General features: G+C 69.0%; 55 protein-coding genes (1 of these 55 only partly in view). 29 read left to right on the top strand and 26 right to left on the bottom strand.

The window, feature by feature from the left end; all coding sequences use genetic code 11:
• On the bottom strand, window positions 1-1653 hold the 5' portion of the coding sequence (gene dxs / locus ACIRGA_RS10770; RefSeq protein WP_400939188.1) for a 1-deoxy-D-xylulose-5-phosphate synthase. Its footprint begins 252 nt before the window's first position; the window shows 1653 of its 1905 coding nt (coding positions 1-1653); it begins with the start codon at window positions 1651-1653; its stop codon lies beyond the left edge, outside the window.
• A gap of 216 nt (window positions 1654-1869) precedes the next feature.
• On the opposite strand from dxs, the gene ACIRGA_RS10765 reads away from it, so the two are divergent.
• The 4 genes from ACIRGA_RS10765 (at window position 1870) to ACIRGA_RS10750 (ending at window position 7204) form a co-directional block, all read left to right on the top strand.
• Window positions 1870-3354, top strand: coding sequence for an aldehyde dehydrogenase family protein (locus ACIRGA_RS10765; protein ID WP_400939186.1), 1485 nt, complete (start codon window positions 1870-1872; stop codon window positions 3352-3354).
• A 16-nt stretch (window positions 3355-3370) separates the two neighbouring features.
• Window positions 3371-4882 carry an APC family permease gene (locus tag ACIRGA_RS10760; RefSeq protein ID WP_400939184.1) on the top strand — a complete coding sequence of 504 codons (1512 nt, stop codon included), beginning with the start codon at window positions 3371-3373 and terminating at the stop codon, window positions 4880-4882.
• Window positions 4879-6432: a GMC family oxidoreductase gene (locus ACIRGA_RS10755; RefSeq protein WP_400939181.1), complete on the top strand. Its 1554-nt coding sequence runs from the start codon at window positions 4879-4881 to the stop codon at window positions 6430-6432. Before ACIRGA_RS10760 ends, ACIRGA_RS10755 begins: the two co-directional genes overlap by 4 nt.
• Before the next feature lie 229 nt (window positions 6433-6661).
• A complete protein-coding gene (locus ACIRGA_RS10750; protein WP_400939179.1) occupies window positions 6662-7204 on the top strand; it encodes a DUF1062 domain-containing protein in 543 nt (180 codons plus the stop codon).
• A gap of 465 nt (window positions 7205-7669) precedes the next feature.
• Here ACIRGA_RS10750 and ACIRGA_RS10745 read toward each other — a convergent pair whose 3' ends face one another.
• The 3 genes from ACIRGA_RS10745 to ACIRGA_RS10735 all read right to left on the bottom strand — a co-directional run bounded on the left by ACIRGA_RS10745 (window position 7670) and on the right by ACIRGA_RS10735 (window position 11512).
• On the bottom strand, window positions 7670-8014 hold the full coding sequence (locus ACIRGA_RS10745; RefSeq protein ID WP_400939177.1) for a hypothetical protein: 345 nt from the start codon (window positions 8012-8014) through the stop codon (window positions 7670-7672).
• 253 nt (window positions 8015-8267) lie between these two features.
• The gene (locus ACIRGA_RS10740) at window positions 8268-9473 is read right to left on the bottom strand and encodes a class I SAM-dependent RNA methyltransferase (protein ID WP_400939174.1); all 1206 of its coding nucleotides are present in this window, start codon (window positions 9471-9473) and stop codon (window positions 8268-8270) included.
• Entirely contained in the window at window positions 9470-11512 is a 2043-nt protein-coding gene (locus tag ACIRGA_RS10735) for an APC family permease (RefSeq protein WP_400939172.1), read from the bottom strand. The genes ACIRGA_RS10740 and ACIRGA_RS10735 overlap by 4 nt, the downstream gene beginning before the upstream one ends.
• Before the next feature lie 97 nt (window positions 11513-11609).
• Here ACIRGA_RS10735 and ACIRGA_RS10730 point away from each other — a divergent pair, with 97 nt between their 5' ends.
• On the top strand, window positions 11610-12275 hold the full coding sequence (locus tag ACIRGA_RS10730; RefSeq protein WP_400939169.1) for a potassium channel family protein: 666 nt from the start codon (window positions 11610-11612) through the stop codon (window positions 12273-12275).
• Window positions 12275-12931 (top strand): potassium channel family protein, encoded by a 657-nt coding sequence (locus tag ACIRGA_RS10725; RefSeq protein ID WP_400939166.1) that lies wholly within the window; start codon window positions 12275-12277, stop codon window positions 12929-12931. The genes ACIRGA_RS10730 and ACIRGA_RS10725 overlap by 1 nt, the downstream gene beginning before the upstream one ends.
• Window positions 12932-12941: 10 nt before the next feature.
• Here the strand turns inward: ACIRGA_RS10725 and ACIRGA_RS10720 are convergent, their stop codons facing one another.
• Together ACIRGA_RS10720 and ACIRGA_RS10715 are read right to left on the bottom strand one after the other, a co-directional pair.
• Window positions 12942-13670: a DUF3159 domain-containing protein gene (locus ACIRGA_RS10720; protein ID WP_400939163.1), complete on the bottom strand. Its 729-nt coding sequence runs from the start codon at window positions 13668-13670 to the stop codon at window positions 12942-12944.
• 9 nt (window positions 13671-13679) lie between these two features.
• Complete coding sequence (locus tag ACIRGA_RS10715) at window positions 13680-14060, bottom strand: OB-fold nucleic acid binding domain-containing protein (protein ID WP_034316985.1); 381 nt, start codon at window positions 14058-14060, stop codon at window positions 13680-13682.
• 103 nt (window positions 14061-14163) lie between these two features.
• Here ACIRGA_RS10715 and ACIRGA_RS10710 point away from each other — a divergent pair, with 103 nt between their 5' ends.
• On the top strand, window positions 14164-14877 hold the full coding sequence (locus tag ACIRGA_RS10710) for an alpha/beta fold hydrolase (protein WP_400939161.1): 714 nt from the start codon (window positions 14164-14166) through the stop codon (window positions 14875-14877).
• Window positions 14878-15078: 201 nt separating this feature from the next.
• On the opposite strand, the gene ACIRGA_RS10705 is transcribed toward ACIRGA_RS10710, so the two are convergent.
• Window positions 15079-15735, bottom strand: a complete 657-nt coding sequence (locus ACIRGA_RS10705; protein ID WP_400939159.1) for a DUF3710 domain-containing protein — start codon at window positions 15733-15735, stop codon at window positions 15079-15081.
• The gene (gene dut, locus ACIRGA_RS10700) at window positions 15735-16217 is read right to left on the bottom strand and encodes a dUTP diphosphatase (RefSeq protein WP_026467910.1); all 483 of its coding nucleotides are present in this window, start codon (window positions 16215-16217) and stop codon (window positions 15735-15737) included. Before dut ends, ACIRGA_RS10705 begins: the two co-directional genes overlap by 1 nt.
• Before the next feature lie 24 nt (window positions 16218-16241).
• Between dut and ACIRGA_RS10695 the strand changes: the two genes are divergently transcribed.
• Window positions 16242-16736, top strand: coding sequence for a DUF3093 domain-containing protein (locus ACIRGA_RS10695; RefSeq protein ID WP_400939156.1), 495 nt, complete (start codon window positions 16242-16244; stop codon window positions 16734-16736).
• Between the two features lie 124 nt (window positions 16737-16860).
• Here ACIRGA_RS10695 and ACIRGA_RS10690 read toward each other — a convergent pair whose 3' ends face one another.
• Complete coding sequence (locus ACIRGA_RS10690; protein ID WP_005164528.1) at window positions 16861-17169, bottom strand: DUF4193 domain-containing protein; 309 nt, start codon at window positions 17167-17169, stop codon at window positions 16861-16863.
• Between the two features lie 454 nt (window positions 17170-17623).
• Here ACIRGA_RS10690 and cei point away from each other — a divergent pair, with 454 nt between their 5' ends.
• Window positions 17624-18307, top strand: a complete 684-nt coding sequence (gene cei / locus ACIRGA_RS10685; RefSeq protein WP_400939153.1) for an envelope integrity protein Cei — start codon at window positions 17624-17626, stop codon at window positions 18305-18307.
• 4 nt (window positions 18308-18311) lie between these two features.
• Here the strand turns inward: cei and ACIRGA_RS10680 are convergent, their stop codons facing one another.
• Window positions 18312-19130, bottom strand: a complete 819-nt coding sequence (locus ACIRGA_RS10680; RefSeq protein ID WP_400939151.1) for an inositol monophosphatase family protein — start codon at window positions 19128-19130, stop codon at window positions 18312-18314.
• Between the two features lie 67 nt (window positions 19131-19197).
• On the opposite strand from ACIRGA_RS10680, the gene ppgK reads away from it, so the two are divergent.
• The 3 genes from ppgK (at window position 19198) to ACIRGA_RS10665 (ending at window position 22224) form a co-directional block, all read left to right on the top strand.
• Window positions 19198-19959 carry a polyphosphate--glucose phosphotransferase gene (ppgK, locus tag ACIRGA_RS10675; protein ID WP_400939451.1) on the top strand — a complete coding sequence of 254 codons (762 nt, stop codon included), beginning with the start codon at window positions 19198-19200 and terminating at the stop codon, window positions 19957-19959.
• 246 nt (window positions 19960-20205) lie between these two features.
• Entirely contained in the window at window positions 20206-21606 is a 1401-nt protein-coding gene (locus ACIRGA_RS10670) for an RNA polymerase sigma factor (protein ID WP_400939149.1), read from the top strand.
• Between the two features lie 93 nt (window positions 21607-21699).
• Entirely contained in the window at window positions 21700-22224 is a 525-nt protein-coding gene (locus ACIRGA_RS10665) for a pyridoxamine 5'-phosphate oxidase family protein (RefSeq protein WP_400939147.1), read from the top strand.
• 60 nt (window positions 22225-22284) lie between these two features.
• Here ACIRGA_RS10665 and ACIRGA_RS10660 read toward each other — a convergent pair whose 3' ends face one another.
• Both ACIRGA_RS10660 and ACIRGA_RS10655 read right to left on the bottom strand, forming a co-directional pair.
• Entirely contained in the window at window positions 22285-23484 is a 1200-nt protein-coding gene (locus tag ACIRGA_RS10660; protein WP_400939144.1) for a hypothetical protein, read from the bottom strand.
• A gap of 46 nt (window positions 23485-23530) precedes the next feature.
• The gene (locus ACIRGA_RS10655; protein WP_400939141.1) at window positions 23531-23908 is read right to left on the bottom strand and encodes a hypothetical protein; all 378 of its coding nucleotides are present in this window, start codon (window positions 23906-23908) and stop codon (window positions 23531-23533) included.
• A 62-nt stretch (window positions 23909-23970) separates the two neighbouring features.
• Here ACIRGA_RS10655 and ACIRGA_RS10650 point away from each other — a divergent pair, with 62 nt between their 5' ends.
• Together ACIRGA_RS10650 and ACIRGA_RS10645 are read left to right on the top strand one after the other, a co-directional pair.
• Window positions 23971-24768, top strand: a complete 798-nt coding sequence (locus ACIRGA_RS10650; RefSeq protein ID WP_400939139.1) for a class I SAM-dependent methyltransferase — start codon at window positions 23971-23973, stop codon at window positions 24766-24768.
• On the top strand, window positions 24765-25967 hold the full coding sequence (locus tag ACIRGA_RS10645) for a hypothetical protein (protein ID WP_400939137.1): 1203 nt from the start codon (window positions 24765-24767) through the stop codon (window positions 25965-25967). The genes ACIRGA_RS10650 and ACIRGA_RS10645 overlap by 4 nt, the downstream gene beginning before the upstream one ends.
• Here the strand turns inward: ACIRGA_RS10645 and ACIRGA_RS10640 are convergent.
• Window positions 25959-26168 (bottom strand): hypothetical protein, encoded by a 210-nt coding sequence (locus tag ACIRGA_RS10640; RefSeq protein ID WP_400939135.1) that lies wholly within the window; start codon window positions 26166-26168, stop codon window positions 25959-25961. The genes ACIRGA_RS10645 and ACIRGA_RS10640 overlap by 9 nt on opposite strands.
• Complete coding sequence (locus ACIRGA_RS10635) at window positions 26165-26752, bottom strand: hypothetical protein (RefSeq protein ID WP_400939132.1); 588 nt, start codon at window positions 26750-26752, stop codon at window positions 26165-26167. Before ACIRGA_RS10635 ends, ACIRGA_RS10640 begins: the two co-directional genes overlap by 4 nt.
• Window positions 26753-26862: 110 nt before the next feature.
• Here ACIRGA_RS10635 and ACIRGA_RS10630 point away from each other — a divergent pair, with 110 nt between their 5' ends.
• The 3 genes from ACIRGA_RS10630 (at window position 26863) to ACIRGA_RS10620 (ending at window position 30535) form a co-directional block, all read left to right on the top strand.
• Complete coding sequence (locus ACIRGA_RS10630; RefSeq protein WP_400939129.1) at window positions 26863-28041, top strand: sensor histidine kinase; 1179 nt, start codon at window positions 26863-26865, stop codon at window positions 28039-28041.
• Window positions 28038-28691: a response regulator gene (locus ACIRGA_RS10625; protein ID WP_400939127.1), complete on the top strand. Its 654-nt coding sequence runs from the start codon at window positions 28038-28040 to the stop codon at window positions 28689-28691. Before ACIRGA_RS10630 ends, ACIRGA_RS10625 begins: the two co-directional genes overlap by 4 nt.
• Before the next feature lie 404 nt (window positions 28692-29095).
• Entirely contained in the window at window positions 29096-30535 is a 1440-nt protein-coding gene (locus ACIRGA_RS10620; protein ID WP_400939449.1) for an APC family permease, read from the top strand.
• Here ACIRGA_RS10620 and ACIRGA_RS10615 read toward each other — a convergent pair.
• The 3 genes from ACIRGA_RS10615 to ACIRGA_RS10605 are packed head-to-tail and all read right to left on the bottom strand — an operon-like array spanning window position 30510 to window position 32435.
• Window positions 30510-31178, bottom strand: a complete 669-nt coding sequence (locus ACIRGA_RS10615) for a DUF6885 family protein (RefSeq protein ID WP_400939446.1) — start codon at window positions 31176-31178, stop codon at window positions 30510-30512. The genes ACIRGA_RS10620 and ACIRGA_RS10615 overlap by 26 nt on opposite strands.
• Window positions 31178-31594 carry a GNAT family N-acetyltransferase gene (locus tag ACIRGA_RS10610; RefSeq protein WP_400939125.1) on the bottom strand — a complete coding sequence of 139 codons (417 nt, stop codon included), beginning with the start codon at window positions 31592-31594 and terminating at the stop codon, window positions 31178-31180. Before ACIRGA_RS10610 ends, ACIRGA_RS10615 begins: the two co-directional genes overlap by 1 nt.
• A gap of 46 nt (window positions 31595-31640) precedes the next feature.
• Window positions 31641-32435, bottom strand: a complete 795-nt coding sequence (locus tag ACIRGA_RS10605; RefSeq protein WP_400939444.1) for an EamA family transporter — start codon at window positions 32433-32435, stop codon at window positions 31641-31643.
• Between the two features lie 339 nt (window positions 32436-32774).
• Here ACIRGA_RS10605 and ACIRGA_RS10600 point away from each other — a divergent pair, with 339 nt between their 5' ends.
• The 3 genes from ACIRGA_RS10600 (at window position 32775) to ACIRGA_RS10590 (ending at window position 34677) form a co-directional block, all read left to right on the top strand.
• Complete coding sequence (locus tag ACIRGA_RS10600) at window positions 32775-32954, top strand: hypothetical protein (RefSeq protein WP_016332937.1); 180 nt, start codon at window positions 32775-32777, stop codon at window positions 32952-32954.
• 273 nt (window positions 32955-33227) lie between these two features.
• On the top strand, window positions 33228-34091 hold the full coding sequence (locus ACIRGA_RS10595; RefSeq protein ID WP_400939122.1) for an alpha/beta fold hydrolase: 864 nt from the start codon (window positions 33228-33230) through the stop codon (window positions 34089-34091).
• Window positions 34072-34677, top strand: coding sequence for a TetR/AcrR family transcriptional regulator (locus ACIRGA_RS10590; protein WP_400939119.1), 606 nt, complete (start codon window positions 34072-34074; stop codon window positions 34675-34677). The genes ACIRGA_RS10595 and ACIRGA_RS10590 overlap by 20 nt, the downstream gene beginning before the upstream one ends.
• A gap of 57 nt (window positions 34678-34734) precedes the next feature.
• Here the strand turns inward: ACIRGA_RS10590 and ACIRGA_RS10585 are convergent, their stop codons facing one another.
• From ACIRGA_RS10585 to ACIRGA_RS10565, 5 genes are all read right to left on the bottom strand, one after another.
• Window positions 34735-35916: an ROK family protein gene (locus tag ACIRGA_RS10585; RefSeq protein ID WP_400939117.1), complete on the bottom strand. Its 1182-nt coding sequence runs from the start codon at window positions 35914-35916 to the stop codon at window positions 34735-34737.
• An 11-nt stretch (window positions 35917-35927) separates the two neighbouring features.
• Complete coding sequence (locus ACIRGA_RS10580; RefSeq protein WP_400939114.1) at window positions 35928-37388, bottom strand: sugar ABC transporter permease; 1461 nt, start codon at window positions 37386-37388, stop codon at window positions 35928-35930.
• Between the two features lie 23 nt (window positions 37389-37411).
• Window positions 37412-38185: an ATP-binding cassette domain-containing protein gene (locus ACIRGA_RS10575; protein ID WP_400939111.1), complete on the bottom strand. Its 774-nt coding sequence runs from the start codon at window positions 38183-38185 to the stop codon at window positions 37412-37414.
• Between the two features lie 88 nt (window positions 38186-38273).
• Window positions 38274-39407, bottom strand: coding sequence for a sugar ABC transporter substrate-binding protein (locus ACIRGA_RS10570; RefSeq protein WP_400939109.1), 1134 nt, complete (start codon window positions 39405-39407; stop codon window positions 38274-38276).
• 336 nt (window positions 39408-39743) lie between these two features.
• The gene (locus ACIRGA_RS10565; RefSeq protein ID WP_400939106.1) at window positions 39744-41498 is read right to left on the bottom strand and encodes a DEAD/DEAH box helicase; all 1755 of its coding nucleotides are present in this window, start codon (window positions 41496-41498) and stop codon (window positions 39744-39746) included.
• 265 nt (window positions 41499-41763) lie between these two features.
• Here ACIRGA_RS10565 and ACIRGA_RS10560 point away from each other — a divergent pair, with 265 nt between their 5' ends.
• Window positions 41764-42867, top strand: a complete 1104-nt coding sequence (locus ACIRGA_RS10560; RefSeq protein WP_400939104.1) for a YihY/virulence factor BrkB family protein — start codon at window positions 41764-41766, stop codon at window positions 42865-42867.
• Between the two features lie 119 nt (window positions 42868-42986).
• Entirely contained in the window at window positions 42987-46112 is a 3126-nt protein-coding gene (locus tag ACIRGA_RS10555; protein WP_400939102.1) for an efflux RND transporter permease subunit, read from the top strand.
• 88 nt (window positions 46113-46200) lie between these two features.
• On the opposite strand, the gene ACIRGA_RS10550 is transcribed toward ACIRGA_RS10555, so the two are convergent.
• Both ACIRGA_RS10550 and ACIRGA_RS10545 read right to left on the bottom strand, forming a co-directional pair.
• Window positions 46201-47037: a hypothetical protein gene (locus tag ACIRGA_RS10550; protein ID WP_400939099.1), complete on the bottom strand. Its 837-nt coding sequence runs from the start codon at window positions 47035-47037 to the stop codon at window positions 46201-46203.
• A 120-nt stretch (window positions 47038-47157) separates the two neighbouring features.
• Window positions 47158-47400 carry a DUF3039 domain-containing protein gene (locus tag ACIRGA_RS10545; protein ID WP_005164469.1) on the bottom strand — a complete coding sequence of 81 codons (243 nt, stop codon included), beginning with the start codon at window positions 47398-47400 and terminating at the stop codon, window positions 47158-47160.
• A 58-nt stretch (window positions 47401-47458) separates the two neighbouring features.
• Between ACIRGA_RS10545 and ACIRGA_RS10540 the strand changes: the two genes are divergently transcribed.
• The 4 genes from ACIRGA_RS10540 to ACIRGA_RS10525 are packed head-to-tail and all read left to right on the top strand — an operon-like array spanning window position 47459 to window position 50714.
• Window positions 47459-48265, top strand: a complete 807-nt coding sequence (locus tag ACIRGA_RS10540) for a sporulation protein (protein WP_400939097.1) — start codon at window positions 47459-47461, stop codon at window positions 48263-48265.
• The gene (locus ACIRGA_RS10535; protein ID WP_400939094.1) at window positions 48265-48909 is read left to right on the top strand and encodes a hypothetical protein; all 645 of its coding nucleotides are present in this window, start codon (window positions 48265-48267) and stop codon (window positions 48907-48909) included. The genes ACIRGA_RS10540 and ACIRGA_RS10535 overlap by 1 nt, the downstream gene beginning before the upstream one ends.
• A gap of 9 nt (window positions 48910-48918) precedes the next feature.
• The gene (locus ACIRGA_RS10530) at window positions 48919-49836 is read left to right on the top strand and encodes a pseudouridine-5'-phosphate glycosidase (protein ID WP_400939092.1); all 918 of its coding nucleotides are present in this window, start codon (window positions 48919-48921) and stop codon (window positions 49834-49836) included.
• Window positions 49833-50714 carry a carbohydrate kinase family protein gene (locus ACIRGA_RS10525; protein ID WP_400939090.1) on the top strand — a complete coding sequence of 294 codons (882 nt, stop codon included), beginning with the start codon at window positions 49833-49835 and terminating at the stop codon, window positions 50712-50714. The genes ACIRGA_RS10530 and ACIRGA_RS10525 overlap by 4 nt, the downstream gene beginning before the upstream one ends.
• 64 nt (window positions 50715-50778) lie before the next feature.
• Here ACIRGA_RS10525 and ACIRGA_RS10520 read toward each other — a convergent pair whose 3' ends face one another.
• Window positions 50779-51132, bottom strand: coding sequence for a DUF3099 domain-containing protein (locus ACIRGA_RS10520; RefSeq protein WP_400939441.1), 354 nt, complete (start codon window positions 51130-51132; stop codon window positions 50779-50781).
• A 17-nt stretch (window positions 51133-51149) separates the two neighbouring features.
• On the bottom strand, window positions 51150-52415 hold the full coding sequence (locus ACIRGA_RS10515) for an amidohydrolase (protein ID WP_400939087.1): 1266 nt from the start codon (window positions 52413-52415) through the stop codon (window positions 51150-51152).
• A 27-nt stretch (window positions 52416-52442) separates the two neighbouring features.
• On the opposite strand from ACIRGA_RS10515, the gene ACIRGA_RS10510 reads away from it, so the two are divergent.
• The 3 genes from ACIRGA_RS10510 to ACIRGA_RS10500 all read left to right on the top strand — a co-directional run bounded on the left by ACIRGA_RS10510 (window position 52443) and on the right by ACIRGA_RS10500 (window position 55643).
• On the top strand, window positions 52443-53939 hold the full coding sequence (locus ACIRGA_RS10510; RefSeq protein ID WP_400939084.1) for a methyltransferase: 1497 nt from the start codon (window positions 52443-52445) through the stop codon (window positions 53937-53939).
• Window positions 53939-54364, top strand: a complete 426-nt coding sequence (dtd, locus tag ACIRGA_RS10505; RefSeq protein WP_400939081.1) for a D-aminoacyl-tRNA deacylase — start codon at window positions 53939-53941, stop codon at window positions 54362-54364. The genes ACIRGA_RS10510 and dtd overlap by 1 nt, the downstream gene beginning before the upstream one ends.
• 247 nt (window positions 54365-54611) lie before the next feature.
• On the top strand, window positions 54612-55643 hold the full coding sequence (locus ACIRGA_RS10500) for a sigma-70 family RNA polymerase sigma factor (RefSeq protein WP_400939078.1): 1032 nt from the start codon (window positions 54612-54614) through the stop codon (window positions 55641-55643).
• The last annotated feature ends 346 nt before the right edge of the window (window positions 55644-55989 follow it).

Here is a 55989-nt window from a genome sequence, read left to right as displayed (position 1 = left end):
TTTGTGCTGCTCGGCCAGCGCCACCAGCTCGGCCGGCGCCGGGACGACCCAGCGCGGGTCCACCACGGTCACGCCGATGCCCTGATCGGCAAGCCGGTCCGCGGCGGCGAGCCCGAGCATCGCGAACGCGCCCACCGCGACGAGCAGGACGTCGGCTTCACCGCTGGGCTTGCGCAGCACGTCCACCGTGCCGACGCGTTCCACGGCGGGCACGGAGTCGATCACGCCGCCTTTGGAGAACCGCAGCGCCGTCGGCCCGTCCTCGACCGCGACGGCCTCCCGCAGCTCCTCGCGCAGCGTGCCGGCGTCACGCGGTGCGGCGACCCGCATCCCGGGCACCATGCCCAGCAGCGAAAGGTCCCACATGCCGTGGTGGCTCGGCCCGTCCGGCCCCGTGATGCCCGCGCGGTCCAGCACCAGCGTCACCGGCTGGCGGTGCAGCGCGACGTCCATCAGGAGCTGGTCGAACGCCCGGTTCAGGAAGGTCGAGTAGACGGCGACGACGGGGTGCTTGCCGCCCATCGCGAGCCCTGCGGCCGAAGTCACCGCGTGCTGCTCGGCGATCCCGACGTCGTACCAGCGGTCCGGGTACGCCTCGGCGAACTTGTGCAGCCCGGTCGAGCGCAGCATGGCGGCGGTGATCGCGACGACGTCCTCGCGGTCGGCGCCGATCTTCACCAGTTCGTCGGCGAAGACGCCGGTCCAGCTCGGGCCCTTGACCGGCGGCAGGCCGGTTTCCGGGTCGATCGGGTCGGTCTGGTGCATCTGGTCGGCCTGGTTGGTCACCGCGGGCTCGTAACCGTGCCCCTTCTCGGTGACCACGTGCACGATGACCGCGCCGCCGAAGTCGCGGGCGCTCTGGAACGCCTTCTCCAGCGCGGCCAGATCGTGCCCGTCGACCGGGCCGAGATACTTGAGGCCGAGGTCGGAGAACATCATCTGCGGGCTCAGCGCGTCCTTGAGCCCCGCCTTCGCCGCGTGCAGCGCCGCGTAGATCGGCTTGCCGACGATCGGCGTGTGCCGCAGCAGTTCCTTGCCGCGGTCCAGAACGCGCTCGTAGCCCGGCTTGAGCCGCAGCGACGCGAGGTGGTCCGCGACGCCGCCGATGGTCGGCGAGTACGAGCGGCCGTTGTCGTTGATGACGATGACGACCGGGCGGCGCGGGTTCGCGGCGATGTTGTTGAGCGCCTCCCAGCACATGCCGCCGGTCAGCGCGCCGTCGCCGACGACGGCGATCGCGTGCCTGCCGCCACCGCCGAGTTCGAACGCCTTCGCCAGACCGTCCACATAGGACAACGCGGTCGAGGCGTGGCTGTTCTCGACGAGGTCGTGCTCGCTCTCGCCGCGCGCCGGGTAGCCGGTGAGGCCGCCGAGCTGGCGCAGCTTGTCGAAGCCGTCATGACGGCCGGTGACGATCTTGTGCACGTACGCCTGGTGACCGACGTCCCACACGATGGCGTCGTCCGGCGAGTCGAAGACCCGGTGCAGCGCCATCGTCAGCTCGACCACACCGAGGTTCGGGCCGAGGTGACCACCGGCGAGCCGCACCTTTTCGACGAGGAAGTCCCGGATCTCCGCGGCCAGCTCACCGAGCTGGTCCTGGTTCATCCGCTTCAAGTCGGCCGGTCCGTGCACGGACTCGAGCAACGTCACTCTCCCACCTCGCCTGGTTCCTCTTCCGCCGTTCCGGCCAGTCTACGGAGGTCGCCTGAGAGTCTTCCGTCCGCCGCGTCACGGGTCACATGTCAGAAAATCACCACTCGCCACCCGACGGTGTGAACATGGTCTCTTTTGCCAAGTAGCGGTCACGTCGGGTGGCCGCGATAATCGCTGCTCGACGGTTGAGCAGGAGCCGGTTCGGAGGGCTTGATGGCGGACTTTTTCATCGGTGGCGAATGGGTCGACGCGGTCGGCGGTGGTCGCCGGGAGATCCGCTGCCCCGCTGACGGGTCGCTGGTCGCGGAAGTCGCCGAGGGCACCCGTGAAGACACCGAAGCGGCCATCGCCGCCGCACGGAAGGCGTTCGACACCGGCCCGTGGCCGCAAACGCCCGCTCCGCAGCGCGGTGACTTGCTGCTGAAGGCCGCCGACCTGCTCGATCGCGACGCCGCAGCCTTCGCCCGCGCCGAATCGCTCGACACCGGGAAACGGCTGGTCGAGAGCGAATACGACATGGCCGACATCGCCGCGTGCCTGCGCTACTTCGGCAAGCTCGCCGCGAACGACGCCGGGCGCGTGGTCGACACCGGAAACCCGGACGCGTTCAGCCGGATCGTGCACGAGCCGGTCGGTGTCTGCGGGCTGATCACGCCGTGGAACTACCCGCTCCTGCAGACCATCTGGAAGGTCGCCCCCGCGCTCGCGGCGGGCAACACCCTCGTTCTCAAACCCAGCGAGCTGACCCCGCACACCTCGATCATGCTGATGAAGCTGCTGACCGAGGCCGGCCTGCCCGGCGGCGTCGCGAACCTGGTGCTCGGGGCGGGCGCGCAGGCCGGGGCACCTCTTTCGGAGCATCCGGATGTCGATCTCGTCTCGTTCACCGGCGGCCTCGCGACCGGCAAGATCATCGCCGCCTCCGCCGCGGCCACCATCAAGAAGGTCGCGCTGGAGCTGGGCGGCAAGAACCCCAACGTCGTTTTCGCCGACTCGGACTTCGACACCGCCGTCGACTACGCGCTGACCGCGGTGTTCCTGCACTCCGGGCAGGTCTGCTCGGCGGGCGCGCGGCTGATCGTCCAGGAGGAGTGGCACGAGAAGTTCGTCGACGAACTCGTCCGCCGCGCCGAACTGATCCGACTGGGTGGACCTTTCGACCCGAAGGCTGAAACCGGTCCGCTGATCTCGGCCGCCCATTTGGAAAAGATCGAACGCTACGTCGCCGCGGCGCTGGAAGAGGGCGCCGTCCTGCGCACCGGCGGCAAACGCCCCGACGATCGCGAGCTCGCGAAGGGGCACTACTACCTGCCGACCATCCTCGACAACGTGAAGCAGGGCAGCAGCGCCGTCGTCGACGAATCGTTCGGCCCGGTGCTCACCGTCGAGACCTTCACCGACGAGGACGACGCCGTCCGCATCGCCAACGACACGCACTACGGCCTCGCGGGCGCGGTGTTCACCTCGGACGCCTCCCGCGCGCAGCGGGTCGCGAACCGGCTGCGGCACGGCACGATCTGGATCAACGACTTCCACCCGTATCTGCCGCAGGCGGAATGGGGCGGCTACAAGCAGTCCGGCTTCGGGCGCGAACTCGGCCCGACCGGGCTCGCCGAGTACACGGAGGCGAAGCACATCTACCAGAACCTCCGGCCCGCTCCACAGCGCTGGTTCTCCGGGGAGCCGGCGTCCAACTAAAGAGGGGAAACTGCCGATGAGCACTCCTTCCGACGACGGCTTGGCCGGTTTCGGCTACAAACAGGAACTCGAAAGAACGCTCGGCAATTTCCACACCTTCGCCGCCGGGATCAGCTACATCTCGATCCTGACCGGGACCTTCCAGCTGTTCTACTTCGGCTTCAGCTTCGGCGGGCCGGCGTACTGGTGGTCGTGGCCGATGGTGTTCGTCGGCCAGCTGATGGTGGCGCTGTCGTTCGCCGAACTGGCCGCGCACTATCCGGTCGCCGGTTCGATCTACAACTGGTCGAAACGGCTCGGCAGCCCGCACGTCGCCTGGCTGGCCGGGTGGATGATGCTGACCGCGTCGATCGTCAGCATCGCCGCGGTCGCGCTCGCGTACCAGATCACGCTCCCCCAGATCTCGTCGTTCTTCTCCTTCTCCGGCGACAGCGCGGTGAACGCGGTCATCCTCGGCACCGTCCTGATCCTGTTCACCACGCTGGTGAACGCGTGGGGCGTCAAGCTGATGGCGCGGATCAACAGCGCCGGGGTGTTCATCGAACTGATCGCCGCGGTCCTGCTGATCGTCGCGCTCGCGGTGAACATCACGCGCGGCCCCGAGGTCGTCATGCAGACCAACAACACCGGCGCCGACCAGCCGTGGGGGTACTTCGGGGCGTTCCTGGTCGCGTCGCTCGCGTCGACCTACGTCATGTACGGCTTCGACACCGCCAGCTCGCTCGGCGAGGAATCGCACGACCCGCGCAAGAACGCGCCCAAGGCGATCCTGCGCGCGCTGATCGCGTCGTTCGTCATCGGCGGGCTGATCCTCATCCTCGCGCTGATGGCCGTGGGCGACATCAACAACCCGCAGATCGCGACCGGCGGGCTGCAGTTCATCGTGCTCGACGTCCTCGGGAGCACGATCGGCACGGTCTTCCTGCTGGCGGTCGTCATCGCGATCACCGTATGCAACCTGGCCGTGCAGTCGGCGGCGATCCGGATGATGTTCGCGATGGGCCGCGACAACAACCTGCCCGCCGGGAAGCATCTGGCGCGGGTGTCGCCGAAGACGAAGACACCCGTGATCCCCGCCATCGTGTCCGGCGTGATCGCGGTGCTGATCCTGGTGGTCAACGTCGGCCAGCCGCAGATCTTCACGGTGATCACCAGTATCGGCATCATCATGATCTACCTGGCGTACCTGCTGGTCACCGTGCCGATGCTGGTGAAGCGTTTCCGTGGGCAGTGGCCGCCGCCGAAGGTGGAGGGCACCAAGTACTTCTCGCTCGGCAAACTGGGGCTGCCGGTCAACATCCTCGGCGTGCTGTGGGGCGGTGCGATCGTGGTGAACCTGGCCTGGCCGCGGCGTGAGGTCTACAACGCGACCGAGCCGTATCACTGGTACCTCGAATGGGGGGCCGTGCTGTTCGTCGGCGCGGTGGCGGTCGTCGGTTTCGCGTATTACTGGTTCGTCCTGCGGCACAAGAGCGGCGTCCTGGCCGATCACGCCGCGGAAGCACATCCCGAGGAGGCAGCACAGTGACCGGAGAGTTCGACTACATCGTCGTCGGCGGCGGGACGGCGGGTTCGGTGGTCGCGGCGAGACTCTCGGAAGATCCGGACGTCACCGTCGCCCTCCTGGAAGCCGGGCCGTCCGATGTGGACGATCCGGCGGTGCTGGAGCTGACGAAGTGGATGGGGCTGCTCGAATCCGGCTACGACTGGGACTACCTGGTGGAGCCGCAGGAGTCCGGCAACTCCTTCCTGCGCCACGCCCGCGCGCGGGTGCTCGGCGGCTGCTCGTCGCACAACTCGTGCATCGCGTTCTGGGCGCCGGCGGAAGACCTCGACGAATGGTCGTCGCTCGGCCTGCCCGGCTGGGCGTCGAAGGATATTTTCCCGCTGTACAAACGTCTCGAGACCAACGACGGCCCCGGCGACCACCACGGCCGGTCGGGCCCGGTGACCATCCGCTCGGTGCCGCCGAACGACCCGACCGGCGTCGCGCTGCTGCAGGCCTGTGAGCAGGCGGGTATCCCGAGGACGGAGTTCAACTCGGGCAAGACCGTGACGCACGGGGCCAACTGGTTCCAGATCAACGCGCGCGAAGACGGCACGCGGTCGTCCGCGTCGGTGTCGTACCTGCATCCGATCATCGGCAAGCGGCCGAATCTGGAGATCATCACCGGCGCCCGCGTCCGGCGGCTGCTGTTCGACGGCAAACGCTGCACCGGCGCGGAGTACCTGGCCGACGACCTGATCCACGGCGTTCCGCTGCGCGCCCGCCGCGAAGTGATCCTCTCCTCCGGGGCGATCGACACCCCGAAACTCCTGATGCTGTCGGGAATCGGCCCGGCCGAGCATCTGCGCGAGGTCGGCGTCGACGTGCTGGTGGACTCCCCCGGCGTCGGCGAGAACCTGCAGGATCACCCCGAAGGCGTCATCCAATGGGACGCGCTGCAGCCGATGACGACCGAGTCCACCCAATGGTGGGAGATCGGCATCTTCACCACCACGGAGGAAGGCCTCGACCGGCCGGACCTGATGTTCCACTACGGCTCGGTGCCGTTCGACATGAACACCCTCCGGCAGGGCTATCCCACCACGGAGAACGGCTTCTGCCTGACCCCGAACGTCACCCGCTCACGGTCGACCGGGACGGTGCGGCTGCGCAGCCGCGACTACCGGGACAAGCCGAAGGTCGACCCGCGGTACTTCACCGACGAGCACGACATGCGCGTGATGACCTACGGCATCAATCTGGCGCGCAAGATCGCCGAACAGCCCGCGCTGGACGAATGGGCGGGCACGGAACTGGCGCCCGGCAAGGACGTCAAGACCGACGACGAGATCGCGGACTACCTGCGCAAGACCCACAACACGGTCTATCACCCGTCGTGCACCGCGAAAATGGGCGGCGACGGCGACCCGATGGCCGTGCTGGACGCGCGGCTGCGCGTGCGGGGTGTCGAAGGCCTGCGGGTCGCCGATGGTTCGGCGATGCCGTTCCTGGTCGCGGTGAACCCGTGCATCACGACGATGGCGATCGGTGAGAAGTGCGCGGACCTGCTGAAGGAGGACGCGCGCTCCTAGCTTTGCACTGAAGGCCCCTCGCTTCGGTGAGGGGCCTTTGTCGTGTCCGGAAAACCAGTGGAGCTGCCTCCACTGGGCCATTACCGTGCTGCCGGACCACGTCGTCGAGCCCGAGGGCCTGCCGTTGTACACCCTGTGAGACCTCCCGAGCGCTGATTTCGTCGCGCGTCGCGCCTTGGCGCCGCGCCGCCTTTTGCTGCGGATTTCTCACTGGAACGGGTGTACTCCTGTGCTCGAAAACTGGGTGGTCGTACCCACCTGCCTGCCTGTCGTCCTCCGCCGTTGCCACGCCTGCGCGTCCGGGCGTTTCCGGGCGAACGGCAAATTCCGGGTCAACGCCAACCACAAACTCATCGATGTCTGGCTCCTCGTGCTCTGCACTCGGTGCGGGGACACCGCGAAGCTCACGATCCTGGAGCGGGTGAACGTGCGCTCCGTCCGTCCTGAGCTGCTGAAGCGGCTACATGAGAACGACCTCGCTCTGGCTGCCGAACTGCTCCAGGACCCGGCCGTGCGGCGCCGGAATCACATCGCCCTCGATTGGGACGGTGCCTGGCGGCTCGACACCGGCTCCTCGAGCCATCGGGACTTCCTCGACGTCTCGGTTCGGTTCGCGGCACGGATTCCCGTCCGACCGGCGCGGCTGATCGCCGACGGTTGCGACCTTTCGCGGGCCGAGGTCGAGAGACTGATCGAGGAGGGGAAGGTGGTTTCGGCGGTGCGGTTGAGCGGAAAGGTCTCCGGCGACTTCACTTTCACGCTGAAACGCTGATCCCGGGTCTCGTGAAGAGACGGTCACTGTGGCGTAAGTCAAATATGGCGTGCCGCGCACCCTTTACGCCTTGGGTTCGCACTGACCGACGAGGGCCGACCGCGCCACGAATGTCCACAGGGGACACTTTTCGAGCCGCAGGTGTCCGATTTGGGTAGTACGCACGGTGTAGCAAGGGGGTCGTGAGTGGCAAGTGGGGTTCTAACCCTCATTGCCACTCACGACCTCGGTCAGGATCGTACAAATGGACATAAAACGGACGCCGCGCAGCCGAAGAGTGTCCCTTGTGGACAATCAGCGGCCATTAGGCGTCAGCGAAGAGGGTCCACGCCACGTTTGACTTACCCCTCAATAGAACGCTCTTTACCGCAGAAGCTGTCCTATGTGCACACCAAGGCAAGCGGATCTTGAAGCTCTGCCCTCAGAAAGTTTGAAAAATCGCCGTCGGCAAGGCAATCGAGTTCCTCAAATGGAAACAACGGCCGGAGTACCCCGATCACCGGTCATCTGCTCCAGCGCCCACGCTCGCCCGAACTCGGCCAGCGCCGGCCCCGACCAGTAGGCGGGAATCCTGATTCCCGACCACAGCGGCATTTTCGGCCCGCTCAACGTGCCATGGCTGACCTGGACGCGAACCGCGCCTTCCAGCCAGGTGAAGACGAAGTGGGCATACATGAACATCCATGCCTGCCTGCCCATCGCGTCCCGCACGAGTACCGGCCCTTCGGACTGGTACGGCGCCTTGTAGATGACCTGCTTCCGGCCGCTGCGGTAGCTGATCTCCTGGGCGGTGACACCCGGAGGAAGCATCAACGGTTCCACTCGGTCAGTCCTCCACGATGGTGATCGTGCCGTGCCCGTCGCAGCCGGCACAGCCTTTTCCGTCGCAATCACCACATACCGAAGTAAGATAATCCATGATTCGGAATTCCGTTCGCGTCGAAGTGAAAGTGTCCGAAGTACCCGCATTACCTCGTGAACACGAGGCTCAAGTTAGCGAGCACGACGACACCCGGACAAGCCGAACGAAGCCGTTCCATTCCGACGGATTACAAATACCGATTTATTGCAGCAACGCAACGCATTCGACGTGGTGCGTCATCGGGAAAGCGTCGAAAGCGCGAAGGTCAACGAGCCCGTATCCGTGCTCGGCGAACAGCGCGATGTCGCGCGCCAGTGCGGCCGGGTCGCACGCCACGTAGACGATCCGGTCGGGCGAGCCCTCCACGATGGACTCGACGACGGCCTTGCCAGCCCCCTTGCGCGGCGGGTCGAGGACGACGACGTCGACCGGTTTCGGGGCGTCGGCCAGCAGGTGCTCGACGCGGCCGGAGCGCCAGCGGACCTGCGGGAGGTCGGCCAGGTTCTCCTCGCCGTCGGCGACGGCACGCCGGCCGGATTCGATGGCCAAGACGCGCCCACGCGGCCCGACCTGCGAAGCGAGCACCGACGCGAAGAGGCCGACACCGGCGTACAGGTCCCACGCCACGCCGTCGCGCGGCGCCTCCGCCCATTCCGCGACGACGGCGGCGAGCGTGTCGGCGGCGGCCGGGTGGACCTGCCAGAAGCCGTGGGCGTCGAAGCGCCAGTCGCGGCCGGCGGCGTGCTGAACGGCGAGGCCGCCCGCGAGCTGACGCGACCGGGTCTTCCCGTGGACCGTCGACAGGTCACGTAGGTGCACGTGCCCCTCGCCGTCCTTGGTGACCTCGATTTCGCTGCCGGGCCGCCAGTTGCGCGACACGACGTCGTCGAGCGCGCCGGGGACGGTGATCGGGCAGTCGTCGATCGCGATCACGCGATGGCTGTGGTGCGCCCGGAATCCCGCCTTGCCGTCCTTGCCCGCGACAAGCCGGACGCGGCTGCGCCAGTCCAGCGGGCCACCGTCGAGGGCTTCGACGACGACGTCGCGCTCGATGCCGGCGAGCCGCTTCAGCTGCTCCATGACCACGGCGGCTTTGAGTTCACGCTGATGCCCGGGAGTGGCGTGCTGCCAGTCGCAGCCGCCGCACAGTCCCGGCGCCGCGAGGGGGCACGGCGGCTCCACGCGTTCCGGGGACGCCTCGATGACTTCGATCGCGTCCGCGCGGCAGAACGAGCCGCCCTTGTCCTCGGTGACCGTGGCCAGGACCCGCTCGCCGGGCAGCGCGTGCCGCACGAACACGACCCGGCCCTCCGTCCGCGCGACGCAGTGCCCGCCGTGCGCGACCGCGCCGACCTCCAGCTCGATCGTTCGTCCGAGCCAGGTGCCGGTCGACGCGTCCACACTCATTCTGCGCTGTCCTTCGTTTTTTCGGGCCGAGTCTTCTCGGGTTGCTTGACGATCGGGGAGAACCCGCGGCGCACGTCACCGGCCGCCGGACGTGCTTTCCGGTCGCGTTTGATCGCCTTTTCCGACGATTCGAGCTGCCACGGCACGCTGGTCACCATGACGCCGGGCTGGAACAGGAGGCGTCCCTTGAGCCGCAGCGCGCTCTGGTTGTGCAGGACCTGCTCCCACCAGTGCCCGACGACGTACTCGGGGATGAACACGGTCACGACGTTGCGCGGATTGTCGCCGCGGACGCGCTTCACGTAGTCCAGCACCGGTTTCGTGATCTCGCGATAGGGCGATTCAATCACCTTCAGCGGCACCTTGAAATTGTGGTCGTCCCATTCCTGGACGAGTTTGCGCGTCTCGACGTCGTCGACGTTCACCGTGACGGCTTCGAGGACGTCCGGCCGCACGGCCTTGGCGTAGGAAAGCGCACGCAGGGTCGGCAGGTGCAGTTTCGAAATCAGCACGATCGCGTGGTTGCGCGAAGGCAATACGGCCGGTTTCCGGTCCATTTCGCGCAATTCCTCGGCGACCCGGTCGTAATGCTTCCGGATCGCGGTCATCAGGATGTAGATCGCCACCATCGCCGCGATCGCGATCCAGGCGCCGAGCAGGAACTTCGTCACCAGCACGATCACCAGCACGGTGCCGGTCATGGTGAGGCCGATCGCGTTGACCGTCTGCGAACGCCGCATCCGCCGCCGCACCGTCGCGTCGGTCTCCCGTGCCAGCAGGCGGTTCCAGTGCCGGATCATGCCCGCCTGGCTGATCGTGAAGGAGACGAACACCCCGACGATGTAGAGCTGGATGAGCTTGGTGACCTCGGCGTCGAACGCGATGATCAGCACCAGCGCGAAAGCGGCGAGGAACAGGATGCCGTTGGAGAAGGCCAGCCGGTCGCCGCGGGTGTGCAGCTGACGCGGCAGGTACCGGTCCTGGGCGAGGATCGAACCGAGCACCGGGAAGCCGTTGAACGCGGTGTTCGCGGCCAGCAGCAGGATGATGCCGGTGGCGAAGGAGATGTAGTAGAACGCGGGGGTGAAGTCGGCGAACACCGCCTGCGCGATCTGCGCGACGATCGTCTTCTGCTCGTAGCCCGCCGGAGTGCCGGTGAGCTGAGTTTCCGGATGCTCGGCGAATTTGACGTCGGTGACGATCGCCAGCGTGATGATGCCGACCAGCATCGTCACCGCGAGCACACCCATCATCAGCAAGGTGGTCGCGGCGTTCTTCGATTTCGGTTTCTGGAACGCCGGGACACCGTTGCTGATCGCCTCGACCCCGGTCAGCGCCGCCGCACCGGAGGAGAACGTGCGCAACAGCAGGAAGAAGAACGCGAAACCGGTCAAAGAGGCTTCTTCGTGCAATTGGAAGTCCGCGCTCTCGGCCCGCATGTCGGCGCCGGACAGCGCCTCGATCAGGCCCCAGATCACCATGCCGAGAATGCCGATGATGAAGCCGTAGGTCGGGATCGCGAACGCTTTGCCCGATTCGCGCACTCCGCGCAGATTCAGCGCGGTCAGCACGATCACGATGATGACCGCGGCGATCACCTTGTGCTGCGCCACCCAGGGAATGGCGGAACCGATGTTCGCCACGCCGGACGACGTCGACACCGCGACGGTGAGCACGTAGTCGACCAGCAGCGCACTGGCGACGGTGAGACCGAATTTGCCGCCGAGGTTGGTGTTGGCGACTTCGTAGTCACCGCCACCGCTGGGATAGGCGTGCACGTTCTGCCGGTAGGACGCGACCACGACCAGCATGACGAGCGCGACGGCGACGCCGATCCACGGCGCGAACGCGTACGCGGACAACCCGGCGACGCTGAGGGTCAGAAAGATCTCCTCAGGCGCGTAGGCGACGCTCGACAACGCGTCGGACGCGAAAATCGGCAGCGCGATGCGCTTCGGCAGCAGCGTATGCGAGAGGCGGTCACTCCGGAATGGACGTCCGAGGACGAGCCGCTTCAATACGGTCGGGAACTTCGACACCGCAGAAGCCTAGCTAACGGTGCCCAGGGTAGGTTCGGCGCTGGTGTGTCTGGGTACCTGCGGACGGGTGAACGTCCGACGACGAAGGAGGCAGGGCGTGCACGTGGTGATCATGGGATGCGGCCGGGTAGGCGCATCCCTGGCCGCGGCGCTGGAGCGGCTCGGGCACGAAGTCGCCATCATCGACAAGACCCAGCAGGCGTTCCGGCGGCTCGGCAGTGATTTCCACGGCCAGCAGGTGGTCGGCGTCGGCTTCGACCGGCAGGTGCTGATCGAGGCCGGGATCGAACGCGCGGGGGCTTTCGCGGCGGTGTCCAGCGGCGACAACTCCAACATCATCTCGGCGCGGGTGGCGAGGGAGAACTTCGGCATCGACAAGGTCGTCGCCAGGATCTACGACCACAAGCGCGCGGCGGTCTACGAACGGCTCGGCATCCCGACCGTGGCGACCGTGCCGTGGACGACGGACCGGTTCCTGCGCACCCTGCTCCCCGACGGCGTCGCCTCGGAGTGGCGGGACCCGTCGGGCAGCGTGGCGCTGCTGCAGCTCCCGCTGAACGAGGGCTGGGTGGGGCGCAGCGTGCGCGAACTGCAGGAAACCACCGGTGCGCGCGTCGCGTTCATCATGCGGTTCGGCACCGCCGTCCTGCCCGACACCAAGGCCGTGATCCAGGCGGACGACGTCGTGTACGTCGCCGCGAAATCGGGCACTGTCAGCGACGTGACCACCGTCGCCGCTCGCGAACCGGAAGAGGAGAACTGATGCGGGTCGCGATTGCCGGGGCCGGCGCGGTCGGCCGGTCGATCGCCACGGAGCTGATCGACGGGCGTCACCAGGTGATGCTCATCGAACGCGAGGCCGACCAGTTCGAACCGCACACCGTCGAGCAGGCGGACTGGGTGCTGGGCGACGCGTGCGAGGTCTCGATCCTCGAGGAGTCCGGGATCGAGGAGTGCGACGTCGTGATCGCCGCGACGGGCGACGACAAGGCGAACCTGGTGGTCTCGCTGCTCGCGAAGACCGAGTTCGCGGTGCGCCGGGTGGTGGCACGGGTGAACAACCCGGCCAACGAATGGCTCTTCAATGACGCCTGGGGGGTCGACGTCGCCGTCTCGACCCCGCGGATGCTCGCCGCGATGGTCGAGGAGGCGGTGAGCGTCGGCGATCTGGTGCGGCTGATGACGTTCCGGCAGAGCCAGGCGAACCTCGTCGAACTCACCCTCCCGGAGGAGACTCCGCTCGCGGGCAAGGCGGTCAGCGAGATCAACCTGCCGCGTGACGCGGCACTGGTGACGATCCTGCGCGGCGACCGGGTGATCGTGCCGCAGCCGGAAGACCCGCTGGAGCCGGGTGACGAGCTCCTGTTCGTGGCGACATCGGACGTGGAGCCGGAGATCCGGACCGCGCTGGGATATTAAACGGGGGCTACTAGTTCTCCGTCGCGGGCGCCTGCGCGTACTTCGCGCGCAGGCGGGCCTCGACCTCTTCATCGGTCTCTTCACGCGGGGCCTCTTCGGCCTGCGCCTTGAGGTGCTTGTCCGAACGCCGCACGGCCCAGACGACGGTGAGCAGCCCGAGCGCGTACAGCGGGTAGCCCATCGCGATCTTCGCGAAGGCCAGCCAGCCGGTGTAGTCCTCGTCGTAGAGCCAGCGCTGCACGACGAACCGGGCGCCGAAGATCAGCGCCATGGCGGCGGTCGCGATCGAGTAGGAGATCAGCGACTTCTTGTCCTTGCGCCAGGCGTGGCCGCTGCCGTTGAGCGCGTTCCACACCACGCCGGCGAGCGGCCAGCGGACGACGATCGACAGGACGAAGACGCCGCAGTAGACCAGGCTCGTCCAGATGCCGAACAGGAAGAAGCCCTTGGCCGAACCCGTCCGGTACGCGATGAACGCCGCGATCGCGACGCCGAAGAAGCCGGAGATCGCGGGCTGCAGCGGCTCCTTGCGGACGATCCGCAGCACGGTGATCGCCACCGCGCTGCCGACCGCGGCCCAGATCCCCACCGTGAGCCCGAAGATCGCGTTCGCGATGACGAACACGATGACCGGCAGCGAGGAATAGAACAGTCCGGACAGTCCGCCCATCTGTTCCAACAGGGTGGGCTGGGGTTTCTTGTCTTCGGTCTTGTCTTCGCCGCCGACGGGTTCAGTCACGATGCGGGATCAACTCACAGGGCTCTGAAGTTCGTAATAGGGGTTGTACAGCACCTTCTGACCATCACGTTCGGCCATCCGGCCGCGCACCTTGATGGTTCGCCCGGGTTCGATCCCGGGGATCCGGCGGCGTCCGAGCCAGATTAGCGTCACACCCTGTGTGCCGTCGAACAGCTCGGCCTGCAGTGTCGCCGCCTCGTTGGTCGGGCAGAGCTCCACACTGCGGAGTCTGCCGAGCACCGTCACCTCTTGACCCGACCGGCAGTCACAGGCGCGCTGCGCTCCGCCGGCCTCGGATTTTTCGGACAGGTCGTCGGCGTCGAGATCCTCGACGTCGCTGGTCAGCTTGCGGACCAGCCGGCTGAAGTAGCCGCCGTCTTTGGCGGACATAACGGTGCTCCTGTGCTCCGGGGCCCCCGACTTGAACGGCCCGTGCGTAATCCAGCGTAACTGTGCTCGGACCAGGACAACGGGTTTGGGAGAAGATCGCAACGTGACCTCCGCTATTCCGCCTACGACGGCAGTAGTACTCCCCGGCACCGGGTCCGACGAAGTGTTCGTGCGCAGCGTGTTCGCCGGTCCCCTGCGAGCACTCGGCGTGCGGTTGCTCGCCCCGCCGCCGCCGGTCGGCGACCGTCTCGCGGACGGCTATCTCGACGAGCTGGACAGGCTCTCCGCCGAGCACGGTCCGCTGCTCGTGGGCGGCATCTCGTTCGGCGCGCACCTCTCAGCGGAGTGGGCGGCGCGCAATCCTGGCCGCTGCACCGGCCTGCTGGCCGCGCTCCCGGCCTGGAACGGCCCGGCCGGAGGAGCACCCGCGTCGCTCGCCGCGCGGCTGTCAGGGGATCTGGTGGCCGAAAACGGGGTCGACGGCGCGCTGGCGAAATCCTCCGACGGCGTGCCGGAATGGCTCTCGGCGGAGCTCGGCCGCGCATGGCGGCGGCACGGCGCCGGACTGGCGGCGAGCCTGCGGACGGCGGCAGGCCACCCCGCCCCCACACTCGAAGACCTGAAAGGCCTCGACGTGCCCGCCGGGATCGGCGCGTGCGTGGACGACCCGATCCATCCGGTGGAGGTCGCCCACGCCTGGGCGGCCGCCCTGCCGCGAGCCGAGGTCGGCGAGTCGACGCTCACCGCCCTCGGCGCGGACCGGGAATCCCTGGGCCGCGCAACCCTCCAAGCCTGGCTGAAAGCCCGGACCCACTAACCCAGCGCAACGCGACGGCACGCCGACTCGACCACACGGTCTCCCCAAGGGCGCCCCGCGCCCGACGGAGACTTCACCCGTCGAGCGCCCTCTTTCGGGCCGAAGGCCCACGAAAACGCGATGAAGGGGCGCCCTCCGCTCCCAACGCGAGTTGTAAGCGGTCCAGGCGCCCCTTCGGCGCGCTTTTCGTCAGCGCGAGATCTAACCACTCTGCTCGGCGATGTGCTGCGCGACGGCGTCGGGCAGCGTGATGGTCAGCGGGGTGCGGACCGGCATCGGCGCGTCACCGCGGTCGACGATGGTGTGCCGCACGATCTCCCGCAGCACGGCGGGCGCCTGCGACGCCTGCGACTGCGGCCCGGCGATGACGCCGCGGAGCATCCAGCGCGGACCGTCGACCCCGACGAACCGCAGCGCGACGTCGCCGACGATCGCGGACAGCTCCAGCCCCCACTCCCCCATACCGACCGAGACCTTGGCGCCGTCGGCGCGCAGCTGCTCGGTGAGCTCGGTGCTGACGTCCTTCCACAGGCCGCCGGACCGCGGCGCCGCGTAGCCGCTGACGGTGATCTGGCCCTGTTCGGTGACGACGTGCACCGCGCGGACGCCGCCGCTCTCCGGGTCCATCTCGACCTGGACCTGGGAACCGTCGGGCACCGGCACCTTCACCGAACCGAGGTCGATCCTCGGGATGCCGTCCTCGGGCGCGTCGGCGAGGTCGAAGGGGCCGTCGGAGGTCTCCGACAGCTGCGGCTCGATCTCGTCATCGGCGCCGTCGGTGACGGGACGCTCCTCGGCCTCGGGCGCGGCATGCCGTCCGCTTGGCTTCGCCGAGCGCTTGCGTCCGAAAATCCCCACTAGTTCTCCGTTCCTTCCCTGGCTCCGGCTCCCAGTGTGGCGTGTCCGCCCGTGGAGCCATACCCACCTTCGCCGCGCTCGGACGACTCCAGCTCGGCGACCTCGACGAATTCGGCCTGTTCGACCCGTTGCACGACCAGCTGCGCGATCCGGTCGCCGCGGGTGAGCACGACCTTCTCGGAGAGATCATGGTTGATCAGGCAGACGCGGATCTCACCGCGGTACCCGGAGTCGATCGTGCCCGGCGTGTTGACGACCGAGAGGCCGACACGGGCGGCGAGACCCGAGCGCGGGTGGACGAAGCCCGCGTACCCGGGCGGCAACGCGATCGCGACGCCTGTGCCGACCACGCCGCGTTCACCGGGCGCGAGCACGAGATCCGAGGTGGTGACGAGGTCGGCGCCCGCGTCGCCGGGGCGCGCGTAGGCGGGAAGGGGGACCGAAGGATCGATCCGGGAAAGCAGTACCTGAACGGTGGACACGGGCGGCGAGACTACCCTGAACACGTGGGTGAAAGCGTGAACACGGCCGAAGGCGGCGCCGTCAAGCATTCAGAGCGGCTCTACGTCCCGTGGTGGGGCTGGCCGTTGCCGCTGCTGGGCGGCGGGCTGCTGGCGGCGGAGATCGACATGGGCTATCCCGGCCTGCGCGGATGGCTGCCGTACGTGGTGTTGATCCCCGCGGTGATCGCGCTGATGGTCTCGCTCGGCCGGTCCCGCGTCCGGGTGACCGGCGGCGCCGAGCCGGAGCTGTGGCTGCGTGACGCGCACCTGCCGCTCAAGTTCGTCGGCGACGTGGACGTCATCGACAAGGAAGCGAAGCGCAAGGCGCTCGGCCGCGACGCCGATCCGGCGGCCTTCGTGCTGCACCGGGGCTGGGTCGGCCCGGTCGTGCGGGTCTGGCTCACCGACCCCGACGACCCGACGCCGTACTGGCTGTTCAGCACCCGGCATCCGGAGAAGGTGGCCGCGCTGCTGCGGCAGACCGCCTCGAAGTCCTGAGACAGACTCGTTCTTCAGACAGGCTCGTGCTTTCGAAAGGAAAGGGGGCCGGCCACCCGGCCGGCCCCCTTATTCCTGTTCAGATCCCGAAACCCCTGTCGCGCCGTCCCCTGTGCCCGTAGGCTCAGGCGCAGTCGCGGCAGATGAGCCGTCCGCCACTCTCCTCGGCCAGCCTGCTGCGGTGGTGCACCAGGAAGCAGACGGAGCAGGTGAACTCGTCGGCCTGCTTGGGCACGACCTTGACGGTCAGGTCCTCACCGGAAAGTCCGGAGAGGTCCGCGCCCGGCAGCTCGAAGTTCTCGGCGGTCGCGTCCTCGTCGACGTCCACGACGCCGGACTGGTTTTCGTTACGCCTTGCCTTCAGCTCTTCCAACGAGTCTTCGGCCAGCTCGTCGGCTTCGCTGCGGCGCGGAGCGTCGTAGTCGGTCGCCATTTGTCCCTCACCCCTGCGATGCTTTCGATGTCAGATGGCCCGGACCCGCGAGCGCGCGGCTCGTGAGTCCTTCGTGCCGCTGGTTAACGTCCCAGCGCCCCTGTTTGTGCCCGGCTGGGCAGTGAGCGAGGTCTCTCTTTTGCGCCTCTTACTGCCGCCTGAGCCCGCGAAGGGTAGCTCACGCTGATACCGGCTCTGCAACGAGTCAGACATTGCCGCGATTACGTCACCCAACAGGGGGAACCCTGCTGTCAAGACGCCTGTCGTCCGAATGGGTTGCCCCCGCGTCGGGTACCTCACCCCTTGGGCCCGGCCGCTTGCCCGGAGTGGTCATCGCGTGGTGCTATCCGGAGGCCCGCGCCGATCACCCGCGCCGCAACGCATAGGCTGATCGGACACGATGGTGAGTTGAAGCACCGTCCGGGGATCCGGGCTTTGGGGAAGGGACTGGCAGGTGGCGTCGGGGAACGGCATCGGGGACCGCGGGGCGAGGCCGTATCGCAAGCACAAGCCGCTGCCCGCGCTCATCGTCATCGGGGTGATGGCACTCGGCGCGGTCATCGTCTGGGTGAACGTCGTGGCGAGCAACGCCGACGTCGACGCCAAGGTCCGCTGCGATCCCCCGCCCGCCCCGCAGCAAGGTGTCACCTACACGCCGCTGGCCCACAACGGGCTCGACGACCGCGCGCCGGTCCCGCCGGACAAGGTCGCCGTCCAGGTGCTCAACGGATCCCAGGTCCGCGGCCAGGGCGGCATCGTCACCAGCACGCTCCGGGAGCTCGGTTTCTCCCAGATCGTCGAGCCGGACGTCGACCCGGCCTACAAGAACGCCGAAGCCAAGTGCCGCGGCCAGATCCGCTTCGGCGAGAACGGCGCCGCCGCGGCCCGCACGCTGAGCCTGGTGGTCCCGTGCGCCGAATTGGTCAAGGACAACCGCAAGGACGCTTCGGTCACCCTCACCACCGGCACCCTGCTCGGCGACATCCGCCCGAAGGTGGAGGCGCGCCAGGTCCTCGACCAGCTCACGCAGTGGTCGAAGGCGCAGCAGGGCAGCGGCGGCGGCGAGCAGTCCGCGGGCGGCGGTGCCCCGGTGATCGACCAGGCACTGCTGAAGGCCGCCCGCGAAGCTCCCTGCTGAGCCCTCAGATAGCGCCGACGCCCGACTCGAGCAGCGCCTGACGCAACGGTCCCGAGATCGACGGCGCCACCGCGAAGGTCGCGTCGGGTCCCAGCTCCGTGTCCTCGCCCGGCAACGACACCTGAGCGCCCGCCTCGGCCGCGATGAGCGCTCCGGCGGCCCAATCCCAGTGCCCGAGGCCGTGTTCGACGTAGGCGTCCAGCCAGCCCGCCGCGACGGCGCACAGATCGAGCGAGGCGGCCCCGTTGCGCCGGACGTCCCGCACCCGGGTCGCCAATTCCGCGACGAAGCGGGCCTGCTTGGTCCGCCGTTCGACCTTGTAGGCGAATCCGGTGCCGACGAGCGTCAGGTCGAGCCGGTCCGGGACGTTGACCGACAGCGGCCGCCCGTCGAGGAAGGCGCCCTGCCCGCGCGCGGCGGTCCAGCGGCGCCCGCTGACCGGTTCGACGACGGCGCCCGCCACCGACACCCCGCCGACCTGCGCGGCCACCGAGACGGCGAACCACGGCAGCCCGTAGAGGAAGTTCACCGTCCCGTCGATCGGGTCGACCACCCAGGTCACCCCGTCACCGGCGATCCCGCCGCCCTCCTCGCCGAGCACGGCGTCGTCCGGGCGCAGCTCGGCGAGGCGGGCGCGCACCAGCCGTTCCGACTCGTGGTCCACGGCGGTCACCACGTCGGTGTCGGCGGATTTGGTGTCCACCCGCACCTCGCGGCCCCCGTTCATCCCGGTCCAGGCCTCGTGGACCAGTTCGGCGGCCTCGCCCGCGACACGCTCGGCGACACCCTTCAGCAACGTCTCGTCAACTCCCACGTCCGCCATGTCACCACATCCGGTTAAAGTCTCCGAGGCAGGCTTCTGAATCGTGCGAGAAGGGACCACGTCCGTGGTGGAGGCGACCCGAGGTTTCGGTATCGACATCGGCGGCAGCGGGATCAAGGGCGCGCTGGTCGACTTGGCGCAAGGACAGCTGATCGGCGACCGGATCCGCATCGACACGCCGAAGCCGTCGACCCCCGAGGCGGTGGCCGACGTCGTCGCCGAGATCACCGGCCAGGCGGGCTGGGACGGCCCGGTGGGCGTCACGCTGCCCGCGGTGGTCAAGAAGGGGGTCGCGCACACCGCGGCCAACATCGACCGCAAGTGGATCGGCACCGACGCCGACGCCCTGTTCGCCAAGCGCCTCGGCCGCAGCGTGGACGACATCGCGATGCTCAACGACGCGGACGCCGCCGGCATGGCCGAGATCCGCTGGGGCGACCCGGTGGCGCGGCGCGGCGTGACGGCGCTGCTGACCTTCGGCACCGGCATCGGCAGCGCGGTCTTCCAGGACGGCAAGCTCGTGCCCAACACCGAGTTCGGCCACATCGAGGTCGACGGCTTCGACGCGGAGAAGAAGGCCGCGGCGTCGGTGAAGGACAACGAGGACCTCTCGTATCCCGAATGGGCGGAACGGGTGAACAGGTATCTCTCCGTGCTGGAAAACCTGATCTGGCCGGATCTGTTCATCGTCGGCGGCGGGGTCAGCAAGAAGTCGCACAAATGGGTCCCGCTGCTGGACATCCGCACCCCGGTGATCGTCGCGTCGCTGCAGAACAACGCGGGCATCGTCGGTGCGGCGGCCGCCGCGGCGGAGGGCATCGAGCACTGACGCGCCCGCGCTGACATCCGCGCCTCGGATGTCACTTCGGCGCGTCGCACGGCGTGTCGCGCCCGCAGGTCGGTGGTCCGCGCCGCGACGCTGTCACGTATCGTCGTTACAATGGAACACGGCCCCCGGCGGCGGCACCATCGAGAACGAGGTAAACCGCAGGCCGAGGGGTGTTCCCCGAAGTTTGAGGCAGCCGAGACCATCACGCCTCGGCTCGTCATGATCGACCGCTGCGAAAGGGCGTAAGTGGCAGCCGCAAGAACCGCAACCCGAAGCGGGACGAAGACAGCGACCGCAGCCGGCGAGCCGGCCGACGAGGCAGCCACCGACGCGGCGAAGCCCGCGGCGCGCAAGACCGCCGCCAAGGCGGCCGGCGCGAAGAAGGCCCCGGCGAAGAAGGCTCCGGCCAAGAAACCCACCACCAAGGGTGCCAAGACCGAAGACGGCGACCCGGAAGACGGTCCCGGCGACCTCGACGAGGCCGACCTCGAGACCCCGGATCTGTCCGACCTCGAAGAGGTCGAGGTGGACGTCGTCGACGCGACGGTCACCGAGGACACGGAAGAGGACGCGGAGTCCGAGGAGGACGTCGAAGAGACGCCCGCCCGCGGGCGCCGCACGTCGACCGACAAGAACGCCGGGAAGACCTCCGACAACCCGGACTTCGTCTGGGACGAGGAAGAGTCCGAGGCGCTGCGCCAGGCCCGCAAGGACGCCGAGCTCACCGCTTCGGCCGACTCGGTCCGCGCGTACCTCAAGCAGATCGGCAAGGTCGCCCTGCTGAACGCCGAGGAGGAGGTGGAGCTCGCCAAGCGCATCGAGGCCGGGCTCTACGCCGCCGAGCGCGTCCGCAACGCCGAGGAGGAGGGCGAGAAGCTCGTCACCCAGATGCGGCGCGACCTCAAGTGGATCGTGCGCGACGGTGAGCGGGCGAAGAACCACCTCCTGGAGGCGAACCTCCGGCTCGTGGTCTCGCTGGCCAAGCGCTACACCGGCCGCGGCATGGCGTTCCTGGACCTGATCCAGGAGGGCAACCTCGGTCTGATCCGCGCGGTCGAGAAGTTCGACTACACCAAGGGCTACAAGTTCTCCACGTACGCCACCTGGTGGATCCGTCAGGCGATCACCCGCGCGATGGCCGACCAGGCCCGTACCATCCGTATCCCGGTGCACATGGTCGAGGTCATCAACAAGCTCGGCCGTATACAGCGTGAACTGCTGCAGGACCTCGGCCGCGAGCCCACCCCCGAAGAGCTCGCGAAGGAAATGGACATCTCCCCGGAGAAGGTCCTCGAGATCCAGCAGTACGCCCGCGAGCCGATCTCGCTCGACCAGACCATCGGCGACGAGGGCGACTCGCAGCTCGGTGACTTCATCGAGGACTCCGAGGCCGTCGTCGCGGTCGACGCGGTGTCGTTCACGCTGCTGCAGGACCAGCTCCAGTCGGTGCTGCAGACGCTGTCCGAACGTGAGGCGGGGGTGGTGCGGCTGCGGTTCGGCCTCACCGACGGCCAGCCGCGCACGCTCGACGAGATCGGCCAGGTGTACGGGGTGACCCGTGAGCGCATCCGGCAGATCGAGTCGAAGACGATGTCGAAGCTGCGTCACCCGTCGCGTTCGCAGGTGCTGCGCGACTACCTGGACTGATCCCAGGGTTCATGGAAGACCCCGTCACCGTTTCGGTGGCGGGGTTTTTCGCGTCCGGTGTCGAATCGCGGCCCGCTCGTTCGACGCGTGGGTATGACGAAACCTCACACGACCAAGAACCTCGACCGCTACGGCTCCGCGGAGCTGCCGTGGAGCCGCCCGCGCGAGATCCTCACCGAGGACACGCCGACCGCCGACCTGACCTTCTTCGTGACGACCGTGCGTCCCGACGGGCGCCCGCATTCGGCGGGCGTCGGCGCCGTCTGGGTGGACGACGCCCTGTACTTCAAGGGCGGGCCGGAAACGCGCCGGTCCCGCAACCTGGCCGCGAATCCGGCGTGCGCCGTTTCGGTGCGGCTGCGGGGAATCGACCTCACGATGGAGGGTGAGGCGCACCGGGTCACCGACCCGGCGACGCTGGAGCGGGTGGCGGCGGTCTACCGGACGGGCGGCTGGCCGGCGACGGTCGAGGGCGACGCGCTCACCGCTCCCTTCAGCGCGCCCAGCGCGGGCGCGCCGCCCTGGCACCTGTACCGCCTCACTCTGCGCCGCGCGATCGGCGTGGCGAGCGCGGAACCCCATGGCGCCACACGCTGGGACTTCACCCCTCGCATTTAGTCCTCTGAATGCGGCAGTCGCCGCACAAGGCCCGCATTCAGAGGACTAAACGCGCCGGCTTCAGGGGCGGCCGGTCAGGGTGGTCCACGGGACGTGCACGGTCACCCGCTCCCGGAGCTGTTCGTTCATCAGCCACAGCTCCCCCGTCGCCGGCCAGTACGACAGGTTCTGCGAGTTCACCGGCGCGCGGCCGCTCAGCCGCGACGTCGAGGTGCCGCCGACCCCGCCGTGCAGGCACGACGGGTGGTCGCCCGCCACCCCGGCGTACTCGGGGCATACGCCGGTCAGTACGAAATATCCGTTGCGCGCCACCGCTCCCTGCATGCCCCACACCGGTGACACGAAGCCTTCCTTCGCGTGCACGGTGCCGTCGGCCGACAGCTGGGGCAGTCCGGTCGCGCGGTCGAACGGCCACCGCAGCACCCGGCCGCCGGCCGCGTTCGGGATGTGCTCCGAGGTCACGATCGAGCCGTCACTGTGGTCGAACGACATCGTCGCGAGGCACGGCCGCGTCCCGGGCGCGTTGGTGCAGGCGCCGCCGCCGGGGTACCAGTACGCGCCGATCTGCGGCATCGCGTAGTCGTAGAACGCCGCGTGGTACTTGCCGTCCGGGCCCTTGCCGACGACGCCGGAGCTGTCGTCGACCTTCCAGAAGTGCGTGGTGTCGAAGACCCGCACCACTCCCCCGGTGGTCGCGACGAACAGCCGGTTCCCGATCCAGGTCATGCCGTGCCCATGTCCTTGCACGACGGCGAAGTTGTCGTTCGACGTCGGTTCGACGAGCAGCACGTGCCGATATCCCAGCCCGGTGGCGTCCACAAAGGACAGACGGACCATGGTGTCGCCGGGAGTGTGCCAGGACGTCGCCACCACCCGTTTGCCGCCGACCTTCCCGGTCGCCGCGTCGGCGTCACCGGAGCCGGTCAGTCCCTGCGGGATCCAGTCGTTGGTCTTGTCGTCGTTCGCGTCCTCCCAGCAGAATCCCGCCGGGTTCAGCGCCGCCGCGAGATACGTGGCGTGGCACAGCGGCCGCGCCTTCCGGTTCGCCGACGACAGGATCTCCGGCAACCCGCGAGCTGGGAGCTGTTTCTCCAGCGCGGCGATCCGGGCGCCGTACGTGTCGAAGCTCGAACCGGAGGTCCAGCGGAAACCGTCGACCGTGGCCGCGTCCAGCTTCGGGAAGGCGGCCGCGGCGGAGGCGACCCCGGGGATGAGCGCGAACGCCAGCAGGAGCGTGGCGAGAAGTCCCAGCCTCTTCATGCCCGCGAGCCTTCCGGCCGCGCGCATACTTTCGATACAAACCGTGTCAGGAAACGGAAAGTCCGCGCTCAGCCAGGGACTCCGCGATCCGCAGCCGTTCGATCTCCCGGTCGAAGCCTTCCGGCAGTTCGGCCAGCCGGTGGTCGACCTCGACCTCCCGGCAGGCCTGGACGAGCAGCGCGTCGTACGCCTGTCTGGTGCCGTACCGGCGGACGGCGGAGGCGCCGGACGGGAGTTCCGCCAGCTGCCGGTGCACCCGGCGGAGGTCTGCGGCGAGTTTCTCGATGGGCGGCCCGGCCGGGATCTCCGGTTCACGGCGGCGGCGCCACCGGCGCACGGCGGCGGGGACCTTCAGCGCGCACCAGAAAAGAACCGAAGGCGCCACGGCGACAACGGCGTACAGCGTGACAGGCCCGATGGCCATGACTCATGGTAATCCCGCGCGAAGCGCCGGAGAACCCGCGAATCCGGGCTATATTCGCGACTGTGCTGACCGAGAGCTACCGCTACCCGGACGCCGGCGACCACGTCACCGGCGTGTTCATCCGGCGGCACGAACCCTACGACGGCTACTGGACGGCCAGCGAGGACCGCGCGCTCGGGAAGGTCGCCGAACAGCTCACCGCGATCCTCGGCCCACGCGAAGAGGTCAAGGCGCTCGACGCCGGCTGCGGGGAAGGCCGACTTCTCCCCTGGCTCGCCCGGTTCTCCGCCGACGTCACCGCCGCGGATCCCGACCCGGACAGGCTGGCCAAGGCACGCGAGACGGTCGTCGAAGACACCGAGTTCTCCTTCACCGTCTCGCCGATCACCGGCTTGGACGGCGGTCCGTACGACCTCGTGATGTGCAGTCACGTCATCCAGCACGTGCCGACGCCGGACGTCGGGCCGATCCTGCGGCGGCTGGCCGGGATCACCGCGCCCGGCGGCGCGCTGGTGCTCGCCTACAGCCGGTCGCCGATCGGGCAAGGCGCCTTCAGCCTCGACAGTGTCGAGGCAGGCACCGAAGTCCGCTCACGCCGTGTATCGCGCGAAGAGTTCGACGAGGCACTGCGCGAGGGAAGCGGCCCGGCGCTCCCGGTGCGCTACCTGGACCCGGCGGAGATCGCCGCCGACGCGGCCGAAGCGGGCTGGAGCACCGAGTGGGAGTGGACGTACCACGTCCTCGACGACCTCGGCCCGGCCGACGAGCACATCGACCGCGACGAGCTCGTCAACGCGTCCGGCCCGCTGCGCCGCCACCTCGGCCGGGACCTGATCACGCTGCTGCGCCGCCGCGCATGACCGCGGTTCTCCTCACCTTCGCGTGGGCGGTCCCCTTGTCCGAGCGGGAAGCCGAGAAGGTGCTGGACGGCGGACGGGACCGCGGGCTGCTGGCGCATCTCGACGGGAAGCTCGGCGAGGAGTGGACGGCCGCGGAGAACTTCCTGGCCAGTTACACGACACCGCCGCGAAGACGGGTGCTGCGCAAACGCACCGGCGGCTCCCGGTTGTCGATCTGCGCCGGCCAGGTCAGCCTGCCGTGCGAACTCGTCGTCACCTGGCATCCGGGCTATCACGCGATGACGCTGGTCCTCGCCACCACGATCACCGGCGCGGCGGCGGACGGGCCCGCCGCCGAGTTCGACCTCGCCATCGCCATCCTGCAAAGCCTTCAGGGCCGCGAGACGGCGAACGGGGAGAAAGGGCTGCACGGCGGCTACGGCGAGAAGACGTTCCCTTCGCTCCTCAAGGCCGTCACCCACATCTTCGAGGACCTGACCAAGGGCTGCGGCCTGACCGAAGGGCTCGGCCGCAAGGGCTGGTGCGTCGAACTGCGGTCCCACGACGGGCATCCGCCCGCCCAGCGGGTCGCCGCCGATCCCCGGCCATTCTACGGGATGGCGACCAGCGACGAGGGCTGGCGGTTCGTGCCCCGCGAGGTCGCCAGGGACGCGCTCGGCCCGTCGTGGGGCACGCGCTCCTTCGTCGCCGCGTACACGATGGCGGGCGGGATCGTCTGCCTCAACAGCAAGGATTCCGAGTACGTCGAGCAGCAGGCCGAGCTGATGCGCGGCCCGTTCGGCGCCGCCGAACCGTACTTCGGCATCGACAGCGAGATCGGCGGGCTCGACCACGGGATGCTCTTCATCCTCGAACGGGTGCTGATCCGGATGGCGCTGGCCGACCAGTGGCTGGCGTCGATGAAGAAGACCGGGAGCCGCACCCGGCTGTTGCGCGGCTCGCTCGACGACATCCTCGAAATGCTGCATTCGGTGCTCCCGCCCGAGATCGATTCGCTGGAGCGCCGGCTGGTCACCAGCATGGGCGTGGAGCGGATCATCGCCCAGCTCGACCGCCAGGCCGAGGCGATGGACGAGGAGACCAGGTACGCCTACGAGAACACGGTGAGCGCGCGGGTCACGCGGCTCACCGTGGTGACCGTCGTGCTGACGGTCGTCACCATCGTCCTCGGGGTCCTGCAGGTGCTCGTCTCACTCTGACCGGCGGCGCTGCTTGCGGGCGCGTTCGGCGAACAGCACCACCACGCCCGCGGCCACCATCAGCGCGCTCGCCACCACGTGCATACCCGGCGGGAGCAGGTGGAGCTGGACGAACCAGCTCAGGTTCGTGCTCCCCAGCAACCGGTTGATCAGCCCGCCCCCGCCCTGCACCAGCAGGAGGATCCCCAGCAGTTCGATCATCGTCGTGCCCCTTCCTCGACGTGGGCGTCCTTGGGTGAGAACCCCTGCCACAGCGGCCCGGTGGCGAACCAGATGGCCGTCACGACCCCCAGCCTCGGCAGCCAGCCCCACAACGGGTCGACCTGCTCCGTGCCGCCGACCATGGCGATCAGCAGGAGCAGCACCCCGGCGGCCAGCCCGCAGGCCAGCACGCATTTGAACCAGTCACGCCATTCGGCGCGCAGCTTCTCCCGGCCCTTCGGCTTGGGCGGCGGTGGCGGCCCGCCCGCGAACCGGTGCGCGAACCGCACGTCGGCCCACTTGATCATCGAATGCCCGAACGCCACGCTGAAGCCCAGGTACACCGCGGCGAGGCCGTGCACGAAGTTCGCCGTGGCACCGTTGCGCAGATCGACGACCGTCGCGACCAGCACGACGACGTCGATCACCGGGGTCAGGAGCAGCAGCACGACGCCCGTGCGCTTCAGCTTGAGCAGATAACGGGCCACGAGGCCGGCGACGATGGCGACCCAGAAACCGATCTCCCCGCCGGCGATCACGGCCGCCATCGGGTTTTCCTGGACGAAGTCCCAGATCTTGTTCACGGCCCGAGTCTGTCTCGCGAGCCGGGGGCCCCGCGTCGGCGTACCGCACGAGATCATCGTCATCAGTTCGTAGGACCCCGCGGCGCGCGGCGGTGTGCTGGGATGGAACGGTGCCCACGTTCGTCCCGCGCCTGAACCACCTCGCCGAATGGAAACAGGACCTCGTCATCGCCTTCGGCACGTGGGCCCTCGGCGTGCTGGTGTACCTGACCGGGATGCAGGTGCTGCTGGCGGGGCCCGACCACACTCCACTGTGGATCCGGCTGAGCGAGCTGACCGTGCTGTGCGGCCTGGAGATGTTGCGCCGCAAGGTACCGCTGGCGCTGATCTGCGCGCTGCCCGTGCTCGCGGTGGACATCGCGTTGGGGCCTTCGCTCCCGATCCTCGTCGTCTTCACCGACTTCCTGTACGCGACGACGCTTTACGGCACACGGCGCGTCAGCAGGCTGATGATCGGCGTCGCCGCGATCGGGACGCTCGTGGCGGTCTGCCTGGCGCTCATCTTCACCCCGCAGTGGCGTACGGCGATCCTCATCGCGTTCGCCTTCTTGCCGTTCCTGGTCACCCCGGTGTGGTGGGCGGCCAACGTCCGTCAGCAGCGGGACATCGCCGACACCGAGCGGGCGAACGCGGTCCAGCTGGCCACGATCGGCGAACTGGACCGGCAGGCCGCCGTGGCGGGGGAACGGTCGAAGATGGCGCGGGATCTGCACGACGTCATCGCCGGGCATCTCTCGGCGATCGCGATCCAGTCCGAGGCCGCGCTGTCGATGGCCACCGCCGACCCGAAGCTGTCCAGGAAGGTCCTGGAATCGGTGCGGGAGAACAGTGTCAGCGCGCTGGACGAGATGCGCGCGATGATCGGGCTGCTGCGCGCGGACACCGAGATCGAGGCGACCGCGCCCGCCCGGCTGGCCGAACTGTCCAAACTGGTCGAATCGGCGAGGGCGAGCGGGCTGGTGGTCGAGCTCGGCGCCGTACCGGAGCGGTCCGCCCGCCTGCCCGCCGCGGTCGACTTGACCGCGTACCGGATCGCACAGGAGGCGTTGACCAACGCGGTGAAACACGCTCCCGGCGGGCGGGCCGTCCTCGACATCCGCTCGGACGGCGGCATACTCACCGTCGAGGTGCGCAATGATCTTCAGCCGGATCGCCCCGGCGACGGCGGGACCGGCCTCGGCCTGCTGAACATGCGGGAACGCGCCGCCGCGGTGGGCGGCACCCTCACCGCCGGGCCGTCCGGTGGTCGCTGGCTGGTCCGCGCCGAACTGCCTCTGGAGGGGTCTTGACCGTCAAAGTCCTGGTCGCCGACGACCACGGCGCGATCCGTGCCGGGTTGATGATGATCCTCGGCAACGCCGAAGGCATCGAGGTGGTCGGTGAGGCCGCGGACGGCGCCACCGCCGTCCGCCAGGCGAAGGCCCTGAAGCCGGACGTCGTGCTGATGGACGTGCGCATGCCCGGGGTCGACGGCATCGCGGCCACTCGGGAACTGACCGCGGAAGGGCTGTGCGAAGTCCTCGTGCTCACCACCTTCGACCTCGACGAGTACGTCCACGCCGCGCTGCGGGCGGGTGCGGCCGGCTTCCTGCTGAAGTCGGTGGAGGCGTCGCGGCTGATCGAGGCGGTGAAGCTGGTCGCGGCGGGCGAAGGAGTGCTCGCGCCGCAGGTCACGCGGAAGCTGATCGCCGCCTTCGCCGCCGGGACGCGTGAACCTTCCGTCGTCCCCGCCGGGCTCGAAAACCTGACCGAACGCGAACGCGAAGTGCTGGCCTGCCTGGGCGCCGGCCTGTCCAACGCGCAGATCGGGACGCGGCTGCACATCGGCGAGACCACGGTGAAGACGCACGTCTCCCGGGTGCTCACGAAACTGGACCTGCGCTCACGGGTGCAGGCGGCGATCCTCGCGCAGGAGAACGGCGTCGTGCTGGAGAGGTGAACTCCCCACCGATCTGCCGCGCGTGGGCTGAAAGCTCCCTTCACCGCGTCTGATGCGACGAAGGCTCCCTTCACCGCGTCTGATGTGGCGTGTGGCATGGCGAGGGCCCGTCTGGGGGATCTGACGCGACCATAACCATCCACAAAGGACACCACCCCCATCGTTATGTCCGATTTGAGCGTTTTGCGCAGGGGTCGTGAGTGGTAATGGTCGTTCTAACCCTCTTTATCACTCACGACCCACGCGAGAATCCGACATCAGGACATAGATCGGGCGCACAATCGGCGCGAGCCGTCCCTTGTGGACACTTCGCACCACGGTGGCCATGTCCCCTCGATCTCCCACCGATCTGCGAGGTGGTCGGCGATCTTCTAGCGTGACCGTTCATGCGGCGAACTCTGGACGTGGACGAGGTCCTGAAACGGCAGGATTCCGGTGAGCTGAAACGCCGTCTGCACGGACGCGACCTGATCGGGTTCGGGGTCGGCATCATCATCGGCACCGGCATCTTCACCCTCGCCGGGGTCGAGGCGAAGACCCACGCGGGCCCGTCGGTCACGTTGTCGTTCGTGCTCGGCGCCGTCGTGGCCGGGATGGCCGCCCTCTGTTACGCCGAACTCGCGTCGAGCGTGCCGACGGCCGGAAGTGCCTACACCTACGCCTTCGCCACCCTCGGCGAGACTTTCGCCTGGATCATCGGCTGGGATCTGCTGCTGGAGTTCGCTCTCGGCGCGGCCGTCGTGTCGCGCGGCTGGTCCGGCTATCTCGCGAACCTGATGGGGCTCTCCCCCGACTGGTTCGGCGAGGACGCGAAGATCAACATCGGCGCGGTCGTGATCATCGCCGTGCTGACCGTGATCGCCGTCCTCGGGATCAAGGAGTCGGCGCGGGTGACGAATCTGCTCGTGCTGGTCAAGGTCGCGGTGTGCGTGCTGATCCTCGCGGTCGGCGTGTTCTACATCCGCGGCGAGAACCTCACCCCGTTCATCCCGGCCGCGCAGCCACCGACGGAGACGGCGGGCACCCTGCACCAGCCGATCGTGCAGGCCGCGCTCGGGCTCGAACAGTCCGTCTACGGCATCGCCGGGATGGTGACGGCCGCCGCCGTCGTCTTCTTCGCCTACACCGGTTTCGAGGCGCTCGCCAACCTCGGCGAGGAGACCGTGAACCCGAAACGCGATCTCCGGGTCGGCATCCTCGGCGCGCTCGGCGTCTGCGCGCTGCTCTACATCGGTGTCTCGCTGGTGCTGACCGGGATGGTGCCGTTCGCCGAGATCGACACGGGCGCCCCGCTCGCCGACGCCTTCGACCGCGTCGGGCAGCACTGGGTCGGCGCGCTGATCTCGCTCGGCGCGGTCACCGGGCTGACGTCGGTGATGATGGTGGAACTGGTGACGATCGGCCGGATCGGCTTCGCGATGGGCCGCGACGGCCTGCTGCCGAAGAAGTTCGGCACGGCGCATCCGCGCTGGGGCACCCCGCACCGGATGACCATCGCCGGCGCGGTGCTGATCGCGGCGCTGGCCGCGTTCGTCCCGATCTCCGAACTCGCCGACATGGTCAGCATCGGCGCCCTGTCGGCGATGATCATCGTCGCGCTGGCCGTCCCGGTGCTGCGCAAGCGGCGCCCGGACCTGGAACGTCCGTTCACCGTGCCGTTCTCGCCGTACCTGCCCATCGTGGCGGCGCTGGCGTGCTTCTACCTGATGCTGAACCTGGACGTGATGACGTGGCTGCGGTTCGCCGCGTGGCTGCTGCTCGGCCTGCTGATCTACGTCTTCTACGGACGCAAGCATTCCCGTTTCGCGAAGGACGACGTCAGCTCCACAGACCTGCCGTCGTGATCGCGCCGACGGCGGCCTCGGTGTCGGCGTCGTCCACCACGATCAGCATCCGCTTCAGCGCGGCGGCCACCCATTCCACCGGCTGGTCGTGCAAACCGTTGTCCCCCAAGGACGGATAACCGTCCATAATGGACACCAGAGTGCCTTCGGCGCCGATCCGCATCCCGGCGGCCAGCACGCGATGCCCGGCGGGCGGACGCCAGCGGGACGACCACAGCGGCGGGATACCGGTGTCGAGGTAGTCGAGCAGCGCTCGCGCCGGGGTGTCGTGCGCGCCGAATTCGGCCGGGTCGACCTCCGCGATCACCGCGACCCTCGGCAGCCGCCACAGCGCGGCCAGGAGCATGAACAACGACCGCGGCGCCCAGTTCCCGGTGGCGGGCACGGCGACGAGCCGTCCGCCCGACAGGGTCCCGATCGCCCGTGACAGGCCTTCCTGCGTGGCGCCCGCCAGCGCCGCGACCTCGTCCTGGCCCGCGACGTCGAACCCCGCCGCGCGCAGGGCGGCCAGCGCCGTGAACGGCCCGGCGAGCCCGTCCTTCTGCGGGAGTTCGGCCCGCGCGACGGCGACGAGGTGCTCGCCCCCTGGCAGCCAGCGCCGCCCGGACAGCCCCGCCCGGTCGCCGTCGATTCCGGAGGACATCAGTCTTCGAACGTCCACGACCGCATGATGAACGGCCCGTCGTTCGAGGCCCCGGCCGAAGCGTAGGTCGCCAGCGCGGCCTTGTTGTCCGTCTCGACCCCGACCCACATCCCGCGGCAGCCGCGCTCCCGCGCGATCCCGGCCAGCGCGTCGACGAGGTCGCGGCCGATCCCGCGCCGCTGGTAGTCCGGGCTGACGTCGAGTTCGTTGAGGAACATCTCGGTGCCCTTGTCCGGATGCGTCACCTCGGTGCCGGTGATCATGCCCACGGGCTCGCCGTCCTCGTAGGCGATCAGGAGGTGGTTCTCCTCCCCCGCGAGGAACTTCTCGGACGCGTCCCGTTGCGCGGGGCCGTCGAACAGGTGCTGAGCGGCGACGACCTCCTCTACGGTGCCCGCCCGCCGGATCTCGGCCACGTGTCCTCCCGGTGCTGAAAGCGCCACAGGCCGCTCAGTATCCCGCTCAGAGGGGCGCCGAGTCATCACGTTTCCCCGGCGAGCGCAGCGCGACCCCGGCGACGACGGCGAGCGTGCCGAGGGCTTCGGGCAGGGCCGGGACCTGACGGAGCCACAGGAAGCCGATCACGCCCGCCGTGACCGGCAGCAACGCGAGCAGCAGCGCGAACCGGGCGGGCCCCGCCTTGCGCAGGACCACTTGGTCGAGCCCGTACGGCACGACGGTCGCGAGCACACCCACCCCGATGCCCAGCAGGAGCAAACGTGGCGAAGCCCACACCGCGCCGGTGCCGAGCGCCAGCGGCGACAGCACCACGGTGCCGACCGTGAACCCGACGGCCAGCCCGTCGATTCCGTTCCCGCCGGCCGCGACCCGCTTCCCGAGCAGGATGTACCCCGCCCAGGCGGCCGCCGCGCCGAGCGCGAACAGCACGCCGAGCAGGCTGCCTTCGAGCCGGACGTCCGCGATGGCGACCACCCCGGCCACCACCAGCAGCAGGGCGAAGACGTCACGGCCGGTTCGCGAGCCGAACGCCGCCACGACCACGGGCCCGGCGAACTCGAGGGCGACCGCGGTGCCCAGCGGCAGCCGCGCGATCGCCTCGTAGAAGAGCACGTTCATCCCGGCGGTGACGACGCCGAAGGTGCCCGCGAGGAGGAAAGCGCGGCCGGTCCACGCCGCGCGGGGTGGCCTGCGCCACGCGAGGAGGACCAGCGCCGCCCCGAGACAGCGGAGCCAGGCCACCCCCGCGGGGGAGGCGACCGAAAAGAGACCTACGGCGACGGCCGCACCGGCGTACATCGAAATTCCGCTGAGAACGAACAAGATCGGCGCCGGCACGCTCGGAAGACGGTTCCGGACGACTGCGATACCCACCCCAGCATGGTGCCTGACGTGGGAAAAGGTGCTTCGGCGGGGAGTCTTCTCCCACGTTGCGTGATTACGCTACGGCAGACGAGGTAATTACCAGTGACAAATGAGACACCCACGCGGGAACACTTGCGGGCCGCCAAACGTCTGGAAGAGTGGAAGCACGAACACGGCGGGGCCGGGAACGAACGTTGCCGGCATCAGTGCCGAAGTGGTCGTAGCTGGATCGATGGCACCGGGCCACCGGTGCCGGGACGGAGGGAGACTCCAATGACTTCACCGACGCTCACCCGCCCCGAACTGACCGCTGCCGACCGATGCGACCGGTGTGGAGCTGCAGCCCAGGTTCGAGCCATTCTCAGCACCGGTGGCGAGTTGCTCTTCTGTGGTCACCACGCCCGCGCACACGAGACGAAGCTCAAGGAAATGTCCGCGGACATTCAGCGGTAGCCCACCAGTCCACGACCACCGGCGGCCGGCTACTCCCCAGGGAGAGAGCCGGCCGCCCTGTTTTTGCCCGCGGCCGCCCACGGGCTCGCCTGCCACAGGCCCTGGCTTGATCTGTGTCCCCAATGCGACATTGGGGACACAGAGCGTCTCCAATGTCACATTGGGACTCGGACCCAGCGTCGAACCCCTCTCCCGAGGACCCCCTGAGCACCAGCCTGCGCACCGCAGCCGCCGTCTTCCAAAAACATACAGACAGCATGTATGTTAGTCGTCATGACGACCAGCGACCTCCTCGGTGAAGCACACGTGGTGGATCTCGGCGACGCCCGCATCCGCTACCGCGACCGCGGCGAAGGCCCTCCCGTGGTCTTCGTGCACGGGCTGCTGACCAACGGCCTGCTCTGGCGCAAGGTGGCGCCCTCGGTTGCCGACGCCGGCTTCCGCTGCCTGACACCCGACTGGCCGCTGGGTTCGCACGAGATCCCGGTCCCCCACGCCGATCTGAGCCCGCCCGGGGTCGCGGCGCTCATCGCGCGGTTCCTCGAAGCGCTGGGCCTGACCGACGTCACCGTGGTCGCTAACGACACCGGCGGCGCGCTCACGCAACTGCTCATGACCACGAGCCCGGAACGGGTGGGCCGGGTCGTGCTGACCCCGTCGGACTCCTTCGAACGCTTCCTGCCGCCGCTGTTCGCGGGGCTGAGCCCGCTGGCGCGGATCCCCGGTGGCGTCGGGCTGGTGACGGCGGCGCTGCGCTGGCGGTGGCTGCTGAGGACGACGGACTTCCTCTGGCTGACCAAGCACCCGGTCCCCGACCACATCCTCGACGCGTACCTGCTGCCCAGCCGGCGGAGCGCGGAGATCCGCGACGACCTGCGCCGGTTCATGGCGAGCGTCGACAACCGCTACACGCTGACCGCCGCCGAGCGGCTGCCCGCGTTCACCAAGCCCGTGCTGCTGGCCTGGGCGCCCGAAGACCGGCACTTCCCGTTGTGGCTGGGCCGCAAGCTCGCCGGGGTCCTGCCGAACGCCGAACTGAAGACGATCGAGGACTCCTACGCCTTCGTGCCGGAGGACCAGCCGGAGCGGCTGAGCGGCATGATGGTGGAATTCCTGCGTGCCCACGCCACGACGTAGCCAGACCGAACGATCGCAGTCGACGCAAGCCGCGCTGATCACGGCGGCGCGGACGCTGTTCGCCGAACAGGGTTACGCGGCCGTGCCCACGGACGAGATCGTCCGGGCGGCGGGCGTCACCCGCGGCGCGCTGTACCACCACTTCGGGGACAAACAGGGCCTGTTCCGTGCCGTGATCGAGCAGATCGAAACGGAGATCACCGAGGATCTGAAGACCGTCATGGGCGCCGCGGGCGACCCGTGGACGGGGGCGCTCGGAGTGCTGAGCCGGTTCCTGGACCTGTGCCTGCGGCCCGAGGTCGTGCGGATCGCGCTCACGGACGCCGTCGCCGTCCTCGGCTGGCAGGCATGGCGCGAGCTGGAGAACCGGTACGGGCTGGGCCTGATCACGGAGATCCTGGAGTCCGCCGCGGCGGACGGGCTGCTGATCGACGCCCCGATCCCGCAGCTGGCGCAGCTGACGCTGAGCGCCTGCGCGGAGGCGGCGCTGATGATCGCGCACGCCGAAGACCGCGAAGCGGCCAAGGAGAAGGCTCTGGCCGCTCTGGTCGCCCTGCTCTCGGGTCTCGTGAAAGACCGCGTTTAGTCCTCTGAATGCGGTCGTTGCGTGTGCAAGGACCGCATTCAGAGGACCGAACGCGAGCTAAACGGTGTCCAGGATCATCTCGAAGGCCGCTTCTGCGGCACCCAGCAGCTTCACGTCCGCCCCGAGCGCCGAGCTCACGATCTGCGTCCCGCCCACGGCCCGGCTGACCAGGCTCCGCCGCCGGACCTCGGCCGCCACCGACTTCACGACCGAATCGGGCAGCACGGTGAGCAGGTCGCCCAGCACGACCAGCTGCGGGCCGAGCAGGTTGACCACGTTCACCAGGCCCAGCGTCAGCCATTCCGCGAACTCCGAGAGCCGCTCCTCGGCCGCGCGCGGATCCCGGCCCAGCTCGCGCAGTTCGAACATGATCGCCCCGCGCGGGGTGTCCTCGGGCAGGTCGAGCGCGCGGCACAGCGCCGCCTCGCCGACCTCGGTCTCCCAGCAGCCGCTGGACCCGCAGTAGCAGGGACGGCCGCCCGGCCGGATCGCCATATGCCCGATCTCGCCGACGTAGCCCGCGCCGCCGCGCAGCGACGAGCCGTCCGCGATGATCCCTCCCCCGACACCGACGTCGGCGGAGACGTACACGGCGTCGGAGGAGCCCCGCGCGGCGCCGCGCAGGTGTTCGGCGATGGCGCCGAGTTCGGCGTCGTTGCCGACCAGGATCGGAATACGCAGCACACCGCCGAGCCGTTCCCCGAGCGCCACGTCGGTCCAGCGCAGGTTCGGCGCCTCGTGGACGTGCCCGTCGGCCCGGCGGACGACCCCGGGCACGGACACGCCCGCGGCGATCGGCTGCACACCGAGGTCGCCCGCCAGCACGGTGGTCGACTCGATCACGTGCGTGATCACCTCGTCGGCCTCCCGCATCCGGCCGCGGAGGTTCCAGCTGTTGCGCCCGAGGATCTGGCCGCCGAACCCGACCAGCGCGATCGCCACGTGTTCGACCTGGAGATCGACCGCGAGCACCACCGCCGCGTGCGGCTGCGGCAGGACCAGGAGCGAGGGGCGGCCCGCCCCTCGTCCCGGCCTCGGGACCCGCTCCTCGACGACCCCCGCTTCCGCGAGGCCGTCGACGAGGGTCTTGATGGTGCTGCGGTTGAGCCCCAGCTCGGTCGCGAGGGTCGCCCTGGTGCTCGGGCCGCTGACGTGCAGCAACCGGAGCAAGGTCGTGCGGTTGTGCCTGCGCACCTCGTCTGGTCGTGCAACGGGTGTGCTGGTCACGGACTTCATCATTCCATGCGGACTCAGCGCGGCGACGCAGCCGCGCGGCGCCGGGACAGCGCGTCCACCGTGGCCGCCAGAAGCAGCACCAGACCGGTGACGATGTTGACCACCGCCGCCGACTGCTTCAGCAGGCCCAGCGCGTTCTCCACGACCGCCAGCACGAGACCACCGATCACCGCATCGACGACCCGGCCCTTGCCGCCGAACAGCGACGTACCACCGATGACTGCGGCACCGACCGCGAACAGCAGCGTGTTGAGGCCACCGGCCTGCGGGTCGACCGAACCGACCTTCGACGAGTAGACGATCGCGCCGACCGCCGCCACCGCCGAGCAGATGACGAACACCGAGGCCCGGATCTTCTCGACGTTGATACCGGCGCGGCGGGCCGCCTCGCGGTTGCCGCCGACGGCGTAGATGTGGCGGCCGTACTGCGTGCGGTTGAGCACGTAGGTGCCGAGCACCAGCAGGGCGAGCACGATCGGCACGACGTACGGGACGCCCGAGATGACGATGTTCGGGTTGGGCGCGCGGTTCAGCGTCAGCAGGTAGGTCGCGATCGCGGCGACCACGGCGATCGCGCCGACCTTGAACAGCACCATCGGCGTCGGCTGGGTGACCAGTCCGCGCTTGAGCCGGGAGAAGTGCTGGCCCAGTGTCACGGCGGCGAAACCACCGGCGGCGATCAGGAAGAGCACCCAGCTGCCCACAGTGGACAGATTGCCGTTGGCGACCTTGAACAGCACGTCCGAGGTGCTGATGCCGAGCGTGCCGCCCTCGCCGATGAACTGGAGGATGACCCCTTGCCAGGCGAGGAACAGCGCCAGCGTCACGACGAACGACGGCATGCCGATCTTGGAGACGAGGAACCCGGTGAGGACACCGATCGCGCCGCCGACGCTGATCGCGAGCAGGATCTCGATCCACGGGTTGGCCGCGGTTCCCGAAAGCACCAGCGCGATGGCGAGCACGGCGAAGCCGACGCCCGCCCAGATCCGCAGGATCACGCCGAGCAGGGCGGCGACGGCGAGGACGACGAGGAACGCGATGAAGACGCCGTTCCCCATGCCGCCCAACAGGTTTCCGTTGCGCACGTAGTGCATCGCCAGCACCGCGGCGGTGACGCCGGACGCGGTGCCCGCGGACAGGTCGATCTCGCCGAGCAGCAGCACGAACACGATGCCCATCGCGATGATCGCCTTGCCGGCGCCTTGCGCCATCAGGTTCGCGATGTTGTTCATCGTCAGGAAGGTGTCCGACAGCGAGGCGAACACGATCACCAGCACGAGCAGGCCGAGCAGCGCCGGGAGCGAACCCAGCTGTCCCGCCTTGAGCCGGGAGAAGTAGTCGCCGACGGCTTCGCGTGTCGACATCGATGTCGTGTCGATGCCGAAGTCCGTGATGGCCGCCGACGGGTTGAGCGCGGCGGCCGCAGACTTGCCCCCCTCCGGCGAGGCGGGCTTTGCAGGTGTCTCAGTCATTTCCGGTTCTTTCTCGCCTCTGCTCAGAGGACGGCGGCTTCGGGGCGGGCAAGGCCGAGGTCGCCGGAGCGACCGGCGGTGATCAGTTCCACGACCTGGCCGTGGGTGACGTCCTTCGTGTGCACCTCGGCGACGAGACGGCCGAGGTAGAGCACCGCGATCCGGTCGGCGACCTCGAAGACGTCGGCCATGTTGTGGCTGATCAGCACCACACCGAGGCCCTGTTCGGCGAGGCGGCGGACGAGGTCGAGCACCTGACGGGTCTGCGCGACACCGAGCGCGGCGGTCGGCTCGTCGAGCAGGACGACCTTCGAGTCCCACAGCACGGATTTGGCGATCGCGACGGTCTGCCGCTGCCCGCCCGACAGGGCCGAAACGGGCGTACGGACCGATTTCACGGTGCGGACCGACAGCGAGGCGAGCGTCTCGCGGGCGGCCTTCTCCATGCTGGCCTCGTCGAGCAGCCATTTGCTGCCGCGTTCCCGGCCGAGGAACATGTTCTGCACGATGTCGAGGTTCTCGGCGAGGGCGAGGTCCTGGTAGACCACCTCGATCCCCAGATCCGCGGCGTCACGCGGGCCGTGGATGTGCACCGGCTTGCCCTGGAACGTCACGGTTCCCGAGTCGTAGCCGTGGATCCCGGCGATCGACTTGACCAATGTGGACTTACCGGCGCCGTTGTCGCCGACCAGCGCGGTGACCTCACCGGCGCGCACGTTGAAGTCCACGTCGTGGAGGACGTGGACCGGCCCGAAGCTCTTGTTCAGCTGCTTCAGTTCGAGGATGGGTTCGCTCATGGGGGTTCTCGAATTCTCCCGGCTGGAGACCGGGCCGGGGCGCGCTGTCGGGAGGAGCGCCCCGGCCCGGTTGTCTGGATTTAACGGGTCAGGAGATACCGAGCTGCGTGCACGCCGCGGCCAGGTCGCCGCCGCAGATCTCGGCCGCCTTGACGTAGCCCTGCGTCACGACCTCCTTGACGCCGTCCTTGGTGGTCAGCTTCGGCTCGAGGAGCACGGACTTGACCTCGCGGTTGCCCTTCGGGTCCTTCGCCTTGCCGGTGGCCAGCGCGTCGGCGCCCGCCTTGTCGCCCTTGGCCAGCAGCACGGCGAGCTTCGCCGCGGCCTCGGCCTCTTCCTTGATGGGCTTGAAGACGGTCATGTACTGGTCGCCGCGCAGGATCGCCATGAGGCCGTCCGCGGTGGCGTCCTGGCCGGTGACCGGGACCTTGCCGTTGAGGCCGTTCTTCTTCAGCACGGTGATGACCGCGCCGGCGAGACCGTCGTTCGCGGCGACGACGCCGTCGACCTTGCCCTTGTTGTCGGTCAGGATCTGCTCGAAGGTCTGACCGCCCTTCTGGTTGTCCCAGTTGTCGATGGCCTGCTCACGCACGAGCTTCAGGTCGCCCGCGGCGAACTTCGGCTGCAGGACGGACTTCTGGCCGTTGGCGAACAGCGTCGCGTTGTTGTCGGTCGGCGCACCCTCGATCATGACGACCTCGGCGCCCTTCTTGTCCTTCAGCGCGTCGGCGAGACCCTGGCCCTGGAGCTGGCCGACCTTCTCGTTGTCGAACGAGACGTAGTAGTCGGAGCTGCCGCCGAGGTTCAGGCGGTCGTAGTCGATCGTCGGGATGCCCGCGGCCTGCGCCTTGCGGGCGACCGCCGAGCCGACCTCGCCGTTGATGGCGGCGATGATCAGGACCTTGACGTTCTGCGCGATCATGCCGTCGGCCAGCGTGGTGAACTTCTGGACGTCGCCCTGGGCGTTCTGGACGTCGGCGTCGAAGCCCGCGTCCTTGAGCGCCTTGGTCAGGAACGGCTTGTCGAAGGACTCCCAGCGCGCGGAGGTGGCGGTCTCCGGCAGGATGACGCCGACCTTGCCGCCGGCGGCGGCGCCGCCCGGGGCGGGGGCGGACTGCGAGGAGTTGCCGCTGCCCGAGTCGGCGGTGTTGGCGCCACAGGCGGAGAGCACCAGGCCGGCGCCCACCGTCGCGGCGAGGAGGGTAAGGGTTCTGCTGCGCATCCTCGTTCCTTCCGGATCTTGCTCGCGGGCGGCGATCCTCGAGGACCGGTCGCACCATCGCGCATATGTTGTGGGCGACAACATATGCCGCCGAACGGGTTTCGCGGAAGACGGCTGAATCGATTAAGCCTCATCAAATGGACACGGTTTGGCAACGTGGCCGTAGCAAGACGCAGGAAGTCTAGGTGCGTTGACGGTGTGACCGCCACCACTCACTCAGCGTGATTAGCACAGTTGGCCGAAGGGGACTTTCCCCGCGTCACATGCAGTGAAGGGAGCTTTCCTCGCATGACATGCGGGGAAAGCTCCCTTCAGCTCCTCACGGAAACACGGGCGCTACCAGGAACGCAGGGTGACGATCCGCTCTTCGAGCTGTTCGACCGAAGCCATCGCGGTCGGCGGGCCGCCGCAGACCCGGCGCAGTTCGTTGTGGATCGCGCCGTGCGGCTTCTTCGTCCGGTGGTGGTGCACGCCCACCAGCGCGTTCAGTTCCTTGCGCAGGCTGCCGAGCCGCTCGCTGACCGACTGCGGCCGCGCGACCGGCGCGGCCTCCTCGGCCTTGGGCTTGCGCCGCTTCTCGTCGGAGAGCTGCTCCTCCTGCCGCTTCCGCAGCAGGGCGCGGACCTGGTCCGGTTCGAGCAGGCCCGGCAGGCCGAGGTACTCCTGCTCCTCGTCGGAACCGGAGAACACCGCGGTGCCGAAGGAGTTGCCGTCGTAGATGACCTGGTCGAGTTCGGCGGAGGCGCCCAGCGAGGTGAACGCCTTCTCCTCCTCGCCCGGCTCGTCCTCGGTGCGGTTGGCCTGGGCCAGGAGCTCGTCGTCCCAGCCCTCCTTCTCGCGGTGAGGCTTGCCGAGGACGTGGTCACGCTGCGCTTCCAGCTCGCTGGCCAGTTCCAGCAGCACCGGCACGCTCGGCAGGAAGACCGAAGCCGTCTCGCCGGGCTTACGCGAACGCACGTACCGGCCGATGGCCTGCGCGAAGAACAGCGGGGTCGACGCGCTCGTGGCGTAGACACCGACGGCCAGGCGCGGGACGTCGACGCCTTCGGACACCATCCGGACCGCGACCAGCCAGCGGTCGGTCGAATCGGAGAACTCCTTGATCCGCCCGGACGCCTTGGGGTCGTCGGAGAGGACGACCGTCGGTGTCTGGCCGGAGATGCGCTCCAGGATCTTGGCGTAGGCGCGCGCGGAATCCTGGTCGGTGGCGATCACCAGACCGCCCGCGTCCGGGATGCCGTTGGCGCGAAGCTGCGCGAGACGCGTGTCCGCGGCCTGCAGCACCGAAGGGATCCACTCGCCCGCCGGGTCGAGCGCCGTGCGCCAGGCCCGCGCGTTCTGCTCGGCGGTCAGCGGCTCGCCGAGCCGGGCGGTGAACTCCTCCCCCGCGCTGGTGCGCCAGGAAGCCTCGCCGGAGTAGGCGAGGAAGACGACCGGCCGGACCACGCCGTCGGCGAGCGCGTCGGCGTAGCCGTAGGAATGGTCGGCCTTGCTGCGCTGGAAACCCGAGCCGTCGGCCTCGTAGCTGACGAACGGGATCGGCGAGTCGTCGCTGCGGAACGGCGTCCCGGTCAGCGCGAGACGGCGGACGGCGGGCGTGAACGCCTCGCGGATCGCGTCGCCCCACGACTTCGCGTCACCGCCGTGGTGGATCTCGTCGAGGATGACCAGGGTCTTGCGGTTCTCGGTGCGCACGCGGTGCAGCGTCGGATGCGCGGCGACCTGCGCGTAGGTGAGCGCGACACCTTGGTAGTCACGCGAGGTGACCCCGGTGCCGTTGCGGAAGTTCGAGTCGATCGCGATACCGGCGGCCGCGGCCGAGGCGGCCCACTGGTGCTTGAGGTGCTCGGTCGGCGCGACGATGGTGATCTTCTCGACGGTCCGGTCGCTCAGCAGCTCGGCGGCGATCCGGAGACCGAACACCGTCTTGCCCGCGCCGGGCGTCGCCACGGCCAGGAAGTCCTGCGGTTTCTTCGTGAGGTACTTCGTCAGCGCTCGCCGCTGCCAGGCACGCAGCGGCCGGGCGGTGCTGTCCTTCGCCGCGGGAGGCGCGCCCAGCTCGCCCCGATCGCGTTCCACCGTTTCCGACATGCAGGTCCCCCTCCTCCCTCAACCGAAAACACCTGGTCATCCGCCCTGTCACAAGCGAAAACCCCCACTTGGGTATCCGGCCGCGACGCCGGCGCCTGAGGTGAGGGCACTCCGATGAGCCTACCTGCCGGGCCAGGGGAACGCGGGAAGCGCCACCCCCGTTGTCGGGTTACTCACCCGAAAACGCAGGGGTGGCGAGCCGAATGGCGCGGCATGGACCATGCTGGACACCGTCAAGGGCGCTCGGCGCTGGCGGAGGAGCTGCATGAGCGAGGAGAACGGCCGGGAAGAGCCGGCCGCCGGGGTCGCGAAGGGCCGCAAAGGTCCGTTCCGCCTGCTCAGCCGCACGCTCAGCAAGGCGTGGGACGGCAACATCTTCTCCGAGGCCGCCGAAGCCGCGTTCTGGCAGACGCTGTCCTTGCCGCCGCTGCTGCTCGGTCTCCTCGGTTGCCTTGGCTTCGTCGGCGACTGGTTCGGCCAGGAGGTCGTGACCGCGGTCCACGACCGGATCATCACCTTCAGCAAGACGATCTTCAGCGACAACGCCGTCCACGACATCATCGAGCCGACGGTCAACAGCATCCTGTTCGTCGGCAAGGGCGAGATCGTCTCCGTCGGCTTCCTGATCTCGCTCTGGGCGGGCTCGTCGGCGATGTCGTCGTTCGTCGACGCGATCACCGTGGCGCACGACCAGTACGGCGTCCGCAACGACGTCTGGCAGCGGATCTTCGCGCTGCTGCTGTACCTGGCCGGGCTGGTCATCCTGGTGGTCGGGCTGCCGCTGCTGGCGATCGGGCCGGACCTGCTCCCCCAGTTCTTCCCCACCGACTGGCGCGGCACGGTGTCGTACTGGGTCGGCACGCTGTACTACCCGGTGCTGGCCGTGATGATCGTGCTGGCGCTGACGACGCTGTACAAGCTGGCCCTGCCGCGCCGGCTGCCGTGGCACCGCGGGCTGCCGGGCGCGATGCTCGCCATGGTCGTGTTCCTGCTCTCCAGTATCGGGCTGCGGATCTACCTGAACTGGATCACCAAGACCGGCTACACCTACGGCGCGCTCGCCGCGCCGATCGCGTTCCTGTTGCTGATGTTCTTCATCGGGCTCGCCGTGGTCGGCGGCGCGTACTTCAACAGCGCGATCCAGGAACTGTGGCCCGCCAAGGCGACGAAACGCCAGCGCCGGAAATGGCGGCGGCTGGAAATGGAACGCGCCAGCGAACGGATCCGCGCCGAAGAGGGCCGCAAACTGTGGGAACGGACGACGGTCCCGCTCCGCCGTCCCCGCCAGAACGGCGAGCGCGAACCGGAACAATCGGTGAACGAAGAAACGCAGAGCGAAGCCGATCAGGTGTCCGAACGGCGAAGCTGAGGGAAACCTCATCCCGAAGTCGTACTCCGATTCCACCCGTGGTGTGAATCCACTCCACCCCCTGCCGTGAAAAGCTCGCGGTACCCGCCCGTCCCGAGCCATTCCTGGGGGATCCCGTCATGTCCACGCTGGCCAGGCTGAGCCTGCGCAACCGAAGTCTCATCGGGCTGCTCGCCCTGGTGGTGATCGGCTTCGGCGCCTTCGCCTTGCCGCAGCTGAAGCAGCAGCTGTTCCCGTCACTGCAGTTCCCGCAGGCGCAGGTCATCACGCCGTACGCGGGCGCGTCGCCGGACGCGGTCGACCGCCAGGTCACCGAGCCGCTCGAAGGCGGGCTTCAGGGGCTGAAAGGGCTCGAAGAGCTGAGCTCGACATCGTCGGAGGGGCTGTCGAGGATCACCGCGCAGTTCGAATTCGGCACGGACATCGACGCGGCCGTCGGGCAGATCCAGCGCGTCGTCGACGGGCTGAAGGCCCGGCTGCCGCAGAACAGCGAGCCGTCGGTGTCGGCGGGGTCCACCGACGATCTCCCGGTCGTGCTGCTCGCCGCCGGGACCACCGGTGACCCGCAGGCGCTCGCGCCCGCGCTGACCGGGGAGGTCGCGCCGGAACTGCGCAAGATCGACGGCGTCCGCGAGGTCGACGTGACCGGCGCGCGGCAGCCGCGGGTCACCATCGCGCTGGACTACGCGAAGCTGGCCGCCGCGGGGGTCGACCCGTCGTCCATCGCCACCACGCTGCAGACCGCCGGTGCCGCCGTCCCGGCCGGGACGCTGACCGAAGGCGACAAGACGCTCACCGTCCAGGTCGGCGGCGGACCGACCACAGTGGACACGATCAAGAACCTTTACCTGACAACGGCTTCCCGCCCCGGGGCGCAGGCGGGCAAGCCGGTGAAGCTCGGTGACGTCGCGGATGTCCAGGCCGGGTTCGCGCCGCCGACATCGATCACGCGCACCAACGGCAAGCCGAGCCTCGGGCTCTCGATCACCATGGTGGAGAACGGGAACGCGGTCGCGATCTCGGAATCGGTGCGGGACAAGCTGCCCGAGCTGTCGAAGAAGATCGGCGCCGAGATGAGCGTCGTGTTCGACCAGGGCACCCCGGTCAAGGACGCGATCAGCGGCCTGACCACCGAAGGCCTGCTGGGGCTGGCGTTCGCGGTCGTGGTGATCCTGCTGTTCCTGATGTCGGTGCGCTCGACGCTGGTGACGGCGGTGTCGATCCCGTTGTCGGTGGTCGTGGCGCTGCTGGCGCTGTGGACCGGCGACCTTTCGCTGAACCTGCTCACGCTCGGCGCGCTCACCATCGCCATCGGGCGGGTGGTCGACGACTCGATCGTGGTGCTGGAGAACATCAAACGACATCTGGCGTACGGCGAGGAAAAGCAGCGCGCGGTCCTCGACGGCGTGCGCGAGGTCGCGGGCGCCGTGACGTCGTCCACCCTCACCACGGTCGCGGTGTTCCTGCCGATCGCCTTCGTCGGCGGGTTCGTCGGCGAGCTCTTCTCGCCGTTCGCGATCACCGTCACCGTGGCGCTGCTGGCGTCGCTGCTGGTGTCGCTGACGATCGTGCCGGTGCTGGCGTACTGGTTCCTCAAACCGCCGAAGGCCCCGGCGAACGAGCGCGAGGCCGAGCTCACGCGCCAGGCCGCCGAGGACAAGGAACGCCGCGGGCTGCTGCAGCGCGGCTACGTCCCGGTGATCCGGTTCGCGACCCGGCGACGTGTCACCGTCGTGCTGCTGGCGCTGATCATCTTCGGCGGCACGGTCGGGCTGGCCTCGCAGCTGAACACGAACTTCCTCGACCAGTCCGGCTCGACGACGCTGAGCCTTTCGCAGAAGCTGCCGCCGGGCACCAGTTCCGAGGCCAAGGAGAAGGCCGCGGGCGCGGTCGAGCAGGCACTCGCCGCCGAACCGGCCGTCGAGACCTATCAGGTGAGCATCGGCGGGGGCAACTTCTTCGGCGGTGGCGGAACGGCGACCAACATCCAGGTCACCGTCGCCAAGGACACCGACCTCGACGCGCTCTCGGATCGCTTGCGCGGCAAGCTCGACAAGCCGGAACTCGGCGAGGTCAAGATCGGCGCGGAAGCGGGCGGGTTCAACTCCGACCAGGTGTCGATCACCGTCACCGCACCGAACGAAGCGGCACTCAAGCCCGCCGCCGAACAGGTCCGCCAGGCGTTGTCCGGCGTCCCGGACCTCACCGAGGTGACCAGTGACCTCGCGCAGGGCTCGCCGCGCGTGCAGGTCGAGGTCGACGCCGCCAAGGCCGCCGCGAGCGGGCTTTCGGCGACCACGATCGGCCAGATCGCGAACCAGGCCATCGCCGGCCGCACGGTGACCCAGCTGCCGGTCGACGGTCAGCGCACGGACATCGTGCTGCGCGCGGGCACGGCCCCGGTGTCGGTCGACGCGGTCAAGGCGCTGCCGATCCCGAGCGCGACCGGCGTGGTCCGGCTGGACTCCGTCGCGACGGTGTCCACAGTGGACGGCCCGGCCGCGGTGCACCGCACCTCGGGTGAGCTGAGCACCACGGTCACCGCCAAGAACACCGGAGCGGACCTGGCCGCCACCACGAAGGCCATCCAGTCCAAGTTGGACGGACTGACCTTCACCGGCGGCGCGGCGTACAAGCTCGGCGGAGTCAGCGAAGACCAGCAGGAGGCTTTCGGGAACCTGTTCCTCGCGCTGCTGGCCGCGGTCGCGATCGTGTACCTGATCATGGTGGCGACGTTCCGCAGCCTGCTCCAGCCGCTGATCCTGCTGGTGTCGATCCCGTTCGCGGCGACCGGCGCGATCGGGCTGCTGCTGGCCACCGGGACCGCGCTGGGCCTGCCCGCGCTGATCGGGATGCTGATGCTCGTCGGCATCGTGGTGACCAACGCGATCGTGCTGATCGACCTGATCAACCAATACCGGGCTTCGGGGATGAGCGTCGCCGACGCCGTCGTCGAAGGCGGCAGGCGACGGCTGCGGCCGATCCTGATGACCGCGGCGGCGACCATCTTCGCGCTGATCCCGATGGCTCTCGGGCTGACCGGGCAAGGCGGGTTCATCGGGCAGCCGCTGGCGATCGTGGTCATCGGCGGCCTGGTCAGCTCGACCCTGCTGACGCTGATCCTGGTGCCGACGCTGTACACGATGGTCGAGACGCGGAAAGAGAAGCGCCGCGCGAAGAAGGCGGCCCGCCGCTCTTCGGCGGCTTCGCACTCCGAGGACCTCACCCCGGAGCCCGCGCGCTAACCCGTAACTCGCGTGATCGAAGCCGTAACTCGCGTGATTGGAGCAGGTACGCCTCCAATCACGCGAGTTGCGCGTCTGATCACGTGAGTTACGCCTTTCGGAACCGCCAGGTCTTGCTGTCGAACGCCACGCACCACGAAGGCGACAACACGACGACCCGCAGGGTCCCGTCGGCGGCGACGTCGATGCCCTCGGTTTCGAAGTTCCCGCCGCAGGTGCTCTTCAGGGGCAGCTGTCCCAGCGACGTCACCCGCCCGGTCACGTCCGAACCGGACAGCGCGGCGGAAAGATCGACCTGCAGCAGCGGCTTCGTGGTCCCGAAGAGTGAGCCGTCGGGATCGTCGGACGAGCACAGCAGCTGGGTCGCGGTGACGAAGTCGCAGCCCTGGATGTCCCGCACCGGCTTGTCGAGCCTGATCGCGGACGCGTACGGCAGGTTCGCCGAGGGGTTCGTGTGCGCGACACCGGGCATCGGGTGGACGAGGAGCCGGTCCATCGTGCCCCACTCGCCCGCCACCATCCAGCGCGCGTCGGGCGTCACGGCGGCGAACGAGTTGTTGTTCGCCTCCCACGATTCGAGCGTGTGCGTGTAGTTCGCCCACGTCCCGTTGGGCGACTCGACGCGGAAGAGCTTCGCGCCCCTGTCGTCGCGCTGGTACGGCTCGACGTACCAACCTTGCGACGAACCCGGGTCGCCGACGTGGTTCCAGCCCTGGGTCGACAGGTTCATCGGGACGGTCGCGATCCCGGTGTAGCGGTAGATGGTCCCGGACGGCCGTTCGATGGTCGCCAGGCCCTGGCCCTCGTCGAGCGGGCGGGCGTTGTCCGAGCCGACCGTGGTCCAGCCTGTCACGGCTTGGGCGGCGGCGGGTGAGAACACCGCGACCAACGCGGCGATGGCGAGCACGATCCCGGTTCTACGCATGAAGGCTCCGTCCCGGCGGGTTTTCACTGGCGCGTACTGATTACCAGCGAAGACCGGGACGGGCAGCCACCATGTGAAGGATTTTCAGATTTTGTCCGGTTTCGGACACCGGACGGACACTCAGTCGCCCGGCTTGAGACCGTCGTAGATCTTCTTGCAGTCCGGGCAGACCGGCGAACCGGGCTTGGCCGACTTCGTCACCGGGAAGACCTCGCCGCACAGCGCCACCACGTGCGTGCCCATGACCGCGCTTTCGGCGATCTTGTTCTTGCGCACGTAGTGGAACATCTTCGGCGCGTCGTCGTCGGTGCCGTCGGTGCCCTCGGGACGGGTATCCGGCTTCGGAAGGGTCTGTGTACTCACCCCTCCATTGTGCCCCAAATCCTCCTGCGCACACCGTCGACCTGGCAGGATCTCGCCCATGTTCCAGAAGGTGCTCGCGACGTTCGGCTCGGGCGGGGCGAAGATCGACGCCCGGCTGCTCGACCGCACGGTCTCCCCCGGCCGCCCGTTGCGCGGCGAAGTCCTGCTGCTCGGCGGCGAAGTCGATCAAGAGATCAACGGTCTCTCGGTGAAGCTGCTCGCCCGGGTCACGGTTCCGGACGAGCGCCGCCCCGGCGTCGAGGATCTCGAGTTCGGTGTCCAGCAGCTGGCGGGCAACGAGCGGATCGGGCCGGGCCAGCAGGTCCGGATCCCGTTCGAGGTGGCCCTGCCCTGGGAGACGCCGATCTCCAGCGTCTTCGGCAAACCGCTGACCGGGATGGCCGTCGGCCTGCAGACCAGCCTCGACATCGCGAACTCCGTCACCGACCCGGTCGACGTCGACGGCGCCGCGATCGAGCCCCTGCCCGCGCAGAAACGGATCTTGGACGCCTTCAGCCGGATCGGCTTCGTCTTCCGCGAGGCCGTGCTGGAACGCGGCCGGGTCGACGGCGCGGTCCAGCAGCTCCCGTTCTTCCAGGAGATCCGGTTCACGCCGTCGCCGCGGTTCGCGCCCGTCTTCACCTCGGTGGCCGTGACCTTCCTGTCCTCGCCGTCGGAGACGCAGGTCGTGCTCGAGGTGACCAAACGGGTCCGGGTGTCCAAGAGCGGCGGGTTCGGCGGACGCGGCCAGGAATTCCTCGGCCTGTTCAAGGTCGACCACGCCGCGCTGGAACGGGTCAAGTGGGAGCCGCAACTCGAAGGCTGGCTGCACGAAGTGGCCAAAGCGCGCGGGATCTTCGACTGATGGACTGGCCGACCGCGATCACCAGGCTCGGCGGCGATCACCGCATCGCCGCCGTCGCCTGGAACGACCTCGAAACCCGCTACGCCGAGCCGCACCGCCGCTACCACGATCTCCGGCACGTCACGGCCGTCGCCCGGGACAGCGGGGCCCTCGCCGTGGCCTTCGGCCTGGGCGCCCGCGAGCGTGCCCTCGTCGCCGTCGCGGCGTGGACGCACGACGTCGTCTACGACGCCCGCCCCGGCGAGGACGAACAGGCGAGCGCGACCTGGACCCGCGACGAACTCACCAACGCCGGTGTCCCCGAGGCCGACGTCGAGCGTGCCGGGGAGCTGGTCCTCAGCACGATCCACCACGCCGCCCCGGACGAAGACCTCCTCGCCACGGCGCTGCTGGACGCCGACCTCGCGATCCTCGGCGCCAAGCCGGAGGACTACGAGCGGTACGCGAACGGTGTCCGGGAGGAGTACTCGATCTACTCCGACGAAGACTGGCGGGCGGGACGTGCGGCCGTGCTGGAGAACCTGCTGGCCCGGCCGCGGCTGTATCGCAGCGACATCGCGCGGGCACGCTGGGAGAGCAAGGCGCGCGAAAACCTCGCGAACGAACTGACCCGCTGGCGTGCCGCGGACCCACATCACCGATGATGTTCGTTCGTGACTCCGCAACTGTCCCTTCACGAAGAGGTCGCCTCCGCCCTCGCCGGCGGTGACCCCGTCGTCGCGCTGGAGAGCACCATCCTCTCCCACGGTCTCCCGCCCGGCCGCAACCTCGACGTCGCCCGGCGGCTGGAGAAGGTCGTGCGCGACGGCGGCGCCGTCCCCGCGACCATCGCCGTCCTCGACGGCGTCCCCCTGATCGGCCTGACCGGCGAGCAGCTGGAACGCGTGTGCGCGCCCGGCGCGGACCTGGACAAGCTCTCCCTGCGCGACATCGGCGCGGCCGTCGGCCTCGGCCGGTCCGGGGCGACGACGGTCGCCAGCACCGCGGCGCTGGCCGCCGCGGCCGGGATCGGCATGTTCGCCACCGGCGGGATGGGCGGTGTGCACCAGGGCGCGGCCGAGAGCTGGGACGTGTCAGCGGATCTGGGCGTGCTCGCGAAGGTGCCGACCACGGTCGTCTGCTCCGGGGTGAAGTCGGTGCTCGACATCGCCGCGACACTCGAGGTGCTGGAGACCAACTCGGTGCCGGTGCTGGGATACCGCACCGGGGAGTTCCCCGCGTTCTACCTCCGCTCGTCCGGTTTCGACGTGCCGTGGCGGGTCGACGACGCCGCGCAGGCCGCCTCGGTCATCGCCGCCCACCGGGCACACGCGGATTCCGGCGTCCTGCTGGCGAACCCGATCCCGGAAGCGTCCGAAATGGACAGGGAACTGCACGACCGGCTGCTCGCCGAAGGGCTGGAGCTGTTGAAGTCGCGCGGGGTGCACGGGAAGGACGTCACCCCGGTGCTGCTGGAGTACTTCCACACCGCCAGCGAAGGCGTGAGCCTGGACGCGAACGAGGCGCTGGTGCTGTCCAACGCGGAACTGGCCGCCGAAGTCGCCGTCGCGCTCGCCGGAACCTCGGCATGAGCGGCGGTGGCGGCATCGTCGTCGTGGGCGACGTCGGCCTCGACGTCGTCGCGCGGCACGAAGGCCCGATCCCGCACGGCGGCGACATCCGCGCGAAGGTCCACTTCACCAGCGGCGGCGCGGGTGCGAACACCGCGCTGTGGCTGCGGGCCGAGGACACCGAGACCACGCTGGTCGCCCGGATCGGGGACGACTCCGGTGGCCGCATGGTGAAGAGCGAACTGGAGGCGGCGGGGGTCCGCTGCGAGTTCGCGGTGGACCCCGAGGAACCGACGTTCTGCGTCGTGGTGCTCGTCGACGGCGCCGGTGAGCGGAGCATGCTCGCCGACCGCGCCGCGAACGCGAAGTTCAGCCCTTCCGACATCACCGAGGAGGCGCTGCGCGGGGCGAGCCACCTGCACCTTTCGGGTTACGTCCTGCTGTACCCGTCGTCACGGCCGGCGGCGCTCGCCTCGCTGGCGGCGGCGAAGAAGGCCGGGCTGACGACGTCGGTCGACCCGCAGGCGGCGACGCTGATCACCGATCCCGCGGCTTTCCTCGACGACGTGCGCGGCGTCGACCTGCTGATGCCGAACACCAGCGAACTGGTCGCGCTGACCGGGTCGAGCGATCCCGAAGCGGCGAAGGAGCTGCTGGATTACGTCGGCGAGGTCGTGGTCACCGCCGGTCTCGACGGCGCCAGCTGGGTGGACGCGAGCGGCAACATCACTTCAGTGCCTTCGCAGCCCGCAAAGTGCGTCGACTCCACCGGCGCCGGGGACGCCTTCGACGCCGGTGTGCTGGCGGCGTGGCTGCGCGGCGAGTCCACCGTGGAGGTGCTCCGGGCCGGGACCCGGCTGGGTGCCCGCGCGGTGGCGAAGGTCGGGCCGCAGCCCTGATGCGCGTGAAGGCCCCCTTCCCTCGGCTGAGCCGAGGGAAGGGGGCCTTCACGCGCGAAACGGGTCAGCCGCCGTCGATGACCTGGTGCCCGCCGCCTTCGATGCGGGTCGGTTCGGCCTGGTACCGATTGACCTTCTCGCTCTTGCGCGGCGGCCGGTCGTTGGCCACCAGGACGGCGATCCACGGCAGCGGGATCGAGATCGCGATGAGGGCCAGCGCCAGCCACCAGGTCTGATAGAAGATCCCGGCGAGGATCAGGCACGGGATGCGGAACGACATCATGATGATGTACTTCCGCTTCCGCTTGGCCAGCTGGTCTTCGTAGGACGGGGCGGCTTCGGTGATCAGCACCGGAGCGGGTTCCCTCGGTTCGGGACCGTGGGCGGGCGCGTTCACAGCACCACCTCCGGCTTCCATGCTCCCACTCGCCGGGCTCATGCGACACCCGGGTGGGTGAGCCGGTGCAGAGCCGCGACCACGAGCGTCTCGACGCCTGCCGAAAGCGTCGGATGCGGGATCGGCGCGAAGAGCGGCGAGTGGTTCGACGGGATGTCCTGTTCGAAGCGCCCGGCGGTCATCGCGGCGATCACCTTGCTCTCGTCGAGCCCGCCGACCAGCCAGAACACCGAGGGAACCCCGGCCGCGCGGCCGAACTCGCTGAAATCCTCGCTGCCGGTGACCAGTGGCGCGGGCATCACCCGGCCCTCGCCGAAGTGGTCGCGGAAAGCGGCGGTGAGCCCCTCGGTGGCCGCGTCGTCGTTCTCGGTGACCGGGAACGCGCCGATCCGCTCGATCTCCGGCGGTTTCGGCGCGCCCGCGGTGGCCGCCTCGCCCTGGACGATCCGCTCGACCGCCGCGACGACCTTTTCCCGCACGGCCTGGTCGAACGACCGGATGTTGACTTCGAGGACGGCGTGGTCGGCGATGATGTTGTGCGCGGTGCCGACGTGCAGGGACCCCACGGTCACCACCGCCGACTCGGTCGCCGAGATCTCCCGCGACACGATGGTCTGCAGCTTGAGCACCACGGACGCGGCCAGCACGGCGGGATCCACCGTGGTCTCGGGGCGCGAGCCGTGCCCGCCCCGGCCGTGCAGGGTGATGCGGAGCGCGTCGGTGGCCGCCATGATCACGCCCGGCCTGGTCAGCACCCAGCCCGCCGGACCCGGCACCACATGCTGGCCGAGTACGACGTCGGGTTTGCCCGCCGGTCCGAAGACCCCATCGCGGACCATGCCGGCGGCGCCGTCCCCGGCCTCCTCCCCCGGCTGGAAGACGACCATCAGCGTGCCGGACCAGTGCTCGCGTCCGGCGGCGAGCAGCGAGGCGGCGCCGGAGAGCCAGGTGGCGTGCATGTCGTGGCCGCAGGCGTGCATCACCGGGACGTCGCGGCCGTCGGCGTCGACCCCGCGCGCCGTGCTCGCGTACGGCAGGCCGGTCTTCTCCTCGACCGGCAGCGCGTCGATGTCGGCACGCAGCATCACCTTCGGGCCGGGGCCGTTGCGCAGCACGCCCAGGACGCCGGTGCGCCCGATACCGGTGTGCACCTCGTAACCGTCGGCCTCCAGGCGGCGCGCCAGTTCGGCGGCGGTGCGGGTTTCGGCGAACGACAGCTCCGGATGCCGGTGGAGGTCGGTGTACAGGTCTTCCAATCCGGACAGCGCCGCCTGCAGCGGTGCCAGGACACTTTCAAGGCTCACGACCTCATCCTGGCAGTATTACCCACCGTGAGCACACGAGCGGCCCTCCCCGACCTGTCCGACGACGTTTGCGCGAGGCTCCGGGACGCCTTCCGCCGGACGGGTTACGACGCCGACGGCGTGGTCGACGCCCTCGGCTCGGCGCATGGCGCCCTCGGCCGCGGCGAACCGGAACTCGCCTACCGCGCGACGCGTGACGCGGGCGACCTCGGCACGCTGATCCGGCTCTTCCTGCTGGGTTCGACCGAGCCGGAGAAGGACGTCGAGGCGGCTTTCGCGCCACTTTCCCTCGATGACGCGGTCGCCGCCACGCTGCTCGTGCCCGCGGCCGACGGCTACCGGGCCGGTCTCGACGTCCGCCCGCACGGCGACGACGAAGGCTCGTGGTGGGTCGTCGCCGACCTCGACGCCGACATCCTGGGCCGGACCGTGCCCGAAGACCACGTCCTCGGTGTCGGGCACGCCTCCCTCAGCCTGATCCGGGCCACCAGCCGCCGCGAGGTCGGCAGCCTGCTCGACGTCGGCACGGGCAACGGTGTCCAGGCGCTGCACGCCACCCGGCACGCGAAGAAGGTCACCGCGACCGACGTCTCGGCCCGCGCGCTGGCGCTGGCCGCGGCGACTTTCCGGCTCAACGAGCTGGACGTCGAACTCGTCCGGGGCGAATGGTTCGCGCCGGTCGCACGGCGCCGGTTCGACCAGATCGTCTGCAATCCGCCGTTCGTGGTGGGCCCGCCGCGGGTCGACTACACCTACCGCGACTCCGGTCTCGCCGGTGACGACGCCAGCGCGCTCGTGGTGCGGCAGCTGCCCGGGTTCCTCAACGACGGCGGCACCGGTCAGCTCCTGGCTTCGTGGCTGCACGTGAAGGGCGAGGACTGGGGCGATCGGGTGACCCGCTGGCTGCCCGCCGAGACCGACGCGTGGTTCGTCCAGCGGGACATCGCCGATCCGGGCCTCTACGTCGGCACGTGGCTGCGTGACGCGGGCATCGACCCCCGCTCCCCCGAAGGCCGCGCGAAATCGGGCGCGTGGCTCGACTGGTTCGCCGAGAACGACGTCCAGGGCATCGGTTTCGGCTTCGTCACCCTTCGCCGGGCCGACGGCGCGACTCCGACGATCGTGTGCGAGGACCTGCGCCAGGCCTACGACGACCCGCTGGGCGCCGAGGCCGCGAACTGGCTGGATCGGGTGGAATGGCTTCGCACCAACGGGGATTCGCTCCTCGATGTCCGGTTCAGGGTCCCGGAAACCGTCCTTCTGGAGAGCGTCGCCGAGCCGGGCGAGGAAGGCTGGGCCACGACCGTCCAGCGGCTGCACCGCACCGACGGTCCCGGGTGGTCGCACGAAGTGGACGAACTCGCGACACGGCTGCTCGCGGGCTGCCAGGGCGCGCTTCCGCTGGAGGATCTGATCGTGCTCCTGGCGGCCGCCCAGGGCCTGGAACCGGAGGAGCTGGCCGAAGCCGCGTTGCCCGTCGTCCGTGAACTGGTCCGGCACGGCATGCTCGTGCCCGCCGTCTGATGCGCGCGGTGGTGGCGAGGGTCACGGAAGCGAGCGTGACCGTCGGCGACGAGGTGACCGGCGCCATCGACGAGCCGGGTTTGCTGGTGCTGCTGGGAATCCACGTCGACGACGAGGTTTCGAAGGTGGCCATGATGGCCCGCAAACTGCACGAAGCTCGCATACTTCGCGACGAAGAGTCGTGCGCCACCACCGGCGCTCCCCTGCTTGTCGTAAGCCAATTCACCCTTTACGGGGATACCCGCAAAGGCCGCCGTCCCTCCTGGACTCAGGCCGCGCGACCCGAGGTCGCCGAACCTCTCGTGACGGCCGTCGTCGACGCGTTGCGCGAACGCGGCGCCCGGGTCGAAACCGGCCGGTTCGGGGCCATGATGGCGGTCCGCAGCGCGAACGACGGTCCGTTCACCCTCCTCATAGAGGTCTAGACCACGTTTGTTTCTCCCCCGTACGGGCATTCTCAGGAAAAGCTCAGGGTTGGTGGAGCAACGCCCCAGGTCAGCCGCCCGTCTCCTCTGTAGCGGCCGGGAACGTTTTCGGACCTCCCGGCGTTGAGCAAAGTGTCCGGCCAAGCTGGGCCGACGAGGAGTAGCGGGTTTTCCACAGGGCCTGCTACGCCGAGACGGATCAGGCGGACACATCGCAGCACGTTCAGCCCGTGACCGGGGAGGCAGAATGTCAGTCCAGACTCTCGAACGCGAAGCGCGCGGGATTCGCGAGCGCCGTATCCCGGCGCAATCCACCCAGGAGCCGGTGAGCACGGGGGTGCTCACCGACGCCGACCTCGACGCCCAGAGCCCGGCCGCGGACCTCGTTCGCGTGTACCTCAACGGAATCGGCAAAACGGCGCTGCTGTCCGCCGCCGACGAGGTCGAGCTGGCCAAGCGCATCGAAGCCGGCGTGTTCGCCCAGCACATGCTGGACACGGCCGAGGGCCTCACGCCGAAGCGGCGTTCCGAGATGTCCGCCCTCGTGCGTGACGGCCACGTCGCGAAGAACCACCTGCTGGAGGCCAACCTCCGCCTCGTGGTCTCGCTCGCGAAGCGCTACACCGGCCGGGGGATGCCGCTGCTCGATCTGATCCAGGAGGGGAACCTGGGCCTGATCCGCGCGGTGGAGAAGTTCGACTACTCCAAGGGGTTCAAGTTCTCGACCTACGCCACCTGGTGGATCCGCCAGGCCATCACCAGGGGGATGGCCGACCAGGGACGCACCATCCGGCTGCCGGTCCACCTGGTGGAACAGGTGAACAAGCTGGCCAGGATCAAGCGCGATCTGCACCAGCAGCTCGGCCGGGACGCCACCCACGAGGAGCTGGCCGCCGAATCGGGCATCCCGGCGCACAAGATCTCCGACCTGCTCGACCACTCGCGTGACCCGGTGAGCCTCGACATGCCGGTCGGCACCGAGGAGGACGCCCCGCTCGGCGACTTCATCGAGGACTCCGAGGCGACCGACGCCGAGAGCGCCGTGATCTCCGGTCTGCTCCAGGACGACCTGCGCCGCGTGCTCGCGACGCTGGACGACCGCGAGTCCCAGGTGATCCGCCTGCGCTACGGCCTCGACGACGGCCAGCCGCGCACGCTCGACCAGATCGGCAAGCACTTCGGGCTCTCCCGTGAGCGCGTTCGGCAGATCGAGCGAGAGGTCATGTCGAAACTGCGTCAGGGTGAGCGGGCGGACCGCTTGCGCGCCTACGCTTCGTAGCGCTGCTAGACCTTTCGGCGCGGAAAAAGCAACACCCGTTCGGCAGCGTTGACTTATGACCTGCGTCACGAGACCGTCGAGCAGGTAAAAAGTCTTCGCGGTCGGGTGTTCACGCCTGGATCGCTTTCCCCGGGAGGTCGGGTCCGTCGGGGTGGGCCCGGCCTCCCGAACTAATTTGTGGGGACCCGCGACAAAGTGCAGGGTGCGAATTGCAGTGGGCCGGGTTGGTCGTGAGTGGCGTTTCGTGTTCTAACCCGATGTGCTGTTTCAGGACCTCACGGACAGATGTGTTTCAGGACTTGTCGGACAGTTTGGTGTTGAGTGGTTGGTAGCGTACTGCTCGGTT

Origin of the sequence: Amycolatopsis sp. NPDC102389, from assembly GCF_044765885.1 — a bacterium.
GTDB lineage: Bacteria > Actinomycetota > Actinomycetes > Mycobacteriales > Pseudonocardiaceae > Amycolatopsis.
The sequence above is the reverse complement of the archived record's forward strand: the minus strand, read 5'-3'. Positions and strand labels throughout refer to the sequence as shown.

Excerpts from the sequence above, each read along its gene's own strand:
- ACIRGA_RS10765 (WP_400939186.1), top strand. The coding sequence starts at position 1,870 with ATGGCGGACTTTTTCATCGGTGGCGAATGGGTCGACGCGGTCGGCGGT.
- ACIRGA_RS10760 (WP_400939184.1), top strand. The coding sequence starts at position 3,371 with ATGAGCACTCCTTCCGACGACGGCTTGGCCGGTTTCGGCTACAAACAG.
- ACIRGA_RS10745 (WP_400939177.1), bottom strand. The coding sequence starts at position 8,014 with ATGCTTCCTCCGGGTGTCACCGCCCAGGAGATCAGCTACCGCAGCGGC.
- ACIRGA_RS10740 (WP_400939174.1), bottom strand. The coding sequence starts at position 9,473 with ATGAGTGTGGACGCGTCGACCGGCACCTGGCTCGGACGAACGATCGAG.
- ACIRGA_RS10725 (WP_400939166.1), top strand. The coding sequence starts at position 12,275 with ATGCGGGTCGCGATTGCCGGGGCCGGCGCGGTCGGCCGGTCGATCGCC.
- ACIRGA_RS10715 (WP_034316985.1), bottom strand. The coding sequence starts at position 14,060 with ATGTCCGCCAAAGACGGCGGCTACTTCAGCCGGCTGGTCCGCAAGCTG.
- ACIRGA_RS10690 (WP_005164528.1), bottom strand. The coding sequence starts at position 17,169 with ATGGCGACCGACTACGACGCTCCGCGCCGCAGCGAAGCCGACGAGCTG.
- ACIRGA_RS10680 (WP_400939151.1), bottom strand. The coding sequence starts at position 19,130 with ATGGCGGACGTGGGAGTTGACGAGACGTTGCTGAAGGGTGTCGCCGAG.
- ACIRGA_RS10665 (WP_400939147.1), top strand. The coding sequence starts at position 21,700 with ATGACGAAACCTCACACGACCAAGAACCTCGACCGCTACGGCTCCGCG.
- ACIRGA_RS10660 (WP_400939144.1), bottom strand. The coding sequence starts at position 23,484 with ATGAAGAGGCTGGGACTTCTCGCCACGCTCCTGCTGGCGTTCGCGCTC.
- ACIRGA_RS10655 (WP_400939141.1), bottom strand. The coding sequence starts at position 23,908 with ATGGCCATCGGGCCTGTCACGCTGTACGCCGTTGTCGCCGTGGCGCCT.
- ACIRGA_RS10645 (WP_400939137.1), top strand. The coding sequence starts at position 24,765 with ATGACCGCGGTTCTCCTCACCTTCGCGTGGGCGGTCCCCTTGTCCGAG.
- ACIRGA_RS10640 (WP_400939135.1), bottom strand. The coding sequence starts at position 26,168 with ATGATCGAACTGCTGGGGATCCTCCTGCTGGTGCAGGGCGGGGGCGGG.
- ACIRGA_RS10615 (WP_400939446.1), bottom strand. The coding sequence starts at position 31,178 with ATGTCCTCCGGAATCGACGGCGACCGGGCGGGGCTGTCCGGGCGGCGC.
- ACIRGA_RS10605 (WP_400939444.1), bottom strand. The coding sequence starts at position 32,435 with ATGTACGCCGGTGCGGCCGTCGCCGTAGGTCTCTTTTCGGTCGCCTCC.
- ACIRGA_RS10600 (WP_016332937.1), top strand. The coding sequence starts at position 32,775 with ATGACTTCACCGACGCTCACCCGCCCCGAACTGACCGCTGCCGACCGA.
- ACIRGA_RS10595 (WP_400939122.1), top strand. The coding sequence starts at position 33,228 with ATGACGACCAGCGACCTCCTCGGTGAAGCACACGTGGTGGATCTCGGC.
- ACIRGA_RS10585 (WP_400939117.1), bottom strand. The coding sequence starts at position 35,916 with ATGATGAAGTCCGTGACCAGCACACCCGTTGCACGACCAGACGAGGTG.
- ACIRGA_RS10580 (WP_400939114.1), bottom strand. The coding sequence starts at position 37,388 with ATGACTGAGACACCTGCAAAGCCCGCCTCGCCGGAGGGGGGCAAGTCT.
- ACIRGA_RS10575 (WP_400939111.1), bottom strand. The coding sequence starts at position 38,185 with ATGAGCGAACCCATCCTCGAACTGAAGCAGCTGAACAAGAGCTTCGGG.
- ACIRGA_RS10570 (WP_400939109.1), bottom strand. The coding sequence starts at position 39,407 with ATGCGCAGCAGAACCCTTACCCTCCTCGCCGCGACGGTGGGCGCCGGC.
- ACIRGA_RS10565 (WP_400939106.1), bottom strand. The coding sequence starts at position 41,498 with ATGTCGGAAACGGTGGAACGCGATCGGGGCGAGCTGGGCGCGCCTCCC.
- ACIRGA_RS10560 (WP_400939104.1), top strand. The coding sequence starts at position 41,764 with ATGAGCGAGGAGAACGGCCGGGAAGAGCCGGCCGCCGGGGTCGCGAAG.
- ACIRGA_RS10555 (WP_400939102.1), top strand. The coding sequence starts at position 42,987 with ATGTCCACGCTGGCCAGGCTGAGCCTGCGCAACCGAAGTCTCATCGGG.
- ACIRGA_RS10550 (WP_400939099.1), bottom strand. The coding sequence starts at position 47,037 with ATGCGTAGAACCGGGATCGTGCTCGCCATCGCCGCGTTGGTCGCGGTG.
- ACIRGA_RS10540 (WP_400939097.1), top strand. The coding sequence starts at position 47,459 with ATGTTCCAGAAGGTGCTCGCGACGTTCGGCTCGGGCGGGGCGAAGATC.
- ACIRGA_RS10535 (WP_400939094.1), top strand. The coding sequence starts at position 48,265 with ATGGACTGGCCGACCGCGATCACCAGGCTCGGCGGCGATCACCGCATC.
- ACIRGA_RS10525 (WP_400939090.1), top strand. The coding sequence starts at position 49,833 with ATGAGCGGCGGTGGCGGCATCGTCGTCGTGGGCGACGTCGGCCTCGAC.
- ACIRGA_RS10520 (WP_400939441.1), bottom strand. The coding sequence starts at position 51,132 with ATGGAAGCCGGAGGTGGTGCTGTGAACGCGCCCGCCCACGGTCCCGAA.
- dtd (WP_400939081.1), top strand. The coding sequence starts at position 53,939 with ATGCGCGCGGTGGTGGCGAGGGTCACGGAAGCGAGCGTGACCGTCGGC.
- ACIRGA_RS10500 (WP_400939078.1), top strand. The coding sequence starts at position 54,612 with ATGTCAGTCCAGACTCTCGAACGCGAAGCGCGCGGGATTCGCGAGCGC.